The 54,011-nt window shown below is 68.2% G+C and carries 57 protein-coding genes and 2 riboswitches (2 of these 59 cut by a window edge); of the genes, 21 read left to right on the top strand and 36 right to left on the bottom strand.

The genetic code is table 11. From position 1 onward, the window contains the following. The 4 genes in view from AC3WLF_RS16805 to AC3WLF_RS16790 are tightly spaced (at most 41 nt apart) and all read left to right on the top strand, a layout consistent with a single transcriptional unit that may run on beyond the window. Positions 1-158, top strand: the 3' portion of a protein-coding gene (locus AC3WLF_RS16805; protein ID WP_492321186.1) for a branched-chain amino acid ABC transporter permease. It extends 859 nt beyond the left edge of the window; 158 of the gene's 1,017 nt are visible here — the last part of the coding sequence; its start codon lies off the left edge, out of view; it ends in the stop codon at positions 156-158. Next, the gene (locus AC3WLF_RS16800; protein WP_492358516.1) at positions 155-901 is read left to right on the top strand and encodes an ABC transporter ATP-binding protein; all 747 of its coding nucleotides are present in this window, start codon (positions 155-157) and stop codon (positions 899-901) included. The genes AC3WLF_RS16805 and AC3WLF_RS16800 overlap by 4 nt, the downstream gene beginning before the upstream one ends. Continuing rightward, positions 898-1,728, top strand: coding sequence for an ABC transporter ATP-binding protein (locus AC3WLF_RS16795; RefSeq protein ID WP_492321184.1), 831 nt, complete (start codon positions 898-900; stop codon positions 1,726-1,728). The genes AC3WLF_RS16800 and AC3WLF_RS16795 overlap by 4 nt, the downstream gene beginning before the upstream one ends. Before the next feature lie 41 nt (positions 1,729-1,769). Further along, entirely contained in the window at positions 1,770-2,207 is a 438-nt protein-coding gene (locus AC3WLF_RS16790; RefSeq protein ID WP_492321183.1) for a universal stress protein, read from the top strand. Positions 2,208-2,395: 188 nt separating this feature from the next. On the opposite strand, the gene AC3WLF_RS16785 is transcribed toward AC3WLF_RS16790, so the two are convergent. From AC3WLF_RS16785 to AC3WLF_RS16770, 4 genes are all read right to left on the bottom strand, one after another. Next, complete coding sequence (locus AC3WLF_RS16785) at positions 2,396-3,631, bottom strand: multifunctional CCA addition/repair protein (protein ID WP_492358515.1); 1,236 nt, start codon at positions 3,629-3,631, stop codon at positions 2,396-2,398. Positions 3,632-3,685: 54 nt separating this feature from the next. Then, the gene (locus AC3WLF_RS16780) at positions 3,686-4,384 is read right to left on the bottom strand and encodes a glutathione S-transferase family protein (protein ID WP_492358514.1); all 699 of its coding nucleotides are present in this window, start codon (positions 4,382-4,384) and stop codon (positions 3,686-3,688) included. 186 nt (positions 4,385-4,570) lie between these two features. After that, on the bottom strand, positions 4,571-5,593 hold the full coding sequence (locus tag AC3WLF_RS16775) for a complex I NDUFA9 subunit family protein (RefSeq protein ID WP_492321180.1): 1,023 nt from the start codon (positions 5,591-5,593) through the stop codon (positions 4,571-4,573). Positions 5,594-5,700: 107 nt separating this feature from the next. Further along, on the bottom strand, positions 5,701-7,653 hold the full coding sequence (locus AC3WLF_RS16770) for a lytic transglycosylase domain-containing protein (protein WP_492352516.1): 1,953 nt from the start codon (positions 7,651-7,653) through the stop codon (positions 5,701-5,703). 105 nt (positions 7,654-7,758) lie between these two features. On the opposite strand from AC3WLF_RS16770, the gene AC3WLF_RS16765 reads away from it, so the two are divergent. Then, positions 7,759-8,343, top strand: a complete 585-nt coding sequence (locus tag AC3WLF_RS16765) for a 5-formyltetrahydrofolate cyclo-ligase (protein WP_492321178.1) — start codon at positions 7,759-7,761, stop codon at positions 8,341-8,343. Here AC3WLF_RS16765 and AC3WLF_RS16760 read toward each other — a convergent pair. From AC3WLF_RS16760 to ahcY, 5 genes are all read right to left on the bottom strand, one after another. Next, the gene (locus tag AC3WLF_RS16760) at positions 8,340-9,098 is read right to left on the bottom strand and encodes a Mut7-C RNAse domain-containing protein (RefSeq protein WP_492321222.1); all 759 of its coding nucleotides are present in this window, start codon (positions 9,096-9,098) and stop codon (positions 8,340-8,342) included. The genes AC3WLF_RS16765 and AC3WLF_RS16760 overlap by 4 nt on opposite strands. A 97-nt stretch (positions 9,099-9,195) precedes the next feature. Continuing rightward, on the bottom strand, positions 9,196-9,555 hold the full coding sequence (locus tag AC3WLF_RS16755) for a TfoX/Sxy family protein (RefSeq protein WP_492321177.1): 360 nt from the start codon (positions 9,553-9,555) through the stop codon (positions 9,196-9,198). 8 nt (positions 9,556-9,563) lie between these two features. Next, positions 9,564-10,394 (bottom strand): methylenetetrahydrofolate reductase [NAD(P)H], encoded by an 831-nt coding sequence (gene metF / locus AC3WLF_RS16750; protein WP_115711511.1) that lies wholly within the window; start codon positions 10,392-10,394, stop codon positions 9,564-9,566. A gap of 61 nt (positions 10,395-10,455) precedes the next feature. Further along, entirely contained in the window at positions 10,456-10,806 is a 351-nt protein-coding gene (locus AC3WLF_RS16745) for a phage holin family protein (RefSeq protein WP_011614424.1), read from the bottom strand. A gap of 71 nt (positions 10,807-10,877) precedes the next feature. Then, complete coding sequence (gene ahcY / locus AC3WLF_RS16740) at positions 10,878-12,296, bottom strand: adenosylhomocysteinase (protein ID WP_492321176.1); 1,419 nt, start codon at positions 12,294-12,296, stop codon at positions 10,878-10,880. A gap of 122 nt (positions 12,297-12,418) precedes the next feature. Beyond that, positions 12,419-12,534: riboswitch (S-adenosyl-L-homocysteine riboswitch) on the bottom strand. A 58-nt stretch (positions 12,535-12,592) separates the two neighbouring features. Here ahcY and thiD point away from each other — a divergent pair. Continuing rightward, positions 12,593-13,420: a bifunctional hydroxymethylpyrimidine kinase/phosphomethylpyrimidine kinase gene (gene thiD / locus AC3WLF_RS16735; RefSeq protein ID WP_492321175.1), complete on the top strand. Its 828-nt coding sequence runs from the start codon at positions 12,593-12,595 to the stop codon at positions 13,418-13,420. 5 nt (positions 13,421-13,425) lie between these two features. Then, positions 13,426-13,860, top strand: a complete 435-nt coding sequence (locus AC3WLF_RS16730; RefSeq protein WP_011614421.1) for a PGDYG domain-containing protein — start codon at positions 13,426-13,428, stop codon at positions 13,858-13,860. A gap of 21 nt (positions 13,861-13,881) precedes the next feature. On the opposite strand, the gene AC3WLF_RS16725 is transcribed toward AC3WLF_RS16730, so the two are convergent. The 7 genes from AC3WLF_RS16725 to thiC all read right to left on the bottom strand — a co-directional run bounded on the left by AC3WLF_RS16725 (position 13,882) and on the right by thiC (position 20,367). Continuing rightward, a complete protein-coding gene (locus tag AC3WLF_RS16725; protein ID WP_456803365.1) occupies positions 13,882-14,334 on the bottom strand; it encodes a PaaI family thioesterase in 453 nt (150 codons plus the stop codon). A 116-nt stretch (positions 14,335-14,450) separates the two neighbouring features. Beyond that, positions 14,451-14,960 carry a GNAT family N-acetyltransferase gene (locus tag AC3WLF_RS16720; protein WP_492321174.1) on the bottom strand — a complete coding sequence of 170 codons (510 nt, stop codon included), beginning with the start codon at positions 14,958-14,960 and terminating at the stop codon, positions 14,451-14,453. A gap of 14 nt (positions 14,961-14,974) precedes the next feature. Continuing rightward, the gene (locus AC3WLF_RS16715) at positions 14,975-16,111 is read right to left on the bottom strand and encodes a thiamine phosphate synthase (protein ID WP_492321173.1); all 1,137 of its coding nucleotides are present in this window, start codon (positions 16,109-16,111) and stop codon (positions 14,975-14,977) included. Beyond that, positions 16,108-16,944: a thiazole synthase gene (locus AC3WLF_RS16710; RefSeq protein ID WP_010813326.1), complete on the bottom strand. Its 837-nt coding sequence runs from the start codon at positions 16,942-16,944 to the stop codon at positions 16,108-16,110. The genes AC3WLF_RS16715 and AC3WLF_RS16710 overlap by 4 nt, the downstream gene beginning before the upstream one ends. A gap of 3 nt (positions 16,945-16,947) precedes the next feature. After that, a complete protein-coding gene (thiS, locus tag AC3WLF_RS16705; RefSeq protein ID WP_011614418.1) occupies positions 16,948-17,145 on the bottom strand; it encodes a sulfur carrier protein ThiS in 198 nt (65 codons plus the stop codon). A 12-nt stretch (positions 17,146-17,157) separates the two neighbouring features. Then, positions 17,158-18,351 carry an FAD-dependent oxidoreductase gene (locus tag AC3WLF_RS16700; RefSeq protein WP_011614417.1) on the bottom strand — a complete coding sequence of 398 codons (1,194 nt, stop codon included), beginning with the start codon at positions 18,349-18,351 and terminating at the stop codon, positions 17,158-17,160. A gap of 135 nt (positions 18,352-18,486) precedes the next feature. Further along, complete coding sequence (gene thiC, locus AC3WLF_RS16695; RefSeq protein ID WP_492321172.1) at positions 18,487-20,367, bottom strand: phosphomethylpyrimidine synthase ThiC; 1,881 nt, start codon at positions 20,365-20,367, stop codon at positions 18,487-18,489. 100 nt (positions 20,368-20,467) lie between these two features. Beyond that, a riboswitch (TPP riboswitch) is annotated at positions 20,468-20,569 on the bottom strand. A 198-nt stretch (positions 20,570-20,767) separates the two neighbouring features. On the opposite strand from thiC, the gene AC3WLF_RS16690 reads away from it, so the two are divergent. Beyond that, positions 20,768-22,429 (top strand): acyl-CoA dehydrogenase family protein, encoded by a 1,662-nt coding sequence (locus AC3WLF_RS16690; RefSeq protein WP_492321171.1) that lies wholly within the window; start codon positions 20,768-20,770, stop codon positions 22,427-22,429. 4 nt (positions 22,430-22,433) lie between these two features. Here AC3WLF_RS16690 and AC3WLF_RS16685 read toward each other — a convergent pair whose 3' ends face one another. Next, positions 22,434-24,113 carry a GMC family oxidoreductase gene (locus AC3WLF_RS16685; protein ID WP_439668492.1) on the bottom strand — a complete coding sequence of 560 codons (1,680 nt, stop codon included), beginning with the start codon at positions 24,111-24,113 and terminating at the stop codon, positions 22,434-22,436. 315 nt (positions 24,114-24,428) lie between these two features. Here AC3WLF_RS16685 and AC3WLF_RS16680 point away from each other — a divergent pair, with 315 nt between their 5' ends. Further along, positions 24,429-25,832, top strand: coding sequence for a coniferyl aldehyde dehydrogenase (locus AC3WLF_RS16680; protein ID WP_492358513.1), 1,404 nt, complete (start codon positions 24,429-24,431; stop codon positions 25,830-25,832). On the opposite strand, the gene kdoO is transcribed toward AC3WLF_RS16680, so the two are convergent. Together kdoO and metK are read right to left on the bottom strand one after the other, a co-directional pair. Then, a complete protein-coding gene (gene kdoO, locus AC3WLF_RS16675) occupies positions 25,833-26,774 on the bottom strand; it encodes a Kdo hydroxylase KdoO (protein ID WP_492321169.1) in 942 nt (313 codons plus the stop codon). It abuts the gene before it with no gap. 202 nt (positions 26,775-26,976) lie between these two features. After that, the gene (gene metK / locus AC3WLF_RS16670; protein ID WP_029047350.1) at positions 26,977-28,140 is read right to left on the bottom strand and encodes a methionine adenosyltransferase; all 1,164 of its coding nucleotides are present in this window, start codon (positions 28,138-28,140) and stop codon (positions 26,977-26,979) included. Between the two features lie 334 nt (positions 28,141-28,474). On the opposite strand from metK, the gene AC3WLF_RS16665 reads away from it, so the two are divergent. The 4 genes from AC3WLF_RS16665 to AC3WLF_RS16650 all read left to right on the top strand — a co-directional run bounded on the left by AC3WLF_RS16665 (position 28,475) and on the right by AC3WLF_RS16650 (position 32,093). After that, positions 28,475-29,377, top strand: coding sequence for a lysophospholipid acyltransferase family protein (locus AC3WLF_RS16665; RefSeq protein WP_492321168.1), 903 nt, complete (start codon positions 28,475-28,477; stop codon positions 29,375-29,377). Next, positions 29,374-30,267 (top strand): lipid A biosynthesis lauroyl acyltransferase, encoded by an 894-nt coding sequence (locus AC3WLF_RS16660; protein ID WP_492321167.1) that lies wholly within the window; start codon positions 29,374-29,376, stop codon positions 30,265-30,267. Before AC3WLF_RS16665 ends, AC3WLF_RS16660 begins: the two co-directional genes overlap by 4 nt. Positions 30,268-30,309: 42 nt before the next feature. Beyond that, positions 30,310-31,176, top strand: coding sequence for a diaminopimelate epimerase (gene dapF / locus AC3WLF_RS16655; protein WP_492321166.1), 867 nt, complete (start codon positions 30,310-30,312; stop codon positions 31,174-31,176). 107 nt (positions 31,177-31,283) lie between these two features. Further along, the gene (locus AC3WLF_RS16650; RefSeq protein WP_492321165.1) at positions 31,284-32,093 is read left to right on the top strand and encodes a polyphosphate kinase 2 family protein; all 810 of its coding nucleotides are present in this window, start codon (positions 31,284-31,286) and stop codon (positions 32,091-32,093) included. Positions 32,094-32,107: 14 nt separating this feature from the next. On the opposite strand, the gene AC3WLF_RS16645 is transcribed toward AC3WLF_RS16650, so the two are convergent. Together AC3WLF_RS16645 and pyrE are read right to left on the bottom strand one after the other, a co-directional pair. Continuing rightward, a complete protein-coding gene (locus tag AC3WLF_RS16645) occupies positions 32,108-33,415 on the bottom strand; it encodes a patatin-like phospholipase family protein (protein ID WP_492321164.1) in 1,308 nt (435 codons plus the stop codon). A 90-nt stretch (positions 33,416-33,505) separates the two neighbouring features. Then, positions 33,506-34,192 (bottom strand): orotate phosphoribosyltransferase, encoded by a 687-nt coding sequence (pyrE, locus tag AC3WLF_RS16640; protein ID WP_492352866.1) that lies wholly within the window; start codon positions 34,190-34,192, stop codon positions 33,506-33,508. Positions 34,193-34,219: 27 nt separating this feature from the next. On the opposite strand from pyrE, the gene AC3WLF_RS16635 reads away from it, so the two are divergent. Next, positions 34,220-34,996: an exodeoxyribonuclease III gene (locus tag AC3WLF_RS16635; RefSeq protein WP_492321162.1), complete on the top strand. Its 777-nt coding sequence runs from the start codon at positions 34,220-34,222 to the stop codon at positions 34,994-34,996. A 9-nt stretch (positions 34,997-35,005) separates the two neighbouring features. Here the strand turns inward: AC3WLF_RS16635 and AC3WLF_RS16630 are convergent, their stop codons facing one another. Further along, complete coding sequence (locus AC3WLF_RS16630; protein ID WP_492358512.1) at positions 35,006-35,404, bottom strand: type II TA system antitoxin MqsA family protein; 399 nt, start codon at positions 35,402-35,404, stop codon at positions 35,006-35,008. 31 nt (positions 35,405-35,435) lie between these two features. Further along, positions 35,436-35,732, bottom strand: a complete 297-nt coding sequence (locus tag AC3WLF_RS16625) for a type II toxin-antitoxin system MqsR family toxin (RefSeq protein ID WP_492358511.1) — start codon at positions 35,730-35,732, stop codon at positions 35,436-35,438. Between the two features lie 173 nt (positions 35,733-35,905). Here AC3WLF_RS16625 and argC point away from each other — a divergent pair, with 173 nt between their 5' ends. Beyond that, positions 35,906-36,853 carry an N-acetyl-gamma-glutamyl-phosphate reductase gene (argC, locus tag AC3WLF_RS16620; RefSeq protein ID WP_492358510.1) on the top strand — a complete coding sequence of 316 codons (948 nt, stop codon included), beginning with the start codon at positions 35,906-35,908 and terminating at the stop codon, positions 36,851-36,853. Between the two features lie 70 nt (positions 36,854-36,923). On the opposite strand, the gene AC3WLF_RS16615 is transcribed toward argC, so the two are convergent. Further along, on the bottom strand, positions 36,924-37,886 hold the full coding sequence (locus AC3WLF_RS16615) for a M48 family metallopeptidase (protein ID WP_492321158.1): 963 nt from the start codon (positions 37,884-37,886) through the stop codon (positions 36,924-36,926). Between the two features lie 150 nt (positions 37,887-38,036). Here AC3WLF_RS16615 and AC3WLF_RS16610 point away from each other — a divergent pair, with 150 nt between their 5' ends. Further along, a complete protein-coding gene (locus tag AC3WLF_RS16610; RefSeq protein WP_492321157.1) occupies positions 38,037-39,296 on the top strand; it encodes a muropeptide transporter in 1,260 nt (419 codons plus the stop codon). Between the two features lie 13 nt (positions 39,297-39,309). Here AC3WLF_RS16610 and AC3WLF_RS16605 read toward each other — a convergent pair whose 3' ends face one another. Next, positions 39,310-40,158, bottom strand: a complete 849-nt coding sequence (locus tag AC3WLF_RS16605; RefSeq protein ID WP_492321156.1) for an acyl-CoA thioesterase — start codon at positions 40,156-40,158, stop codon at positions 39,310-39,312. A 124-nt stretch (positions 40,159-40,282) separates the two neighbouring features. After that, positions 40,283-41,170: a DMT family transporter gene (locus tag AC3WLF_RS16600; protein ID WP_492352869.1), complete on the bottom strand. Its 888-nt coding sequence runs from the start codon at positions 41,168-41,170 to the stop codon at positions 40,283-40,285. A gap of 110 nt (positions 41,171-41,280) precedes the next feature. Between AC3WLF_RS16600 and AC3WLF_RS16595 the strand changes: the two genes are divergently transcribed. Next, positions 41,281-42,195, top strand: a complete 915-nt coding sequence (locus tag AC3WLF_RS16595) for a LysR family transcriptional regulator (protein WP_492321155.1) — start codon at positions 41,281-41,283, stop codon at positions 42,193-42,195. A gap of 4 nt (positions 42,196-42,199) precedes the next feature. Here the strand turns inward: AC3WLF_RS16595 and metW are convergent, their stop codons facing one another. The 5 genes from metW to argB form a co-directional block, all read right to left on the bottom strand. Next, the gene (gene metW / locus AC3WLF_RS16590; protein WP_010813300.1) at positions 42,200-42,811 is read right to left on the bottom strand and encodes a methionine biosynthesis protein MetW; all 612 of its coding nucleotides are present in this window, start codon (positions 42,809-42,811) and stop codon (positions 42,200-42,202) included. Continuing rightward, the gene (gene metX / locus AC3WLF_RS16585) at positions 42,808-43,989 is read right to left on the bottom strand and encodes a homoserine O-succinyltransferase MetX (protein WP_011614402.1); all 1,182 of its coding nucleotides are present in this window, start codon (positions 43,987-43,989) and stop codon (positions 42,808-42,810) included. The genes metW and metX overlap by 4 nt, the downstream gene beginning before the upstream one ends. A gap of 274 nt (positions 43,990-44,263) precedes the next feature. Beyond that, the gene (gene slmA, locus AC3WLF_RS16580) at positions 44,264-44,935 is read right to left on the bottom strand and encodes a nucleoid occlusion factor SlmA (protein WP_492321154.1); all 672 of its coding nucleotides are present in this window, start codon (positions 44,933-44,935) and stop codon (positions 44,264-44,266) included. Then, entirely contained in the window at positions 44,932-45,870 is a 939-nt protein-coding gene (locus tag AC3WLF_RS16575; RefSeq protein ID WP_492321153.1) for a pyrimidine 5'-nucleotidase, read from the bottom strand. The genes slmA and AC3WLF_RS16575 overlap by 4 nt, the downstream gene beginning before the upstream one ends. 71 nt (positions 45,871-45,941) lie before the next feature. Next, positions 45,942-46,859, bottom strand: a complete 918-nt coding sequence (gene argB, locus AC3WLF_RS16570; protein WP_010813296.1) for an acetylglutamate kinase — start codon at positions 46,857-46,859, stop codon at positions 45,942-45,944. Positions 46,860-47,204: 345 nt separating this feature from the next. On the opposite strand from argB, the gene AC3WLF_RS16565 reads away from it, so the two are divergent. After that, the gene (locus tag AC3WLF_RS16565; protein WP_492321152.1) at positions 47,205-47,435 is read left to right on the top strand and encodes a cysteine-rich CWC family protein; all 231 of its coding nucleotides are present in this window, start codon (positions 47,205-47,207) and stop codon (positions 47,433-47,435) included. On the opposite strand, the gene AC3WLF_RS16560 is transcribed toward AC3WLF_RS16565, so the two are convergent. Beyond that, positions 47,408-47,938 (bottom strand): DMT family transporter, encoded by a 531-nt coding sequence (locus AC3WLF_RS16560; RefSeq protein WP_492321151.1) that lies wholly within the window; start codon positions 47,936-47,938, stop codon positions 47,408-47,410. The genes AC3WLF_RS16565 and AC3WLF_RS16560 overlap by 28 nt on opposite strands. 93 nt (positions 47,939-48,031) lie before the next feature. On the opposite strand from AC3WLF_RS16560, the gene AC3WLF_RS16555 reads away from it, so the two are divergent. Beyond that, positions 48,032-48,967 carry a LysR family transcriptional regulator gene (locus AC3WLF_RS16555; protein WP_492321150.1) on the top strand — a complete coding sequence of 312 codons (936 nt, stop codon included), beginning with the start codon at positions 48,032-48,034 and terminating at the stop codon, positions 48,965-48,967. 179 nt (positions 48,968-49,146) lie between these two features. On the opposite strand, the gene AC3WLF_RS16550 is transcribed toward AC3WLF_RS16555, so the two are convergent. Next, positions 49,147-49,635 (bottom strand): copper chaperone PCu(A)C, encoded by a 489-nt coding sequence (locus AC3WLF_RS16550; RefSeq protein ID WP_492320730.1) that lies wholly within the window; start codon positions 49,633-49,635, stop codon positions 49,147-49,149. A gap of 176 nt (positions 49,636-49,811) precedes the next feature. On the opposite strand from AC3WLF_RS16550, the gene AC3WLF_RS16545 reads away from it, so the two are divergent. Beyond that, positions 49,812-51,200, top strand: coding sequence for an ATP-binding protein (locus tag AC3WLF_RS16545; protein WP_492320731.1), 1,389 nt, complete (start codon positions 49,812-49,814; stop codon positions 51,198-51,200). Continuing rightward, positions 51,197-51,808, top strand: coding sequence for a response regulator transcription factor (locus AC3WLF_RS16540; protein ID WP_011614398.1), 612 nt, complete (start codon positions 51,197-51,199; stop codon positions 51,806-51,808). Before AC3WLF_RS16545 ends, AC3WLF_RS16540 begins: the two co-directional genes overlap by 4 nt. A 74-nt stretch (positions 51,809-51,882) precedes the next feature. Here AC3WLF_RS16540 and AC3WLF_RS16535 read toward each other — a convergent pair whose 3' ends face one another. The 3 genes from AC3WLF_RS16535 to hslV form a co-directional block, all read right to left on the bottom strand. Continuing rightward, positions 51,883-52,176, bottom strand: coding sequence for a hypothetical protein (locus tag AC3WLF_RS16535; protein ID WP_436220631.1), 294 nt, complete (start codon positions 52,174-52,176; stop codon positions 51,883-51,885). Between the two features lie 336 nt (positions 52,177-52,512). Next, on the bottom strand, positions 52,513-53,844 hold the full coding sequence (gene hslU, locus AC3WLF_RS16530) for an ATP-dependent protease ATPase subunit HslU (protein ID WP_492320732.1): 1,332 nt from the start codon (positions 53,842-53,844) through the stop codon (positions 52,513-52,515). 50 nt (positions 53,845-53,894) lie between these two features. Beyond that, positions 53,895-54,011 carry the final stretch of an ATP-dependent protease subunit HslV gene (hslV, locus tag AC3WLF_RS16525; protein ID WP_010813287.1) on the bottom strand. 420 nt of this gene lie beyond the right edge of the window, so the window shows 117 of its 537 coding nt (coding positions 421-537); its start codon lies off the right edge, out of view — the gene reads right to left on this strand; the stop codon is at positions 53,895-53,897.

The following is a 54,011-nucleotide window of genomic DNA, read 5'->3' as shown; positions in this document are numbered from 1 at the left end:
CCCAGGAGCTGTTCTGGACTTACCTGCTGAACTGGCAGCGCGTTGCGCTCGGCGTGCTGATCGTGCTGATCGTGGTGCTGTTCCCGACCGGCATCATGGGCTGGCTGCGCGATTACAGCGCAAACCGCCGCCCCATGACGGGGAGTGCCGCGCCATGACCGACCTGCTTGCGGTGCGCGGCGTCACCAAGCGCTTCGGCGGCGTTGTCGCCAACCATGACATCTCCGTGCAGGTGCCGCACGGCAGCATCGTGGGCCTGATCGGGCCGAACGGTTCGGGCAAGACGACCCTCTTCAATTCGATCGTCGGCTACCACCCGATCGACGGCGGATCGATCGCGTTCGACGGCCGCGAGATTTCGCGGCTGCGCGTTCCCGAGATCGCCCGCCTGGGCCTGGTGCGCACCTTCCAGCAGACGCGGGTGTTCGGCAAGCTGAGCTGCCTGCAGAACCTGCTGGTCAGCGTGCCCCATATGCATGAAGGACTCGCCGCGATGTGCACGCGGCAGGCACCAGCAGTGACGGAGCGGGCCCGGCAGACCCTGCGCATGGCCGGGCTGCAGGACCACGCGGACCAGCGCGGCGCCGACCTGTCGTTCGGGCAGCAGAAGCTGCTCGAGATCTGCATGGCCCTGATGAACGAACCCAGGCTGCTGCTGCTCGATGAGCCGACCGCCGGCGTGAACCCGGTGATGATCGACAGCCTGATCGCACTGCTCACGGACATCAACGCGCGGCTCGGCATCACCCTGCTGGTGATCGAACACAATATGCGGGTGATGATGCAGCTGGCCGGCCACATCTATTGCCTGGCGCATGGCGAGGTGCTGGCGCAGGGATCGCCGGCGCAGATCACCACCAACCGCGCGGTGATCGAGGCCTACCTGGGAGGACAGCCATGAGCAGCGCGCACACCGCCCGGCCGGTTGTCCACGCGCCTGCCGCCGCGCTCGCCGCAGCGCTCTCGCGCCCCCGGCCAACGATCGAGCAACTCGAGCAACTGGCCGGCGGCACGCCGATGGTCGCGGTGGACAACCTGGTCGCCGGCTATGGCGGCATGGAGATCGTGCACGGCTTCAGCCTGCGCGTGGCGCGCGGCGGTTCGCTGTGCCTGATCGGCCCGAACGGCGCGGGCAAGTCCACCGTGCTGCGCGCCATCTACGGCCTGGCCCGGGTCATGTCGGGGACCGTCACCGTGGCCGGCGCGCCGGTCACCCACCTGCGTGCCGAGCGGAAGCTGCGGCAGGCAGGCGTGGCCTATGTGCTGCAGGAGGGTTCGATCTTCCCTGACATGACGGTCGAAGAAAACCTGCTGATGGGCGGGTACCTGATGCCGCACCCGCGCGATGCCAGGGTTGCGGCCGAGCGCATCTTCCAGCGCCATGGCGCGCTCGCGCAACGGCGCGGCCAGCGCGCCAGCGTGCTCTCCGGCGGCGAGCGCAGGCTGCTCGAAATCTCGCGCGCGCTGATGATGGACCCCGCCGTGCTGCTGGTGGATGAGCCCTCGATCGGGCTGGAGCCGCGCTATGTCGATCTGGTGTTCGAACACCTGCGCCAGCTGCAGCAGGACGAGGGCAAGACCATCCTCCTGGTCGAGCAGAACGCCCGCAAGGGGCTCGCTTTCGCCGACCTCGGCTATGTCCTGGTGGCCGGCCAGCTGGCCATGGCCGGAACGGGTGGCGAACTGGGCCGGGATCCGGAGGTCGGCAGGTTGTTTCTTGGCGCCTGAGCCACCGCTGCGGCGCGGTGACGCCGTACAAGGAGATCCAAATGTTCAAGCATCTGCTCGTAGCGGTCGACGGCTCGGACCTGTCCGATACGGCCTACCGCAAGGCCATCGCGCTGGCCAGCTCGATACAGGCCCGCCTTACCGCGATCCAGGTCGTTGCGCACTATGACGTGATGCGCCTGCAGACCGCCATGCTCCAGGAAACCCGGCAACGCTTCATGCAGGAAGCCTACCGGCAGGCCGAGGCCTACCTGGCGACGATCGTGCAGGAGGCCGCCGCGGCCGGCGTGCCCTGCGAAACCGCCTGCCCCACCGGCGACCACATCTTCCAGGCCATCGTCGACGAGGCCGAGGCGAGGAAGTGCGACCTGATCGTGATGGCCTCGCACGGGCGGCGCGGGGTGCAGGCGCTGGTGATCGGCAGCGAGACGCAGAAGGTGCTCACGCACACGAAGATCCCGGTGCTGGTCTACCGCTAGTGTCCTGTTCCGCGAATACCTTGCCATGAAATCGCCCAGTTGGCCGCCATGCGTCGTTGCTCGTCGTTGCCATAGCTACGGCTATGGCGCCTCCTCGCGCCTAGCCTGACAGCCAACTGGACGATTTCACTTTGGCAAGTTATCTGCGCAACAGGACCTAGCGCGCCGGTGCGCCCGGTGCGCTGCGCTCAACCGCCGATGCGCGCCGCCACCGCCGCCACTCGCGCCGCTTGGACACGGTCGCGGATCTGGCCGACGTCATCGCCGCAGGCACGCGCGATCGCGCCGGCGTCGACCGCCGCCGCCGCTTCCAGCGCCGCCAGCAGGCGCGCCGCCTGCGGGTAGGCGCTCGACTCGAAGCCCTTGCGCCCGCGCAGGTCGGCCTCGCAGGCCTGCAGCGCCTCGGCGAAGCGTGCCGGCTTGCGCAGCGCATCGCAGCGCTCGAGCAGGCGCATCACCGCTGCGGCGCTGAACTCGAGCGAGCGGTGGATATTGCCGTGGTCGCGCGCCACCACCAGCGCCAGGTCGCGGCACTCATTGGGTACGCGCAGGCGCACGCAGACGTCTTCGAGCAGCTGCGCGCTGCGCGTTTCGTGACCGATATGGCGCGGCAGCACGTCCGCGGGCGTGGTGCCCTTGCCCAGGTCATGCACCAGCGCGGCAAAGCGCACCGTGAGCGGCGCGCCCATGGCGGCGGCCTGGTCGATCACCATCATCACGTGCACGCCGGTATCGACTTCCGGATGGTAATCGGCGCGCTGGGGCACGCCCCACAGGCGCTCCAGCTCGGGCAGCAGCCGCGCCAGCGCGCCGCATTCGCGCAGCACCTCGAACATGCGCGACGGCTTCGCTTCCATCAGCCCGCGCGCCAGCTCCTGCCAGACGCGCTCGGGCACCAGCGCGTCGACCTCGCCGGCGGCGACCATCTCGCGCATCAGCCGCATGGTCTCGGCGGCAACGCCGAATTCATGGAAGCGCGCGGCAAAGCGGGCCACGCGCAGGATGCGCACCGGGTCTTCGGCAAAAGCGTCGGAGACATGGCGGAACAGGCGCGCGGCCAGGTCACGCTGGCCGCCGTGCGGATCGATGACCGGGCCGGTCAGGTTACCGTCGGCATCGACCGCGCGCGCCATCGCGTTGATGGTGAGGTCGCGCCGCACCAGGTCGTCTTCCAGCGTGACATCGGGCTCGCAATAAAAGGCAAAGCCCTTGTAGCCCATCGCCGTCTTGCGTTCGGTGCGGGCCAGCGCGTATTCCTCTTTGGTGCGCGGATGCAGGAACACCGGGAAGTCCTTGCCGACCGGCTTGTAGCCGGCAGCTTCCATCTGCGCCGGGGTCGCGCCCACTACCACGTAGTCGCGATCCTGGCTGGGCTTGCCCAGCAATTCGTCGCGGATCGCGCCGCCGACGGCATACACCTGCATCGTTCTGGCCTCGTCATGTGCCGGCGCCCGGACCTGGCCCGCCGGCGGTATTGCTCAGTGGTTGATGATTATCGCATCGGGACGATCAGGGGCCAGCCGGTAGGGTTCGTCGTCGGCCAGGAAGTCGCGCTCCTCGCGTGCGCCGGCAATCCATTGCTGCATTGCCGGCAGCGCCAGCATGAAGTCGGCGTAGGCCTTGGCGTCCTCGGCGTCATCGGGCAGGTGGATGCCGTAGGTGGCAAAGCGGCTCACCACCGGCGCAAAGAACGCGTCGGCGACGGTGAACTCGCCGAACAGGAACGGCCCGTTCGCACCGTGCTGCTGGCGCAGCCCTTCCCAGATCGCGGCGATGCGCTCCACGTCGCGTTGCACCGCCACGTTCCAGCCGCGCCCGGGCAGCACCGCGGTCACGTTCATCGGCAACTGGCTGCGCAGGTTGCCGAAGCCCGAATGCATCTCGGCGCAGACGGCGCGCGCCACCGCGCGCTGGGCGCGGTCGGCCGGCCACAGGTGCTTTTCCGGGAAGCGCTCGGCCAGGTATTCGCAGATCGCCAGCGAATCCCACACCGTGACCTCGCCATCGACCAGCGCCGGCACCTTGCCCGCGGGCGAGTAGCGCGCGATCTCGGCGGCGAAGCTGCCGGTGAACAGGCGCACCTGCACTTCTTCGAAATCAATGCCGGCCTGGCGCAGCAACAGCCATGGGCGCAGCGACCAGGAGGAATAGTTCTTGTTGCCGATGACGAGCTTCATCGTGGGTCCTTGGGGGAGGAAACGGAGGGAGACGGCGCAGGCGCGGCGCCTGCGGGCCTGCAGGACGGCATGGCGGCCGCGCGCCGGACTGGTCATTCTGCCAGTGCTGCCGCCCGCGTCAAAGTGAATTGCGCTAGCAACCGATATGAAATCCGGTCACATAGGGCGCACCGGGACGCCGGCGCGTCAGCGGTGCACGCTGGCCCGCATATGCGTCATCGCGGTATCGCGGTTGCGCCCCGCCAGCGCGTCGGTCATGACCGACTCCAGGCTGGCCGGATGCAGGTTCAGTTCGGGTGCGACCGGGTGCTCCAGCACATTGTCGAGCTGCATCGAGTCGAGGTTGTCGCGCGACAGCATCGGTTCGCCCGGCATATGCTCCATGATGCTGGCCTGCACCCGTGCCAGCGCATCGGGCAGCGCGATCACCGGGCGCGGATGCCCGGAAGCGCGGCCGGCAAAGCGCACCAGCTCTTCCAGGGTATAGACCTGCGGGCCGCCCAGCTCATAGCCGTGGCCGATGGTGGCCGGGTTCACCATGGCATTCAGGTAGGCCTGCACCACATCCTGCACGAATACCGGCTGGAAGCGCGCATGCGCGCACGCCAGCGGCACCACCGGGGCCATCTGCTGCATGTGGGCGAACAGGTTCAGGAAATGGTCGTCGGGGCCAAACACCACCGAGGGCCGGAAGATGGTCCAGTCCAGCCCGCTGGCGCGCACCACGCGCTCGCCGTCGCCCTTGCTGCGCAGGTACATCGACGGCCCGTTGCTGTCCGCGCCCAGCGCGCTCATATGCAACAGCCGGCGCACGCCGGTGGACAGGCACGACGCCGCGATCTGCCGCACCATCTCCACATGCGCGCTGGCAAAGGCTTCGCCGTAGGGGTCGGCGCGCTCGCCGTGCAGCACGCCCACCAGGTTGACGACGATGCCATCCACGCCCAGCGAGCCGATGGCATCGTCCAGCGCGGCATTGTCGGCCAGGCCCAGCTCCACCACCTCCACGCGCGGCAGCAGCAGCAGGTGCTGCGCATGCTCGATATTGCGCGTGCCGACCACGATGCGGTCGGGGGCGATGGGCGAATCGGGGTTGGCGCCAGGCTCAAGCGGCGCGCCCGAGGCCGAGGCAGCCCCGGCCAGGCGCGAGACGAGGTGGCTGCCGATAAAGCCGGCGCCACCGATAACGAGGACGTTGCTGGTCTGCATGATGCCTCCGTGCCAAGAAAACTGCACGCCGCGGCACCCTGCGCCAGCCCGGGCCCGCCGGATTCGTCCCGGCAGGGGCCGTCCTGCCCGCCCCCGCAGGGATGACTTCAGGGCAGGCTGGTGGTAGTCACCGCCGACGGCGCGACCATGCCCAGGCGCGATTTCAGCGACTGCGGACGGCCACTCATCAATGCAGCATAGTACGTGGCGTTGGAAAGCACATTCTTCACATAGCCGCGCGTTTCATTGAACGGAATGGTCTCTGCAAAGATCGCGCCTTCCACCGGCCGCGCCAGTGTGCTGCGCCAGGCCTTGGGCCGGCCCGGGCCGGCGTTGTACGCAGCCGAAGCCAGCGTCCACGAACTGTCCAGGTCGGTCAGCACCATGTTCAGGTAATTGGTGCCAAGCAGGATGTTGATATTGGGATCGCCCATCATCGACGGCGAAAAGTCGTTCATGCCGATCTTGCGCGCGACGTACTTGGCCGTGGCCGGCATTACCTGCATCAGGCCATGTGCGCCCGCCGACGAGCGCGCATTCATGATGAAGCGCGATTCCTGGCGGATCAGGCCGTAAACCCACGCCATGTCCAGGCCGACATCGTCGGTGGCGCGCTGCATGATGTCGCGGTACGGCATCAGGAAGCGCAGCGTGAAATCATGTTCGTTGCGGGTCCGGTCGGCGGAGTTGACGGTGCGGTCCAGCAGCTCCAGGCGGCGCGCATACTCGGCCGCGGCCAGCAGTTCGCGGTCGCTCATATTGCGCAGTTCCCAGTTCCACTCGCGGTTGCCTTCGAAGCGCAGGTTCATGTTGTAGAACTTCTGCGCCCGCTGAAAACCGGGGCGCGAACGCATGGCCATGGCCTCGGCGTCGCTGACGGTGGTGCGCGCCGGCAGCGTGATGCGGTTGCCCAGCTCTTCGCTGGCCAGCTGGCCGTAGAAGTTGAACTGGCCGGCGATCTGCTGGAAGTTCTGCTGGGCCTCGGTGTCGCGGCCGTCGGCCTTGAGCGCGCGGCCATACCAGTAGATCCAGGCCGGGTCCTTGGCGCGCAGTTCGGGGCGCATCAGCTCCACCGCCTGGCGCACCTGTTTCCAGTCGCCCTGGCGCAGCGCGGCGCGCACGCGCCACTCCTGGGTGTCGTCGGAGAGCCACTGGTTGCCGCCCAGGTCCATCTGGCGGCGGTAGTAGCCGGCCGCGTCGGGCAGCAGCTTCTTGGCCGCGAACTGGCCGATCACGCCCCAGGCCGCGCCTTGCTCGTCGCGCGACAGCGCGCCCTGGGCCGTGCCGAGGTAGGCGGCAGCCTGCGACGGGTCGTTGCGCGCCATCTTGACGATGGTGGCGAGCGTATCTCCATCCGCGCGCGCGTCGGGCACCAGCGCGGCGATCTTGCCGGCCAGCGTGACATAGTTCTGCTCCAGCGCCAGCCGCGCCTGGTAGGCGACGTCGCTGCGCTGGATCTGCTGGCTTTGCGCCAGGTAGCCGATCAGGTCGACACAGCCTTCGCCGTAGTACCTGGGGTCGCTCAGCACATTGCGCGCATCGGCGGCCACGTTCTGGCCCTTGAGCGCGCGCGACAGCAGCGCATAGCACTCGACCTGGGTATCGTCCTTGAGCGCGAACTGCGGGTATTCGACATCGAAATTGGCCCAGTCGCGCTTCTTGCCCAGCACCAGCAGCCAGTCATTGCGCATGCGGTCGGCAATGGCGTCGCCCTTGTAGCGCTGCAGGAACACGCGCACCTGGTCGTCGGGCGCATCGATGCGCGCCAGGCCGCTGGCGTCGAACAATTGCGGCTTGATGCGGAAGTACTCGACATAGGAGGGGACCGGGTAGTCCACCAGCGTGGCCGAGATCGCGTAGGCACGCTCCACATCGTTCTTGCGCGCGGCTTCGCGCAGCGCGGTGAAGGCCTCGTCGGGATCGCTCGGGATCACCGCCGCCTGCGGGCGCGACACCGCCTGCGGGCGCTTCTGCGCATGGACGGGCGTGACAAGCAGTGCACATGCCAGCGCGATCCAGGCGGCCCGGCCGGCACGCTGCAGATATACTCCCTTCAGCATTCTTTGCTTCCTTGTCGATGACGGCGGCGCCGGCGCCTGCAACCTTGTGCCCAGCCGCGGTTCCGCCGTTCGTGTTGGTTCGGACGAGGGGCATTATCCCACGCCATGTCATCCACTCCTGCCACGACCGCACCCAACCCCGCCGCCGAAGACCGTCGCGCACTGCGCACGCAGTTGCTGGCGCAGCGCGCCGCCCTGCCCGCACGCGCCGAAGCCGACGCGCGCATCGCCGCCGCGCTGTCCGGATTGCTGGCCGGCCTGGCCGCGCGCTGCCTCGGTTTCTACTGGCCGATCCAGCAGGAGTTCGACGCGCGCGACGCGGTCGGCATCTGGCTAGCCGCCATGCCTGGCCGCAGCGCCGCGCTGCCGTCGGTCAGCCGCCCGGGCGCGCCGCTGGATTTCCACCTGTGGACACCGGACACGCCCATGGCCACCGGCCACTACGGCATCCCGGTGCCGGACGGCACTGAGGCCGTGACGCCCGATGCCCTGCTCATTCCCTGTGTCGGATTCAGCCCGGACAAGTTCCGCCTGGGCTACGGCGGCGGCTTCTACGACCGCACGCTGGCGGCCATGGCGCAGCGGCCGGTGGCGATCGGCATTGGCTACGAAAACTGCCGGGCACCGTTGCAGGCGCAGCCGCATGACATCGCCATGGACTGGATCGTCACGGAATCCGGCGCGTTCTAACCTTGCTCGGCCTCGTCGCGCCGCACCAGCTCGTCCACCAGCGCACGCATGCAGCGCCAGTGCGAGCCCTCCCAGAACACGCGCCGGCACTGGTCGCAGGTGACAAAGCTGCGATGGCGCTCCAGCACCCCTTGCGGCACGCGCCCGGCCGCGCCCGCCGCATCCAGCGCGCGCAGCGGCGCATTGCAGTCCAGGCATAGCGAAAACGGCCGTGCGCTGCGCGCCAGGTCCAGCCGCGCAAAGATTTCCCGCACCTGCAGTTGCGACTTGATCGCGCGCACATAGCAGCCGTGGGTGATGCCGCGGCGCTTGAGCAGCTCGCGGTCGCGCGTCAGCACGACGCGGCCCTGGTCGACGGCGATGCGCTCGATCTCGCTGTCTTCGAAATGGTTGTCGTAGAGGGTGTCGAAGCCGGTCATGCGCAGCAGGTGCGCCAGGCCGCCCAGGTGCGCGTCGGCGACAAAGCGCATCACCCGCAGCGGCTGCTCGCGTACCCGCAGCAGCGGGGACACGTCGAGCCGTTCGAACTTGGGATAGACCGAGACCCGGTCGCCATCGCACAGCGGCCGCTCGAACCCGGACGATTCGCCATTGACCAGGATCAGCTCGACTTCGGTATGCGGCACGCCCAGCGCCTCGATCATGTGCTTGACCGTGGCGGCGCGCGCGCAGGCGCAGGACAGGTCACGCCGGCGCTGGTCCGGCGCGAGGAAGTCGTTCAGTTCCTCGTAGAAGCGGAAGGTGGCGGTGACCATGGTGCCGAGTATGGCACCGATCGCAGGCATCGTGGGAGCACCACAAGCGCCCGCAGCAGGCTTCCCTCTCCCGCACGCGGGAGAGGGAAGCAAACACTCAGCCCGCGTTCCCCAGCCGCAGCGCCGCCTCCACCGCCAGCTTCGCCCAGGGCGTCATCGCGCCGGGCGATTCCAGCGCCGCCGGCGGCAGGCTCAGGTAGTGGCGCATGGTGACCTCGCGCTTTGCAGACTGGTAGCGAAAGGGCTCGCTGCCCTCGGCCTCGAACTTGCCGCGCGTGGCGTCATCCGCCTTCAGGTAGCAGGTGCCTCCCGACACCAGCGCAAACATCAGCCCGTCATAGAACAGGCCATGGCCGCCAAACATGCGCTTGGCCGCAATGGGACCGATGCGCGCCGCCAGCGGCCCCATCAGCTCGAGCAGATGTTCGATGAAGGGATCGGGGCGGCGCGTGGCCATGGCGGGCTTTACAGCTTCAGGCGCTGCCAGATCGCCTTGGTGGCGCCGGCGGCATTGAGCGTGTAGAAGTGCAGGCCCGGCACGCCCGCGGCGAGCAGGCGCTCGCACAGCGCGGTGACCACGTCCAGGCCGAAGGCGCGGATCGATTCGCGGTCGTCGCCGAAGCTCTCCAGCCGCTTGGCCACCCAGCGCGGCACTTCGGCGCCGCACATCTCGGAGAAGCGCATCAGCTGCGAGTAGTTGGTGATCGGCATGATGCCCGGCACGATCGGCACCTCCACGCCCTGCGCCCGCACATCGTCGACAAAGCGGAAGTAGGCGTCGGCGTTGTAGAAGTACTGCGTGATGGCGGAGTCGGCGCCGGCCTTGACCTTGCGCACGAAGTTGTCCAGGTCGTGGCGCGGGGACTTGGCCTGAGGGTGGTACTCGGGGTAGGCCGCGACCTCGATGTTGAACCAGTCGCCGGTCTCGGCGCGGATGAACTCGACCAGTTCGTTGGCGTAGCGGAACTCGCCGATCTCGCCCATGCCCGAGGGCATGTCGCCGCGCAGGGCGACGATATGGCGGATGCCGCCCTCGCGGTACTGCTGCAGGATCGCGCGGATGCTCTCGCGCGACGAGCCCACGCACGACAGGTGCGGCGCGGCCTCGATGCCTTCGCGCTGGATTTCCAGCACCGCGTCCAGCGTGCCCTGCTGCGTGGTGCCGCCGGCGCCGAACGTCACCGAGATGTACTTGGGCTTGAGCGGGGCCAGCTGCGCACGCGTGTTGCGCAGTTTCTCCGTGCCCTCCGCCGTCTTGGGCGGGAAGAATTCAAAGCTGAAGTAGCGGTCTTGCATAATGGTGGCGCGCCGCGTTGGCGCGGCGCGCGGTATGGGATTCGTGTCAGTGCAGGCCGCGTCAGGCGGTGCGTTCGCCCAGCAGCAGGCTGGCCAGCAGCCACGAGATCACGCTGTACAGGATGGAGCCCAGCAGGGCCGCCCAGAAACCGCCGACGGTAAAGCCCGACAGCAGGTTGCCGACAAACAGGAACAGCAGCGCGTTGATAACGAAGATAAACAGCCCCAGCGTCAGCAGCGTGACCGGCAGCGTCAGGATCACCAGGATCGGACGGATCAGCGTATTGACCAGGCCCAGCACCAGCGCCGCCAGCATCGCCGAGCCAAAGCTCTGGATGTGGATCGACGAGATGATGTACGGCAGCACGAACAGCGCAACAGCGTTGATGATCCAGACGACCAATAATCTCATGACGGCTCCTTGAATGTGGTTTCTCCCCCTCTCCCGCAAGCGGGAGGGGGAGCCCTGCCTTCCTGTGCGGATCAGTAGCGGTAGTGGTCGGCCTTGTACGGGCCTTCCTTCTTCACGCCGATGTACGCGGCCTGCTGTTCGGTCAGCTCGGTCAGCTGCGCGTTCAGCTTGCGCAGCTGCAGGCGCGCCACCTTCTCGTCCAGGTGCTTGGGCAGCGTGTAGACGCCGACCGGGTACTTGCCGCTGTCGCGTTCCTGCCAGAGTTCGATCTGGGCGATGGTCTGGTTGGCGAACGAGCTGCTCATCACGTACGACGGGTGGCCGGTGGCGCAGCCCAGGTTCACCAGGCGGCCCTTGGCCAGGATGATCAGCTTCTTGCCGTCCGGGAACTTGACGTGATCGACCTGCGGTTTGATCTCATCCCATTCGTACTTCTCGATCGAGGCGATGTCGATCTCGTTGTCGAAGTGGCCGATATTGCAGACGATGGCCTGGTCCTTCATCTTCGCCATGTGGTCATGGGTGATGACATGGTAGTTGCCGGTGCAGGTGACGAAGATATCGCCATGCTCGGCGGCGTAGTCCATGGTCACCACGCGGTAGCCTTCCATCGCGGCCTGCAGCGCGCAGATCGGATCGATCTCGGTCACCCACACCTGGGCCGACAGCGCGCGCAGCGCCTGTGCGCTGCCCTTGCCCACGTCGCCGTAGCCGGCCACGATGGCAACCTTGCCGGCGATCATCACGTCGGTGGCGCGCTTGATGCCGTCCACCAGCGACTCGCGGCAGCCGTACAGGTTGTCGAACTTGCTCTTGGTCACCGAGTCGTTGACGTTGATGGCCGGGAAGCGCAGTTCGCCCTTCTGGGCCATCTGGTACAGGCGGTGCACGCCGGTGGTGGTTTCCTCGGTCACGCCGCGGATGGCTGCCAGGTTGCGGCTGTACCAGCTCGGGTCCTTGGCCAGCTTTTCCTTGATCGCGGCGAACAGGTAGGTTTCTTCTTCGCTGGTGGCCTTGGCGATCACCGACTCGTCCTTCTCGGCACGCGCGCCCAGGTGCAGCAGCAACGTGGCGTCGCCGCCGTCATCCAGGATCATGTTGGGGGTGCCGCCATCCGCCCAGTCGAAGATGCGGTGGGTGAAGTCCCAGTATTCCTTCAGCGATTCGCCCTTGAACGCGAACACGGGCGTGCCGCCGGCGGCGATCGCGGCAGCGGCGTGGTCCTGGGTCGAGAAGATATTGCACGAGGCCCAGCGCACGTCGGCGCCCAGTGCCTTGAGCGTCTCGATCAGCACGGCGGTCTGGATCGTCATGTGCAGCGAGCCGGCAATGCGCGCGCCCTTGAGCGGCTGCGCCGCGGCGAATTCGTCGCGGATCGCCATCAGGCCGGGCATCTCGGTCTCGGCAATGGCGATTTCCTTGCGGCCCCAGCCGGCCAGGTTGATGTCGGCGACGAGGTAGTCTTGCTTCAGGTCGGTCACAGCGTTCATGTTTCACTCCCGGTGAAGAGTGGCACGCAGGTGACGAGTACGGGGAATCTGGCAGCCGTGGCATGGCGCAAGGGCACATGCAAAGCACGCGGATAGGTCGACTCGCCTCCGTGCGGACCACGGATCAGCGAGCGCCGTTGAAGACAGTCCGAGCCTGGCGGATGGCATGGGGCGGCTGTGCCGCCGGCCGCGCGATGTGCTTCGCAGGCCGCCATCCGTTGCAACGCTCCTCGGAGTGGCGGTATTGTAGCGTGCCCGGGCGCCTTGCGCACCGGCTCCCTCCGATTCCTGCACAGATGATCCCAACGCCACCCCGTACCCTGACCATCGCCGGTTCCGACTCCGGCGGCGGCGCCGGCATCCAGGCCGACCTGAAGACCTTTTCCGCGCTGGGCTGCTTTGGCATGAGCGCCATCACCGCGATCACCGCGCAGAACACGCTGGGCGTGACCGGCGTGCACGCCATTCCCGCCGACATGGTGGCCGCGCAGATCGATGCCGTGGCCAGCGATATCGGCGTGGACGCGGCCAAGACCGGCATGCTGGGCACCGCCGCCATCGTCGAGGCGGTGGCCGCTGCGGCGGACCGGCACGCCATCCGCAAGCTGGTGGTGGACCCGGTGATGATCTCGACCTCGGGCGCGACGCTGTCCGATGACGCCACCACGCAGGCGATGGTGCGGCTGCTGTTCCCGCGCGCGCTGCTGGTCACGCCCAACCTGCCCGAGGCTTCCTACCTGCTGGGCCGCAGGATCACGCGCCGTGCGGAGATGGAACAGGCCGCCGCCGACCTGATCGCGATGGGCTGCCCCGCGGTGCTGCTCAAGGGTGGCCACCTGGAAGACGGTGCCGCCGCCGGCGGCCTGGATGACCTGCTGATGCTGGCCGACGGCAGCGTGCGCGTGTTCACGCATCCGCGTGTCGATACCCGCAACCTGCACGGCACCGGCTGCACGCTGGCCGCCGCGATTGCCGCTCAGCTTGCGCGCGGCGATGCGCTGGAGGCGGCGGTGGGCACGGCGCTGGACTACGTGGCGCAGGCCATCGCGGCGGGCGCGGGGCTGCGGCTGGGTGCCGGCAACGGCCCGCTGAACCATTTGTTCGCGCCGCGCGCGCTGGGTTGACGGACATGCCGATGCTGGCCGATATCGACCTGCGCAGCGACCCGGCTGCCGCGTTCTACCTCAAGCATGAAGTTGTCGACGTGGTGTTCGCCACCGAACCCGGCGAGCTGATCAGCCGCGAGGGACCCAACCGCTACCAGCCTGGCGATGCGCTGATCACCAGCCGCGGCGGCGACCGCTGGTGCGTCTCGCGCGACCGCTTCGACCCCAAATACGAGGCCGTGCCGCCGCTGGCGCACGGCCAGGACGGCGCCTACCGCAACAAGCCGATCCCGGTACTGGCGCGCGAAATGCACGAGGCCTTCAGCATCGCGCGCAGCGCCGGCGGCGACGTGCTGCACGGCAAGCCGGGCGACTGGCTGATGCAATACGCGCCCGGCGACTATGGCATCACCGAGCGCGCACGCTTCGAACAGGTGTACCGGCCGCTGCAGGACTGAGCGGCCAGGCCGACGCCAGGGTCAGTTGCCGCCGGCGGACAGCGGCACCAGCTTGAATGCGGCCCGCGCCACGCACACCACTGTGCCGGCAGCATCCTTGACCTCGCCCTCGCAGAATGCAATGCGCGCGCCGCGGCGCAGGCAGCGCGCCTCCAGCGTCAGCTCGCCGCGCGCTGCCGCCAGGAAATGCGTGGACATGTCGATCGTGATCACGCCGGTTTCCAGCGGCGCATGCGAGCGCGCGGCTCCGCTCAGGGTGAAGTCCAGCGTCGCCATCAGCGTGCCGCCATGCACATCGCCACGGCTGTTGACCAGCGACGGGTGCGCCGGCAGCCGCGTGCGGCACAGGCCCTCCTCGATCTGAACCGGTTGCAGGCCGAAATAGCGCATCAGCGGCACGTCGATGCCGAAGTAGGGCTTTTCGGGCGTGCCGGGGGCGACGGGGATGATTTCGGGGGCGGTCTGGCTGGACATGATGGGGGATGCTGGATGGTTGGCGGGGAATGCTGCCCAACATCATAACGGCGGGGCCCCGTTCGGTTCCCGCGGCTGGGCGAATGTCGCACAAATCCTGGCGCCGCGCGCGCCCTTCAGAGCACCTTCCGCATCGCCACCCGCTGCCGCAGCCCCGCAGCACGCTGCGCCGCCAGCGCGTCGGCCAGCAGCGGACACAGCTCGTCGTCACGCAACTGGCGAAACCCGAGCGATGCATAGAACGGCGCATTCCAGGGCAGGTGGGCAAACGTGGTCAGGTTGAGCGAGTGCGATCCCCCCGCCCGCGCCCAGCCCTGCACCGCCCCTACCAGCGCCCGCCCGATGCCGCGGCGCCCGTGGTCGGGGTGCACATCCATTTCATCGAGATAGGCGCACTCACCGTTGCGGCTGGCCAGCGCAAAGCCGGCCAGTTCCCCATCGCGCTCGGCTACCCACAGGCGCGCTTCGCGCTGCGCGGCGGCCAGCACCGGCTCGGGCGTGCTGACCAGGCGCAGCAGCGCCGGCAGATCCGTATCAGGGAAGAGCGCCGCGGCGGCCAGTTCGATATCGGCCAGGCGCGGCACCTCGTCCGCCGCTGCCAGGCGGATGTGCGCAGCAGCAGCCATGGCTGGCTCCGCGCTCAGACAGCGGGGAACAGGCTGATCAGTTGGGCCACCGCGGCCGGCACGTCATCAGCCTCGGTCACCGCGCGCACCACGGCGGCACTGCCGACGCCGACGGCCAGCACCTCGCGCATATTGGCCGCGTTGACGCCGCCGATGCCCACCAGCGACGGGATCACCGGCTGCATCAGCTTCACGTAGGCGCGGAAGCGGCCCATGCCCTGCGGCTGGGTCGGCATCACCTTGGTGGTGGTCGGGAAGATCGCGCCCAGCGCCAGGTAGCTGGGGCGGATCGCGGCCACGCGCAGCATCTCGGCATAGCCATGGGTGGAGACACCCAGGCGCAGGCCCGAAGCGCGGATCGCATCGAGGTCGGCATCGTCCAGGTCTTCCTGGCCAAGGTGGATGCCGTAGATGCCGCTCTGATCGCCGCCGTTGGCGGCGCGGTAGTCGATCGCGGCCTGCCAGTGGTCGTTGACGAACAGGCGCGACGACGAGCCCTGCATGGCCTTCGCCGCGCGTGCGATCTCGGCACGCACCGCGGCGGGGTCGTCGGACTTGAAGCGCAGCTGCACCGTCGGCACGTTCAGCGGCGCCAGGCGCTCGATCCATTCGGCGCTTGGCACCACCACGTACAGGCCCAGCGCGGGGCACGGCGCGAACGGCGCCGCGGCCTGCTCGGGTGCCACCAGGGCGGCGTGCCGCACATGCGGGAAGCGGGCAAAGTCAGACGGCCAGTCGGCCGAGCCCGGCTCCCAGGCGCGCGCCAGGCACAGCGCGTCGTGCGCGGGGAAATGCAGCGACAGGCTGGCCAGCAGCACCGCGACGAAGGCGGGCGAATGCGGCTGGTCGGTGTCGGCGGCGACGGAGAAGACCCAAGTGCCCATCGGCGAGCGCACCGTGTCGATCCACTGGCCGCCCTCGCGGTCGGTCTCGATCAGCGTGGCGCCCGCGGCGGCGACGCGCGCGATCGTGCCTGCGTCGGCTTCGCCGTCGAACAGCAGCACGTCGTGGGCGCCGGGTTGCGCGGGCGCGTCGGCCAGGCGCCAGGCCTGCCACGGCTTGTCATCGACGCCGAAGGTCTCGCCATAGTGTTCCAGCACCGCCTGGCGCAGCGGGCCGTCGCTGGCGGCATGCACGGCGCGGCGGGTCATGCGCGCTGCTCCGTGCTGTCGGCGTGCCAGAACGGCATGCCAACGACAGGGGTGCTGGCCTGCGCCACCTCGCGCTCGGGCATCGGCCCGGCCAGGTAGGCGGTGCGGCCGGCCTCAACGGCCTGCGCAAAGGCGCGCGCCATATTGACCGGGTAGGCGGCCTGCGCCACCGCGGTATTGAGCAGCACGCCGTCGTAGCCCCACTCCAGCACCTGCGCCGCATGCGACGGCAGGCCCAGGCCGGCATCGACGATCAGCGGGGTGTCGGGCAGGCGCTCGCGCAGCACGCGCATCGCGTGCGGGTTGACCGCGCCGCGGCCGGTGCCGATCGGGGCGGCCCAAGGCATCAGCGCCTGGCAGCCCACGTCGAGCAGGCGGCGGCACAGCACCAGGTCCTCGGTGCAGTACGGCAGCACCTTGAAGCCTTCCTTGATCAGGGTCTCGGCCACGGCCGGCAGGTTCAGCGTATCGGGCTGCAGCGTGTAGTCGTCGCCGATCAGCTCCAGCTTGATCCACGGTGTTTCGAAGACCTCGCGCGCCATCATCGCGGTGGTGATCACTTCCTGCGCGGTGAAGCAGCCAGCGGTATTGGGCAGCACCGGCACGTCCAGCGCCTTGAGCATCTGCCAGAAGGCCTGGCCGCCCTCGCCGGCGCCTACCGCGCCCTGGCGGCGCAGCGCGACTGTGATCATGGCGGGCCTGGAGGCCTGCACGGCCGCCTCCAGCGTGGCCGGCGACGGGTAGCGCGCGGTGCCCAGCAGCAGGCGCGAGCCGAACGACTCGCCATACAGCACGAACGGGTCGCGCAAGGTTTCGGAAGGTTCGAATGTCATGGGTCAGCCTCCCGTCACGGGTTGCACGAGGTCGATGCGGTCGCCGGCCGCAAGAATGGTGTTGGCGTGGGCGCCGCGCGGCACGAACTGGCCGTTGACCGCCGCGGCAAAGGGGGGCGCGATCTGCGCCGCGCTCACCGCGTCCGCCAGCGTGGCGGAATCGGCAAGGGCGAGCGGTCGGCCGTTGAGCAGGATTTCCATGTCAGTCATGCGTTAGTGCAGCAGCCCGCCAGGTGCGGCCATGGTTGCGGCGGCGGGCGCTTCGGTCACGGCTTCGATCATGCCAGGCCAGCGCAGCGCGGCCGGCACCGCATGGGCCGCGGGATCGCCCTTGAGCAGCGCGCCAACCACCGCGCATGCAGCCTCGGTCACCGCCGGCGCAATCAAAAAGCCATGCCGGTACAAGCCGTTGACGCGCACCACGCGCGCGCGCTGGTCCACGCGGATCGCCGGCAGGTGGTCGGGCCGCGTCGGGCGCCGCTGCACGTTCAGTTCCAGCACGCGCGCCTCGCCGAAGGCGGGATGCAGCGAATGCGCCGCCGACAGCAGCTCCAGCGCGGAACGCACGCTCATGGGCGAATCATCCTCGCTTTCCAGCTCGGTGGCGCCGATCACGTACAGGTCGTTGGGCTTGGGCGCGATATAGATCGGGTAGCGCGGATGCAGAAGCCGCACCGGCCGGTGCAGCCTGACGTCGGGCGCATGCACGCGCACCACTTCGCCACGCAGGCCGCGCAGGCCCGGCTTGTCGCCGCCCGGCTGCGCGGGCCACGCCGAGCGCGCGCCCAGGCCGCGGCAATCCAGCACCACGTCGGCACGGATGCCGAGCTTGGGCAGCGATTCGGCATCGACCTCGCCAGCCTCCCAGACGCAATGCACCCCTTCGCTGACCGCGCACGACAACAGCGCGCGCAGCGCGCCACGGTTGTCGAGCTGGCCTTCGCCGGCCAGCAGCAGGCCCTGCGGGAAGCGGCCCGCCAGCGCGGGCTCGACTTCGCCCACGCCCTTGCCGTCCAGCGCGCGCAGCCGCTGCGACACCAGTTCGGGCGGCGCCACCGCGCGCACGCGGCTGGTGAACAGCGACATCTCGGCGCGGTCACGCGCATGCCAGACCACCAGCGTGCCGTCCTCCTGGAAGAAGACCGGCTCAGGCAATTCGGCCAGCCACGCGCGCCACAGGTCGACGCTGGCGATGCCCAGGTCGACGATGCGGCGCTCGGCAATGGCCGATTCCGCCAGTGGCGCCAGCATGGCCGCGGCCACATAGGCGGCCGAGCCCGCACCGTCCGGACCGGCCCGCTCCACCAGCGCCACGCGGGCGCCGCTGCGTACCAGTTGCCAGGCGGCCAGGCGGCCGGCAAGACCGGCCCCGAGGATGGCGACGTCAAACGACTGCACTGCTGTCATGAGGGGTGTTGTGCCGGACGGGCGTGCGGCCGCGCCGGCCTCCTTGTTGTCGGTGCCGCCGCGCGAGGCGCTGCGCGGCGGCGAAACACGAGCGGGCATGGGTGCGAAGCCATGCCCGTACTGCCAGTCACTGCATCACGAGTAGATCTTGCTGCCCTTCTTCAGGAACTCGATCGACTTCTCTTCCATGCCCTGCTTCGCTTCCTTGGGCAGCGACGCCGCGTAGTCGCGCACTTCCTGCGTGATCTTCATCGAGCAGAACTTCGGCCCGCACATCGAGCAGAAGTGGGCGATCTTGGCGCCCTCGGCCGGCAGCGTGGCGTCGTGGTACGAACGCGCGCGTTCCGGATCGAGGCCCAGGTTGAACTGGTCTTCCCAGCGGAACTCGAAGCGTGCCTTGGACAGCGCGTTGTCGCGCAGCTGCGCGCCGGGCCAGCCCTTGGCAAGGTCGGCAGCATGGGCCGCGATCTTGTAGGTGATGATGCCTTCGCGCACGTCTTCCTTGTCCGGCAGGCCCAGGTGCTCCTTGGGCGTGACGTAGCACAGCATTGCCGTACCCATCCAGCCGATATTGGCCGCGCCGATGCCGCTGGTGATGTGGTCGTAGCCGGGGGCGATGTCCGTCACCAGCGGTCCCAGGGTATAGAACGGCGCCTCGTAGCAATGCTTGAGCTCTTCGTCCATATTGGCCTGGATGCGCTGCAGCGGCACGTGGCCCGGGCCTTCGATCATCACCTGCACGTCGTGCTTCCACGCCTTGGCGGTCAGTTCGCCCAGCGTGCGCAGTTCGCCGAACTGGGCGTCGTCGTTCGAGTCCGCGATGCAACCCGGACGCAGGCCGTCGCCGAGGCTGAACGACACGTCATAGGCCTTCATGATCTCGCAGATCTCGTCGAAGTGCGTGTACAGGAAGTTTTCCTTGTGGTGTGCCAGGCACCACTTGGCCATGATCGAACCACCGCGCGAGACAATGCCCGTGACGCGGTCGGCGGTCAGCGGCACGTAGCGCAGCAGCACGCCCGCGTGGATGGTGAAGTAGTCCACGCCCTGCTCGGCCTGCTCGATCAGCGTGTCGCGGAACATCTCCCAGGTCAGGTCCTCGGCGATGCCGCCGGTCTTGTCCAGCGCCTGGTAGATCGGCACCGTGCCGATCGGCACCGGCGAGTTGCGCAGGATCCATTCGCGGGTTTCATGGATATGCTTGCCGGTGGACAGGTCCATGATGGTGTCGGCGCCCCAGCGGATCGACCACACCATCTTTTCCACTTCCTCGGCCAGCGACGAGGTCACCGCCGAGTTGCCCAGGTTGCCGTTGATCTTGACGCGGAAATTGCGCCCGATCGCCATCGGCTCCAGCTCGGTGTGGTTGATGTTGGCGGGAATGATGGCGCGGCCCGAGGCAATTTCCTGACGCACGAATTCCGGCGTGATGTCTTCCGGACGCAGCGGCAGGCCGGCGCCCAGCGCGTTGCCGGGGTGCTGGCGCAGTAGCGCCTTGTAGTCGGGCTTGTCGTACAGCGCCTGCAGGTTCAGCGATTCGCGCAGCGCCACGTACTCCATTTCAGGCGTGATGATGCCGCGGCGCGCATAGTGCATCTGCGACACGTTGGCACCGGCCTTGGCGCGGCGCGGGTTGGTCAGCTGGGCAAAGCGCAGGTGCGCGGTGGCGGGGTCGTTGGCGCGGTCGCGGCCGTATTCCGACGACAGGCCCGGCAGCACTTCAGTGTCGCCACGCTCGTCGATCCACTTGGCGCGCACGGCGGGCAGGCCGGCCTTCAGGTCGATATGCACGTCCGGATCGCTGTACGGGCCCGAGGTGTCGTACACCGGGATCGGCGGATTCTGCATCTCGCCCTTGTCGGTGCGCGTCGACGTTTGCAGGATGGTGCGCAGCGGTACGCGGATATCGGGGCGGCTGCCGGTCAGGTAGGTCTTGCTGGAAGCCGGGTAGGCGAATTTCTGGTCGAGGTCGCTTTCGAGCGATTCGAAGGATGCAGCGGGGGCAGTACGGGCCATGGGTGTCGTCCTCTCTCTTGCGGGGTGGACGAAACCAGGAGCCTTGTGAGCGCTGCCCGGGGCCTGAGGCCTGAGGCGGCGAGTCCCGGAGGGACTGGAGACTTGGTCTTGTGAAACTTCCCACGCCGGTACTAGCCGGATCGGGTTCGAAGGGACTCTCTCAGCCGCACGGCCCATCCGTACGGCACCCCTGTTTCATCCAACGGGGTGAATTTAAGCACAAGGTGCCGGTGGGCGCCAGTGCCAGTTCCCTGCCGTTTGTGGTGCCACACCTGTTCGAAAAGGTATCGAATCGCGCATGCTGCGGCGCAATAATCAGCCGCAAGGGGACAACCGCGCACTCAAACGCCGGCGACGTGCTCTACCATGCAGTAAGACGCGTCCATCTTCCGATCCCGCCATGACTGAAGCTGCCACCCACCGCGTGTTCAACCAGGTGCCCGATCTCGCGCACTACAACCTGTTCGCCACCGATCCGGCGCTGCGCGGCGCGCTGGAACGGCTGGGAGGCGGCTGGCACGCCGGCGCGCTGGGCCAGTTCGGCGCGCGCCTGGGCGAGCCGGAAGTCCAGCAATGGGCAGCCGATGCCAACCGCCACACGCCCGAGCTGCACACGCACAGCCGCACCGGCGAGCGCATCGACGCCGTGGATTTCCACCCGAGCTGGCACGCGCTGCTGGCCCTGTTGCGCAGCCAGCAACTGCAGGCCCTGCCCTTCGCGCAGCCGCGCGCGGGCGCATGGGCGGCGCGCACCGCCGGCTACTTCCTGCAGGCGCAGGTGGAATCCGGCTCGCTGTGCCCGCCCACCATGACCTTCGCCAGCATCCCGGTGCTGCGCAAGGAAACCGCATTGTTTGCCGAGCTTGAGCCGCGGCTGTATGCGACCGAGCACGATGCGCGCGACCTGCCGTGGCGCAGCAAGAGCGCGATCATGATCGGGATGGGCATGACCGAGAAGCAGGGCGGCTCGGACGTGCGCGCCAACACCACCGTGGCGCGCGCGGTGCGCGGCGAAGGCCGCGGCGCGGAATACGCGCTGACCGGGCACAAGTGGTTCTTTTCCGCGCCGATGTGCGATGCGCACCTGGTGGTCGCGCGCATGGGCGCCGAAGACGGCCCGCTGTCGTGCTTCTTCGTGCCGCGCTTTCGCGACGACGGCAGCAAGAACGCGGTGCTGATCCAGCGGCTCAAGGACAAGCTCGGCAACCGCTCCAATTCCAGCAGCGAGGTGGAATTCCGAGACGCCACCGGCATCCTGATCGGCGAGGAAGGCCGCGGCATCCCGACCATCATCGAGATGGCCACCGGCACGCGGCTGGACTGCGTGATCGGCAGCGCCGCGATCCTGCGCGCGGCCCTGGTGCAGGCGCTGCACCATGCGCGCCACCGCAGCGCCTTCGGGCGCCTGCTGGCCGACCAGCCGCTGATGCGCAATGTGCTGGCCGACCTGGCGCTGGAATCCGAAGCGGCCACGCTGCTGATGATGGAACTGGGCCACGCCTTCGAGCACGCTGACGATGATCCGCTCGCGGCGGCGTGGAAGCGCGTGGTCACCCCCGCGGCCAAGTTCTGGGTCTGCAAGCGCACGCTGGAAGCCACCGGCGAAGCCATGGAAGTCTGGGGCGGCAACGGCTACGTGGAAGAAGGCCCGATGGCGCGCCTGTACCGCGAGGCGCCGGTCAACTCGATCTGGGAAGGCTCGGGCAACATCATGTGCCTGGACGTGCTGCGCGCGATCCAGCGCAATCCCGACGATGCCGCACGCTTGCTGCAAGACCTGTCGCGCCGCGCCGGCGGCCATCCGGCGGTGCGCGCGGAACTGGCATCGCTGCAGGCGCTGCTGCGCCAGCCGCCGGAATTGCTGGAAGCCAGCGCCCGACGCTTTGCGCAGGGGCTGGTGCTGACCGCACAGGCCGCGCTGATGCTGGCGCATGCCGATACCGAGAATGCCGAGCTGTTCGTCGCCAGCCGGCTGGGACGGCAGCACGGGCGCGTGTTCGGCACCCTGGATGCGGATGCCGACGTGCTCAAGCGGGTGTTTTCGCGCGGCTTCGAAGGCTAGCGATTCAAGCCTCCATCGATTCCAGCACCCGCAGCATCACGCGCGGCGCGTAGCGGATCAGGTCATGCGCGCGCTCGCCGATCATGATGGCGGGTGCATTGATGTTGCCGCCGACCAGGGTCGGCATTACCGACGCATCGACCACGCGCAAGCCCTCGACGCCGCGCACGCGCAATTGCGGGTCGACCACCGCCATCGCATCCATGCCCATGCGGCAGGTGCCCACCGGGTGGTAGATGGTGTCGGCATGCTCGCGGATCATCTCGCGCACGGCAGCGTCGTCACTGCCATCGGCACGCAGGCCGGCGGAATAGAGTTCGCGCCCGCCGAAGCCGGCCAGCTGCGGCTGCGCAAAGATGCTGCGCACGATGCGAACGCCGGCGACCATGTCGTCCAGGTCGCGCGCATCGCTCAGGTATTGCGGGTCGATCAGCGGCGCGCGCCGGATATCGTGCGAGGCCAGCCGCACCTCGCCGCGGCTGCGCGGGCGCAGCACGCAGACATGGCAGGAATAGCCGTGGCCGAAGTTCAGCCGGCGCATGTGGTCATCGGCCATGCCGACCACGAAATGCAGCTGCAGGTCGGGTTCGGGCAGATCCGGGCGGCTGCGCAGGAAGCCGCCTGCCTCGGCGAAGTTGCTTGACATCATGCCGGTGCGCTCGCGGCGGTAGCGCAGCATTTCAGGCACCAGCCGCGCCAGGCCGCCGAACGACACGCCGAACAATTCAGGCACGGCCACGCGCTTGTGCAGCACGATGTCCAGGTGGTCCTGCAGGTTGGCGCCCACGCCGGGCAAGTCATGCACGACGGCGATGCCATGTTCGCGCAAGTGCGCGGCGGGGCCGACGCCCGACACCATCAGCAGCTGCGGCGAGCCGAACGTGCCCGCGCACACGATCACGTCGCGGCGCGCGCGCAGCAGTTGCCGGCGGCCCTCGCGCACCACCTGCACCCCGGCCGCATGGCGGCCTTCGAAGACAATGCGCAGCGCCTGCGTATCGGTCAGCACCCGCAGGTGCGCGCGGCCGCCATTGCAGGCCCGGTCGCGCTTGTTGCCACCGTGCAGGTAGGCACGCGCCGCGTTCCAGCGCTCGCCCGCGTGCTGCGTGACCTGGTACCAGCCCACGCCCTCCTGTTCTTCGCCGTTGAAATCGTCATTGCGCGGAAACCCCGCCTGCTGCGCGGCCTCGATGAAGCGTTCGGCAAAGGGGTTGGGGGTGCGCAGGTCGCTCACGTGCAACGGCCCGTTGCCGCCGTGCAGCGGGTCGTCGTCGCTGCCGGCCAGGCGTTCATTGCACTCGGCGCGGCGGAAGTACGGCAGCACGTCGTCCCACGACCAGCCGTCGCAGCCGGCGGCGGCCCACGCGTCATAATCGGCGGCGCGGCCGCGCGTGTAGATCATGGCGTTGATCGAGGAACTGCCGCCCAGCCCGCGCCCGCGCGGCTGGTAGCCGCGGCGGCCGTTCAGGCCTGGCTGCGGCACGGTTTCATAGCCGTAGTTGCGTGCCCCCGCGCGCGGCAGCAGCGCGGCAAGCGCCGCGGGTGTGCGTACCAGCACATGGTGATCGTGGTGCCCGGCCTCGACCAGGGCAATGGTGTCGTCGCCGCTGTCGGCAAGCCGCCCCGCCAGCGCACAGCCCGCCGAGCCCGCGCCGACGATGACGTAGTCAAAGGTGGTTTCCATCTGTCTCCCCGCGAGTCCGCAGGCGGCGCGCGTGCGTGAGCCGGGCCGCGCCGGTGCATGCGCGCCCTGTCCGTCCAGCGGATGGCAAGCTGTGAGATTCAGTGTAGGCGCTAGCCCGGACGGTGGAGAAGCCCGGTGGCGCGGGCCGCCGGCGCTGCGCAGACGGGCGTTTGAATTGCCCTTCTGGTAGGAAACTTCCATTGCCATGGCTGGCACGCTACCTTATCGTGCGCGGGAACACGCGGACCGCTGCAGCGCCACCCGCCGCGATCCACATCCACTTTCCCCGCACGTCCCTTGCCCAGGAGCGCAGCAATGCGAGAAGTCCCCGACCTGTCGTCCGTCTTTGGCGCCATGCACGCCGCGTCGCGGCGCGACCAGCTGCCCGCCTGGGCCGTGCGCGCCGACCGCCTGCAGCGCCTGCGCCGGCTGGTGACAGAGAACGAGGCTGCGATTGCCGCCGCCATCCACGCGGACTTCACCAACCGGCCGCGGCAGGAAACCGCGCTGCTGGAGGTATTCCCGAGCCTGGGCGGCATCGACGACGCGCTGCGCCACGGCAAGCGCTGGATGCGCGTGCGCCGCGCCGCCACCGGCTTCTGGTTCCGCCCGGGCCGCTCGCGGCTGGTGCCGCAGCCGCTGGGGGTGGTGGGCATCGTGGTGCCCTGGAACTATCCGCTGTACCTGACGGTGGGGCCGCTGGCCGGCGCGCTGGCGGCGGGCAACCGCGCCATGGTGAAGCTGTCGGAATACACGCCGCGCTTTGCGGCCTTGTTCGCGCAACTGGTGCCGCAGCACTTTGCGCCGGACGAGATCGTGGTGGTCAACGGCGATGCCGAGGTGGCGAGCGCCTTTACCGCGCTGCCCTTCGACCACCTGCTGTTCACCGGCTCGACCGCGGTCGGCCACCATGTGATGCGCGCGGCGGCCGCCAACCTGACCCCGGTGACGCTGGAACTCGGCGGCAAATCGCCGGCGATTATCGGCGCCGGTGCCGACCTGCCACGTGCGGTGGAGCGCATCCTGGTGGGCAAGCTGATGAACGCGGGCCAGACCTGCATCGCGCCAGACTACGTGCTGGTGCCGGAAGACCTGCGCGAGCAACTGGTGGAAGCGGCACGCCGGTGCGTGGACCGGCTCTATCCGGACCTGGCGCGCAACCGGGACTACACCAGCATCATCAGCCCGCGCCACTTCGCGCGCCTGGCGGCGCTGGTGGATGAAGCCGCGGCGCAAGGCGCGACCGTGGTGCCGCTGTCCGATGCCCAGCCGGACGCGCAGGCGCGGCGCCTGCCACCGGTGCTGCTGCTGGATGTTCCCGAAGGCGTCACGGCGATGCGCGAAGAGATCTTCGGGCCGGTGCTGCCCGTGGTGACGTACCGCACCCTGGACGAGGCGGTGGACTACATCAATGCGCGCCCGCGACCGCTGGCGTTGTACCTGTTCGAGCGCGACCGCGGCGCCATCGGCCATGTGATGAACCAGACCGTTGCCGGCGGCGTCACGGTCAACGACACGCTGTTCCATATCGCCCAGGACGGCCTGCCCTTCGGCGGGGTCGGCGCCAGCGGCATGGGCGCCTATCACGGCCAGGCGGGCTTCGACACCTTCTCCAAGGTGAAACCGGTGTTCCACCAGGCTGGTCTGAACGGCGCAGGACTGCTCAAGCCGCCCTACGGCAAGACCTTCGAAACCATGTTGCGCCTGCTTCTGCGTTGATCAGGACACCAGCATCGGCCGCCCGAGCATGCGCGACAGCACCGCCTCGGGCGAGTGGGTGTGGTCGGAAATCGCCTGCGGCGCCAGGTAGATGGTCTGCTCCATCATCGCCCGTCCGCGCATGGCCGCGTGCAGCAGCTGGTCGCTGAAGACGATCCAGGTGGAACCCGGCGGGAAGTGGAATTCCTGCTGCGGCACCTTGGCCTGGTAATCCAGGTCGGCCTTGGCCAGGTCATGCAGCTGCAGCATGCGGTGGTCGTATTCCGAGCGCTTGCGCTTGGTGATATGCAGCAGCTTCATCAGCGCCGCCTGCCCCGGCCACAGGCCATGGGTCTTGGGCACGAACTTCTGCGCAAAATCGCCGAACGGCTCACCCACGCGCCACACGCGCGCCGCGGCCGGGTCGATGTTGTGGAACACGCGCAACAGGCGCTTGCCCAGCATCGGGTTGGACGGGAACGAGTCCACGTGCAGGCGGGTGTCATCCTTGCGCCAGCTGACCGGGCGCCCGGCGATCTCGCTGGGCCGCAGCGAGGTGCCGGCGCGCGTCATGTGCGGGATGTATTCCGGGAACAGCGTGCGCACCAGCAATTCGCTGTTGTCGGCGTAGCGGCGGATCAGCGTGTACAGGTCCGCCAGGTCCTGCGGGCTGCCCTGGGCGCCGCGCACCGCGGTGTCGTCGGCGCGCAGGTTGATGTTCTTGGACTTGCCGTCGGAATAGCGGCTGTCCAGGAAGCGCTCTTCGCCCGGCTGGAAACGGAAATTCAGGTTCGGGAAGTACAGCACGGCGCCCTGCTCCAGCTCGCGGCGCAGCGTGGCGCGTTCCTCGGCCGTGACCTGCGGCGCCCAGTCGGCATACGGCTGCGGGCGGATCAGGTTGAGCTGGCCGGCGGCGGGCGGCCGGGTTGAAGTCGAGGGGGCAAGGACAGGCGCTTCGGACATGGCATCCTCTGGAAACGGTCACCAGTGTTTGGGGTGGGCCGCCGGCGTGGCGGCTGGGGATGGCGGGATTTTACTCCCTGCCGCCCGCCGTGGCGCCGGCGTCACGCGGCGACTGGACCAGGATCAAGCCCGCGTAAAAAAACCCCGCTGGCCCTTGCGGGCCGGCGGGGCTTGCCGTCAGTGCTGCTGGCGCGGGTGGCGCTTACAGGCCGGCCGCGGCGCGCAGGGCAGCCGCCTTGTCGGTGGCTTCCCACGAGAATTCCGGCTCTTCGCGGCCGAAGTGGCCGTAGGCGGCGGTCTTCTCGTAGATCGGGCGCAGCAGGTCCAGCATCTGCACGATGCCCTTCGGGCGCAGGTCGAAGTGCTCCTGCACCAGCTCGGCGATCTTGGCGTCGGGGATCTTGCCGGTGCCTTCGGTGTAGACCGTCACGTTGATCGGGCGGGCCACGCCGATGGCGTAGCTGACCTGCACCTGGCACTGGCGCGCCAGGCCCGAGGCCACCACGTTCTTGGCCACGTAGCGCGCGGCGTAGGCGGCCGAGCGGTCGACCTTGGACGGGTCCTTGCCCGAGAACGCGCCGCCACCGTGGGGCGAGGCGCCGCCGTAGGTATCGACGATGATCTTGCGCCCGGTCAGGCCGCAGTCGCCCTGCGGGCCGCCGATGACGAAGCGCCCGGTCGGGTTCACCAGGTACTTGGTTTCCTTCAGCATCTCGGCCGGCAGCACCGGCTTGATGATTTCCTCGATCACGGCTTCGCGGATCTGGGCCTGGGTGATGTCGGGCGAATGCTGGGTCGACAGCACCACGGTATCCACGCTGTGCGGCTTGCCGTCGACATAGCGCACCGTCACCTGGGACTTGGCGTCCGGGCGCAGCCAGGGCAGGCGGCCATCGCGGCGCAGCAGCGACTGGCGCTCGACCAGGCGGTGGGCGTAGTAGATCGGGAACGGCATCAGTTCCGGGGTCTCGTCGCAGGCGTAGCCGAACATCAGGCCCTGGTCGCCGGCACCCTGGTTGAGGTAGTCGTCGGAAGCACGATCCACGCCCTGGGCGATGTCGGGCGATTGCTTGTCATAGGCGACCAGCACCGCGCAGCCCTTGTAGTCGATCCCGTACTCGGTATTGTCGTAGCCGATGCGCTTGATGGTGTCGCGCGCGATCTGGATGTAGTCGACGTTGGCGGTCGTGGTGATTTCCCCGGCCAGCACCACCAGACCGGTGTTGCAAAGCGTCTCAGCTGCCACACGCGCGTACTTGTCCTGGGCCAGGATGGCGTCCAGGACGGCGTCGGAAATCTGGTCGGCGACCTTGTCGGGATGGCCTTCGGAGACGGATTCCGAAGTAAAAAGGAAGTCGTTTGCCACGAACTTATTCTCCAGGTTGGCTATTGCGTGCCAGCCCGATCGGTTCATGGCGGCGACGCTTTAGCGGTATTTCAAGCAGCCCGGTTAGAGCCGCATCGCCCCGCAAGTTGTCAGTTAACTCGGCGATACACGCTATTATACGCGCCTGCCGGACTCGTTGCAGCGCGCCAGGGGCGCCGGCGCAACACCAGCGCCGCCTTGGCGCGCGCTGGCCGTGCGCCTTGCCGGATGTCGGCACGCTGCGCGCGGATCTGAATACCGCCATCGAAAAAAACGCCTGTTGGCCCGCCCGTTTTCCGGCACGGACGCGCGACAGGCTCGCTTTTCGCGCCTGATGACCTTTCTTTTCTGGCTGATCTCCCGTTTTCCGCTCCGCCTGCTTCAAGCCTTGGGAGGCGTGCTTGGGCTAGTCGCGGCGAGACTACCCGGCCGCTATAGCCAGCGCCTGAGGGAAAACTTCCGCCTCGCGTTTCCGGATGCGACCGACGCGATGATCGACGAAGCCGGCCGCTCGGCCGGGCGCATGATCATCGAGATGCCTTACTTCTGGAGCCGCAGCCAGATCGGCGCGAAGCTGCATGGCTTCGACGACGACATGTGGCCGGCCTTGGGGGCGCTGCAAGCGCGCGGCAAGGGGCTCATCATCCTGACGCCGCACCTGGGCTGCTTTGAAGTGCTGCCTCAGTCCCACGCCTTGCTGCGCCCGGTCACCGCCCTGTTCAAGCCGCCGCACCAGCCGTGGCTGCGCGACTGGATCGAGAAAATGCGTACGCGCCCCAATATGCACATGGCGCCGGCCACGCCACGCGGCGTGCGCATGCTGGTCAAGGCACTCAAGCGCGGCCAGGCGGTGGGCATCCTGCCGGACCAGGTCCCGACCGGCGGTGAAGGCAACTGGGCGCCGTTCTTTGGCAAGCCGGCCTACACCATGGCGCTGGTGCACCGGCTGCAGCAACTGACGCAGGCGCCGGTGGTGGTGGTGTTTGCCGAGCGGCTGCCGCGCGGCGCGGGCTATCGCGGCCACTACCGCGTGATCGACGGCGGCGGCATGCTGCCCGAGGATGCCGCCGAGGCCGCCGGCGTGATCAACCGCCATATCGAACAACTGGTGGCCATGGCGCCCACGCAGTACCTGTGGGGCTACCACCGCTACAAGCATCCGGCCGGCGCCGAGCTGCCGCCTGACTATGCCGCCAGCACCGCGACCAAGACGACCACTGATCCTTCCCTTTCATGAGCCGCGTGTTCACCTGGCTCGGCATCGGACTGCTGACGGTGCTGGGCAAGCTGCCATATCCGTTTGTTGCCCGCTTCGGCGAAGGACTGGGCCGCCTGCTCTACCTGGTCCCCAGCGAACGCCGCCGCGTGGTGCGGGCAAACCTGCGCCTGTGCTTCCCTGACAAGACCGAGGCCGAGATCGACGAACTGTCTCGCGAGAGCTTCCGCATCCTGTTCCGCAGCTTTGCCGAACGCGGCATCTTCTGGACCGGCAGTGAAGCGCAGATGCGCCGCTGGGTGCAGATCGACGACCAGGCCGACCTGGTGGCGCTGGATGGCACCCCGCATATCCTGGTGACGCTGCACCTGTCGGGCGTGGAAGCCGGTGCGATCCGGCTCACCATCCACCTGCGCGAGCATCTCGACCGCTCCGGCGCGTCGCTCTATACCAGGCAGAAGAACGACCTGTTCGACCACTTCCTGAAGCGCGCGCGTGGCCGCTTCGGCGCCAACATGATCTCGCGCAACGACAGCGCGCGCGACATCCTGCGCTGCCTGAAGAAAGGCGAGGCCCTGCAGCTGATCGCCGACATGGATTTCGGCGAGCGCGACTCGGAGTTCGTGCCGTTCTTCGGCGTGCAGGCGCTGACACTGACCTCGGTGTCGCGGCTGGCGCGCCTGACCGGGGCCAAGGTGGTGCCGATCTATACCGAGATGCTGCCCGACTACCAGGGCTATGTGCTGCGCATCCTGCCGCCCTGGGAAGACTACCCCGGCGCAAGCGTCACCGACGACACGCGCCGCATGAATGCCTTCTTCGAGGACTGCATCCGCCCGCGCGTGCCCGAGTACTACTGGGTGCACAAGCGCTTCAAGCACCGCCTGCCGGGCGAGCCCGAGATCTACTGAGCGCGCCGGCACGTCCGGCGCCGTGCAGCTACAATCCCCACCATGAAACTCCAGTTCACCAAGATGCACGGCGCGGGCAACGACTTTGTCGTGCTCGACGGCATCCACCAGCAGATCGACCTGACCCCGGCGCAATGGCGTGCGCTGGCCAGCCGGCATTTCGGCGTTGGCGCTGACCAGATCCTGATCGTTGAAAAGCCGTCCCGCCCCGATGTCGACTTCCGCTACCGCATCGTCAATGCCGATGGCAGCGAGGTGGAGCACTGCGGCAACGGCGCGCGCTGCTTTGTGCGCTTTGTCACCGACAAGGGCATGACCGACAAGCGCTCGGTGCGCGTCGAGGTGATGAACGGCGTCATTACCCTGACGCTGCAGGACGACGGCCAGGTCACGGTGGACATGGGTGCGCCCGAACTGGAACCGGCGCGCGTGCCGTTCCGTGCCGAAGGCCTGCCCACCCGCGCGGAAGGCGCGGACACGCTCTACGGCCTGGAGGTCAACGGCCGCACCGAATGGATCTCGGCGGTATCGATGGGCAATCCGCACGCGGTGCAGGTGGTGGACGACGTGGAGAACTTCCCGGTGCTGCAGGACGGCCCGGTGGTGGAGCACCATGCCGCCTTCCCCAACCGCGTCAATGCCGGCTTCATGCAGGTGCAGGACCGCCATGCCATCCGGCTGCGCGTCTACGAGCGCGGTGCCGGCGAAACCCTGGCCTGCGGCACCGGCGCCTGCGCGGCCGTGGTGGCCGGCATCCGGCGCGGCCTGCTGGACTCGCCGGTGCGGGTGCATACCCACGGCGGCGAACTGACCATTGCCTGGGACGGCGGCGCGGAACCGGTGCGCATGACCGGCCCGGCCACCACCGTGTTTGAAGGCAGCATTGACCTGGCAGCCCTGCCGGCCTGACCATAGGGGCTGTGCGCCCCTGTCCACACGCCCCGCATTCCTTGCCGCGGAGCCCCGGCCGGGGCGCCCATTCCCTTGATCTTGCTGGTCAGACCGATGGAGCGCCCATGCCGCTGGACGATTTCCGCATTACCTCGGGCAAGCGTTTTCGCCTTGCCGGCTTCGACCCGGGCAGCAAGCCGCTGTCGTGCGGCAAGAAAGAAGAAGACCTGGCCCGCATCATCGAGCTGAGCAACGCCCTCGACGCGCAGCAGGACATCTTCTACGCCGAGCACCGGCGCAAGCTGCTGGTGGTGCTGCAGGGCATGGATACCAGCGGCAAGGACGGCACCGTGCGCGGCGTGTTCCGCAGCTTCGATCCGCTGGGCATCCGCGTGGTGGGCTTCAAGTCCCCGTCGCCGGAGGAACTCGCGCGCGACTACCTGTGGCGCATCCACCTGCAGGTACCGAAGACGGGCGAGATCGTGGTCTTCAACCGCAGCCACTATGAAGACGTGCTGATCACGCGCGTGCACAACTGGATCGACGCCGCCGAGTGCGAGCGGCGCTTCCGCCAGATCCGGGACTTCGAGTCGATGCTGACCGAGACCGGCACCACCATCGTCAAGTGCTTCCTGCACATATCCCGCGACGAGCAGAAGGCACGGCTCGAAGCGCGCCTGGCAGACCCGGATAAACACTGGAAGTTCGACACCAACGACCTCGCCGAGCGCAAGCACTGGAAGGCCTACATGGACGCCTACGAGGCTGCCATCATGGCGACCAGCACGCCCGAATGCCCGTGGTACGTGGTGCCGGCCGACTCCAAGACACACCGCAACCTGATGGTGGCGGAGATCCTGACCAAGGTCTTCGAGGACCTGAAGCCGGCCTACCCGCCCGCCCGGCCGGAACTGGCCAGTATCAAGGTCGACTGAGCCGCCCGGCCGCCTCAGCCACCGTTGCCGCGGTGCACGTCGTGCGTGACGAAGGGGTGCTCGCGGCTGGGCATCGCCAGCCATTGCGGGTGGCGCAGGGTCTGGCGGATATCGTCCAGCCCGCTGGTCCAGTGCTCATGCATGGTGAGCGCGCCGAACTGGTAGTCCTTGGCCAGGTTCTCGAACGACTTGTCGCGGTAGATCAGCTGGATCACGTTGCGGCGCGCGTCGCAGGCCTGCTCCGCCGCGCGGCGGTACCAGGCGTTGTCGCGCTTTGACGGCGGCACCAGCGCCATCACCTCGTTGAGCATGCGCCGCATGTTCTGCTGCTCGCGCATGTAGTCGGTAATGGCCCGCGTGCGGCTGGAATACTGGATGTCCTTCTGGCGCTCGGCCACGTCGACCAGGTCGTGCGGCAGCTTGCCGCGCGCGCTCCACAGGTCGACCTGGAAGATCAGCGCATCGCGCCGCGGCTGCGCGGTCAGCACCTCGGCCAGCGGTGTGTTCGACACCAGCCCGCCATCCCAGTAGTACTCGCCATCGATCTCCACCGCCGGAAAGCCCGGCGGCAGCGCGCCCGAGGCCATGAAATGCTCGGGGCAGAGCTTGTCGCGGGTATTGTCGAAGTAGGCGAAATTGCCGGTGCGCACATTGACCGCCCCCACCGAGACGCGCATCAGGTCGGGGCGGTGGTTGATCAGGTCGAAGTCGGCAAAGCGCTCGAGCGTCGCCTTCAGCGGCGTGGTGTCGTAGAAGCTGACATGGCTCGGGTCCGAGTAGCGCGACATCAGCTCCGGCCAGCCGCGCGGCTGGAAGAAGCCACGCTGGCCTTCCAGCATGGCACGCGCCGCATGCAGGCCATCGAACCAGATCCGCATCGGCTCGGGCCAGCCTTCGGCATGGTCGGCGAACCAGGTGTGCGACAGGCTGGGCAACCACGGCTGCGCGCAGATGTACTCCCAGAAGGCGCGCAGTTGTTCCACGCGGCGCTGGGGCGGATTGCCGGCGATGATGGCGGCGTTGAGCGCACCGATCGAGATGCCGGCAACCCAGTTCGGGTAGATGCCGCCCTCGGCAAGGCCCTGGTACACGCCGGCCTGGTAGGCCCCGAGCGCGCCGCCGCCCTGCAGCACCAGCGCGCGCACGGCATAGGCCTCGTGCGCCGGCCGGTCCGGGGCCTTGGCGGCCCGGCGCACCGGCTTGCGCGGCTGCACCTGCGCGCCGCGCTCGGCCAGCGAATCGCCATTGCCGGCCGATTCCGCCCTTGTGGATGGCGTTGCCGCCTGCTGCCCTGCCCGTTCCTGCCGCTCTTTTGCCGCCACGCCGCGCCCCCTCCCAGTCTGAAAGTCAGCCGTCCGCCCGCTGTCCGCGGATTGGGCACCGGTGTCCGGCGCCCATGTTCATCAACGGATTCAGACGCCGTAGCGCTGACGATAGGCCGCCACGGCCTGGCGCGAAGCCCCCAGCGCCGGGTCCTGCGACGCATCCAGGTACGCCAGCAGGTCCTTCAGGCTGGCGATCGCGATCACCGGGATGCCGAATTCGCGCTGCACGTCCTGCACGGCGGAATGGGTGCCGACCTGCTCGGCGGTACCGCTCTTTTCCATGCGGTCCAGTGCGATCAGCACCGCGGCCGGCTCGGCGCCGGCGGCGCGGATCATGTTTACCGATTCGCGCACCGAGGTACCGGCGGAGATCACGTCGTCGACGATGACCACCTTGCCCTGCAGCTTGGCCCCGACCAGGGTGCCGCCTTCGCCGTGGTCCTTGGCTTCCTTGCGGTTGTAGGCGAAGCCGACATCACGTCCCATGCCCGCCAGCGCCACCGCGGTGGCCGACGCCAGCGTGATGCCCTTGTAGGCCGGCCCGAACAGCACGTCGAACTGCACGCCCGAGGCCAGCAGCGTTTTGGCATAGAATTGCGCCACCTCGCCCAGCATCGCGCCCTGGTTGAACAGGCCCGCGTTGAAGAAGTAAGGCGACTTGCGGCCGGCCTTGGTGACGAACTCGCCAAACGACAGCACGCCCGCATCGAGCGCAAAGCGGATAAAGGTCTGGCTGAGGTCGGCCCCCGCGGGCGGTTTCTGCTGCGTCATCATTTCTCTCTGAATTCAAAATTTCCCCGAATGTTACGGATTATCAGCGCCAACCTCAACGGCATCCGCTCCGCGTCGAAGAAGGGCTTTTTCGACTGGATGGGCAAGCAGGACGCAGACATGGTCTGCGTGCAGGAACTGAAGGCACAGGCCGCCGACATGACGGAAGCGTTCCTTGCGCCACATGGCTACCACGGCTATTTCCATTACGCCGAGAAGAAGGGCTACAGCGGCGTAGGCCTCTACACGCGGCATCAGCCCGAGCGCGTGGTTACCGGCTTCGGCATTCCCGAGTTCGACAACGAAGGCCGCTATGTGGAAGTGCAGTACCCGCACCTGGCGGTGATCTCGGTGTACGTGCCGTCCGGCTCCAGTGGCGAGGAGCGCCAGCAGGCCAAGTTCCGCTTCATGGAGTCCTTCCTGCCGCACCTGCTGCAACTGAAGGCAAGCGGGCGCGAGATCGTGCTGTGCGGTGACGTGAACATTGCGCACAAGGAAATTGACATCAAGAACTGGAAGGGCAACCTGAAGAACTCAGGCTTCCTGCCGGAAGAACGCGCCTGGATCGGCGAACTGTTCGACACCCACGGCTATGTCGACGTGTTCCGCAAGCTGGACCCGCGCCCTGACCAGTACACGTGGTGGAGCAACCGCGGCCAGGCCTACGCCAAGAACGTCGGCTGGCGCATCGACTACCACCTTGCCACGCCCAGGATCGCCGACACCGCGCATCTTTGCTCGATCTACAAGGACGAGAAGTTCAGCGACCACGCGCCGCTGTCGATCGACTACGACTATCCGCTCTGAGCACTGCGCTTACGCCGCCCGAATCTCTTCGAGTAGTTCCGGGTGGCGGTCAAGCAGCTTGAGCAGCTTGACCAGCGCCAGCGGCGGCTTGGTCCGGCCGGTCTCGTAGCGCGAGAACGCGTTGACCCCGCCGCCGAAGATCTCGGCAGCTTCGCGCTGGTCGAGGCGGAGTTTCTTGCGCACGCCGGTGATATAGGCCGGATCGACAAGCGAGGCGTTGACCTGCTTGTTGAAGGCGAGCATCGCATCGCTCACCCAGTCGCTGTCGCGAGGCAGCACGCCCTCGCCGCACTTGGGACACCATTGCCCCGGCACATCGCGAATTACGGTTGTTTCACCACGATACGTATAAGGCATGTCGCGAATCCCCGCCTCGAGATCCGCGCCACCGCACTCAGGACACTTCATCTGGCCTCTCCTTTGACTGTCTGCGCCGCTGCTACCTCAACTTGAAGGAAACGACCCGCACCTCATCGGTGACCGTGAGCTTCACATTCAAGGCGCCTTGCGGCGTGACAGGCCTGTAGACGTCCTGCCAAACCCTGTGGTCTTCATACGTTGTCATGCTCTTGTAGAAGTCCGCCGGACCCAGCTGCATCAGGATTTCGCGGACACCGCTCCATCGCAGACCCATCATCGCCGCATGGGAATAGGCCGCAAACGTCATTTCCATCTTGCCGGCTGCCAGCAATGCCTTCACGTCCCATAGCCTGTAATGCGCCGCCCCCTTTTCCATGCAAATTAACCCACTTGGTTAAATCCTGCAAGCCCGGAACTGTGCCAGATCGCAACAAATCCCATCGGTACAAACCCCTGCGATCAGCCCCCATCCCCGCTACAATGCAGGTTCCCTACCGCATGCGGCAGGGGACATTTCGCATTTCCCGCACTTCATTGAGTGAGTCAGCCATGGTTTTCAAAGTGTTCGTCGATGGTCAGGAAGGCACCACCGGTCTCCGGCTGCTTGACTATCTTTCCGGCCGTTCCGACGTGGAACTGCTGCGCATTGCCGATGACAAGCGCAAGGACCCGGCCGAACGAGCACGATTCCTGAACGCCGCCGACGTCGCTTTCCTGTGCCTGCCCGACGTGGCCTCGCGCGAGGCGGTGTCGCTGGTGACCAACCCGAGCACCTGCGTGATCGACGCCAGCACGGCGTTCCGCACCACCGACAGCTGGGCCTACGGCCTGCCCGAGCTGGCGCGCGGCCAGCGCGAGAAGATCCGCGCCAGCAAGCGCATTGCGGTGCCGGGCTGCCACGCCAGCGCCTTCGTGCTGGCGGTGCGTCCGCTGGTGGACGCCGGCGTGCTGCCGGCCGACTATCCGGTTTCGGCGTTCTCGCTGACCGGCTACAGCGGCGGCGGCAAGTCGATGATTGCCGAGTTCGAAGCCGGCGGTAACCCGAAGCTGGACAGCCCGCGCCCGTACGCGCTGGGCCTGGAACACAAGCACCTGCCCGAGATGCGCGTGCAGGCCGGCCTGGCGCAGGCGCCGGTCTTCAACCCGATCGTCGGCAACTTCCTGAAGGGCCTGGCGGTGACGGTGCCGGTGTTCACGGACCGGCTGGCGCGCAAGGTCAGCCCCGAGCAGATCGTCGAGATCTACCGCAAGCACTATGAAGGCGAGCAGTTCGTGCGCGTGATGCCGTACAACAGCGCCGACAACCTCGATGGCGGCTTCTTCGACGTGCAGGCCAACAACGACACCAACCGGGTCGACCTGTTCGTGTTCGGCAATGCCGAGCGCCTGAACCTGGTGGCCCGCCTGGACAACCTGGGCAAAGGCGCGGCCGGCGCGGCGGTGCAATGCATGAACGTGCATGTGGGCGCCGACGAGGCCACGGGGCTGCGCGCCTGACTCAGCGGCAAGCCCTGAATGAGGAAAAAGCCGGCATTGCCGGCTTTTTTCATTTGCGCCAGCGGACCGCTCAGCGTTGCAGCGGCTTCTGCCGGTCGTCGTCGCCGCTGTCCACCGGCGCGCCGCCCAGGCCCGCCATGTTGGCGCGGTATGGCGGCAGCCTCTCCACCGTGGTATTGCTCGCGCGCGCATAGAGCGGCAGCACCTCCGGCAGGTGCTTCTCCAGGTCGGCGATGCGGCTGCGCCCGGACGGATGCGTGGACAGGAACTCGGTGCCGGACTGGCTCACCTTGCCCATCTTCTGCCACAGCGACACCGCGGCGCGCGGATCATAGCCGGCGCGCGCGGCGATATCCATGCCGATCAGGTCCGCCTCGGATTCATCCGCACGCGAGAAGCGCAGCGTCAGCAGGTGGGCGCCGGTGCCGAGCGCCATATTGCCAAGGTTGCCGAAGCCGAACAGCTGCGAGATCACGTTGGCGCCGAGGTTGGTGATCTCGGACTTGGCGGCGCGCTCGCGCGCATGCTCCTGCAGCGCGTGGGCGATCTCGTGGCCCATCGCCATGGCGATCTCGTCGTCGGTCAGCTTGAGCTGGTCGAGCAACCCGGTATAGAAGGCGATCTTGCCGCCCGGCATGCAGAACGCATTGACCTGCCTGGAGCCGATCAGGTTGATCTCCCACTGCCACTGCCGCGCGCGCTCGTTCCAGCGTGCGGTCTGCGGCAGCAGCCGCTTGCCGATCGTGCGCAGGCGCACCAGCTGCGGGTTGTCGGCGGCGGCCAGTGCATGCTTGGCGATGGCTTCCTGCTTGAGCTGCTCATATTCTTGCGCGGCCTGCTGCTCGATGGCCTCGACCGGCACGATCTTGCGCACGGCCGAGCCGCTGCGGTCCAGCCGGATGCCGCCAGCCTCGCTGTCCTGCGCCTGGGCGGGCAGGCACCAGGCCATGGGCGCCGCCACCGCGGCCAGCGCCAGCGCGCGCACCAGCCGGTCACGGGTAGGACGCTGAACACCTTGCAGGCGGCGGAGCATTTGCGGTTCCTCGGACGCAGTGGAAGACCAGGCAGGCGGATCGGTGATCCGCGGCAACGATGCCGTGCCGCATGTGGCGGGCAGGCAAACAGGTGATGCAATAATACACGGCGCCCGCGCAGCCGCGCGGCGCTTCACGCCGGCCCGTTCATGACCTTCCAGACCTACCTCGATATCTTCCGCAACCGCCGCATCGGCGCCATGCTGGCGCTGGGCTTCGCCTCCGGGCTGCCGCTGGCGCTGACCTCCGGCACCTTGCAGGCATGGATGACGGTCGAGGGGCTGGATATCAAGACCATCGGCTTCTTCTCGCTGGTGGGCCAGGCCTATATCTTCAAGTTCCTGTGGGCGCCGCTGATGGACCGCTACACGCCGCCGCTGCTGGGGCGGCGGCGCGGCTGGCTGCTGGTGACGCAGGTGGGGCTGGTGCTGGGCATCGCCGGCATGGCCTTCTGCCCGCCGCGCGAGGCGCTGTGGACGCTGGCCGCGCTGGCCACGCTGGTGGCCTTCCTGTCGGCCTCGCAGGACATCGTCTTCGACGCCTACAGCACCGACGTGCTGCGCCCGCCCGAGCGCGGCGCCGGCGCGGCGGTCAAGGTGTTGGGCTACCGGCTGGCGATGCTGGTTTCGGGCGGCCTGGCGCTGTGGCTGGCCGACCGCGTGCTGGGCTGGCAGCAGACCTACCTGCTGATGGCGGCACTGATGGGCGTGGGCATCGTCACGCTGCTGTGGGCGCCGGAACCGGACGTCCCCGCGCGCGCGCCGCGCTCGCTGGAAGAGGCGGTGGTAGGGCCGCTGCGCGACTTCTTTGGCCGCCAGGGCGCATGGTGGCTGCTGCTGCTGATCGTGCTGTACAAGCTCGGCGACGCCTTTGCCGGCAGCCTGTCGACCACCTTCCTGATCCGCGGCGTGGGCTTCTCGGCGGGCGAGGTGGGCATCGTCAACAAGACCCTGGGGCTGGCCGCCACCATCATCGGCGCGCTGTTCGGCGGCACGCTGATGGTGCGCCTGGGCCTGTACCGCTCGCTGATGCTGTTCGGCGTGCTGCAGGCGGTGTCTAACCTGGGCTACTGGATCCTGGCGGTGACGCCGCCGCACCTGTGGACCATGGGCGCGACCATTGCGGTCGAAAACCTGTGCGGGGGCATGGGCACGGCGGCCTTCGTCGCGCTGCTGATGACGCTGTGCAACCGCTCGTTCTCGGCCACTCAGTACGCGCTGCTGTCGGCGCTGGCGTCGGTGGGCCGGGTCTACGTGGGGCCCTCGTCGGGCTATATGGTCGAGGCCTGGGGCTGGGCGCCGTTCTACCTGGGCACCGTGGTGGTGGCGCTGCCCGGCGTGATGCTGCTCTGGGCCATGCGCCACACCGTGCATCGCTACGAGGCCCAGGCGCGCGAAGCGATCGCCTGAGCCCGCGCCTGCCTCATTCCTTGTAGTAGACGACCTGATGCGAGCTGGCGATCAGCTCGCCGCCGGCACTCCATAGCTGCGCGCGCTGGTCGAAGAAGCCCTGCCTGAACACCTGCGCCTGCGCGCTGGCCAGCACGTGGCTGTCGCCCAGCGCAGCCAGCGTGGCCGCATCGGCATGGAAATAGGTGGTCATCGAGACCGTGCCGGCCGGTACGAAGCCCGCGCGCTTGAGGAAGATGCGCGGGTAGAAGCTGTCGGCCCAGGCCGCCACCGCGGCAAAGTCCGGCGTGCGCGCCGGCGCGTCGCGCAGCCAGAACTGCGTCAGGCTGTCCGGGTGCTCGGTGCCGGCCTCGGCAGTCGGCTTGGCGCCGCGCACCGGGCGCATGTCGTAGGACTTGAGCCAGCGCACCGGCGCAAACCCGCTCATGGGCGGGAGGGCGTCGGCCGCCGGCACCTCCGGCATCAGCGCCTCGCCGCAGGCCCAGGTCTCGCGGCGCACCGCAAACATGGCGGTGGCGGTGGTGGCCACGGCATCGCCCTGACGCAGTTCCAGCGTCCAGTGCTGGGTCGAGCGGTTGGTGCGCACCGGGCGCGCCTCGATCTCGAACGGCCCCTCGGCGATCGGCCCGGCAAAGTTGACCGTCAGCGAGACCGGGTCGCCCAGGCGCTGCGGATGGTCCAGCGCCGCCTGCAGCAGCGTGGCGGCGGTGATGCCGCCGAACGGGCCGATCATGTTCCAGTACTCGGGCGTGGTGCGGCCCAGGAAGCGGTGCTCGCCGGCCGGCTCCAGCGCCAGCGCGTCGTCAAAGGGATGGAGCGGGCTGGCGGCGGTGGCCGCCTGGGTCTGGGGCGCAGTGGACATGGCTGGTATGGGTTGGTGACTCGCAGGGAATAGCACGATCGTTCGATGCGCTGCCTACACTAACCGTAGTCAGCGTTCGGGTCAAGACGTCAATCCTCCAGCCGCTGGCACCGTGGCGCCCGCATCAGCCTTGCACCCGCCGCCGCAGCGGCAGGCTCCAGCCCAGTTGGTTAGCGACCACGCCCAGCAGCACCAGCGCCATCCCGGCGATCTGCAGCGGACCCAGCACGACGCCGAACACCATCACGTCGATCACGATCGCCACCAGCGGATAGATGAAGGACAGCGTCGCGATCGACACCACGTTGAGCCGCTGGAACGCGCCATACAGCAGCGTGTACATCACGCCCGTATGCACCAGCCCCAGCGCCAGCAGCGCGGCCCAGGTGCTGGTGCCATAGCTGCCGGCCGCGGGATGTGCCAGCGGCGCCAGCATCAGCACGCCCAGCACCATCTGCAGCCCGGCAATCTGGCCTGGCGGAATCGCCTGCAGCCGCCGCGTGGCCAGGGTCGTCACCGCATACAGCAGTGCCGCCAGCAGGCCCAGGCCGATACCGGCCAGCATCGCAGTGCCAGTGGCGCCATGCTCAAGCCCGGTGATCAGCATCACCCCGGCAAAGGCCAGCACCAGCCACGGCAGTCGTGCGAACGGGAACGGCTCGCGCTGGATCACCGAGGTCAGCAGCAGCAGGAAGAACGGCTGGGTGTGGTAGACCACCGTGGCAATGGCGATGCCGCTGTACGCATACGCCGAGAACAGCGCCAGCCAGTTGAGCACCAGTGTGACGCCGCCCAGCGCCAGCCAGCCAAGCTGCGCGCGGCTCATCCGAACCCAGCCGCGCTGCAGCGTCAGCACGCCCAGCAGCGCCGCGCCGCCGAACAGGCAGCGGAAGAAGACCACATCGAGCGGCGGCTGGCCGCTGGTGACCACGAACCAGCCGATGGTGCCAGACAGCAGCATGGCCGCGACCATGCGCCAGGCGCCGCCTGGCAAGGGTTGTTGCGAGGGCATGACGGACTCCGGTCAGACAATGGCCGCATTGTTCCATCATGCGATCTGCTCAACAATCTCGTCAGAGATCAATTAGTATTTGATTTAAAGTCAAAAAAAGAGGACGTGCCATGCCGGATATGCCACTTAATGCGATGGCCGTGTTTGCGCGCGTGGTCGAGTGCGGCAGCTTCTCGGCTGCCGCACTCGACCTGGGCATGACGCCGTCGGCGGTCAGCCGGCACGTCTCCCGGCTGGAAGCCACGCTCGGCGCCAGCCTGCTGCAGCGGACCACGCGCGCCTTTGCACTGACTGAACTGGGCCAATCGGTCTACGCCGCCTGCGCCCGCATGACCGCGGCAGCGCGCGACGTCACCGCGCTGGCCGGTGAGCACGGCGGCACGCCGCATGGCGTGCTGCGCGTGAGCGCGCCGGTCTCGTTCGGGCAGGCCTGGCTGGCGCCGCGGCTGCCGGCGCTGCTGGCCAGATACCCGGGGCTGGACCTGCAGCTGACGCTGGCCGACCGCATGGTCGACCTGGTCGAAGAAGGGATGGACGTGGCCGTACGCATCGCGCGCGAACTGGCACCCGGGCTGGCCGCGCGCCCGCTGCGCGAGGTGCGCTACCGGCTGGTGGCCTCGCCCGGCTACCTGGCCCGCCACGGCACGCCGGCCACGCCCGCCGACCTGCCCGCCGCACGCTGCCTGTACCTCGGCTACGGCAACTTCGGCGAGCGCTGGGCCATGCGCCACCAGGCCAGCGGCGAGAAAGTGGAGGTGCGCATCCCGCCGCGCCTGACGCTGAACAACAGCCTGGCGATCATGAGCATGGTGGAGCGCGATGCCGGCATCGGGCTGGTGCCGGACTTCTCATTGGGCGATGCGCTGGACCAGGGCCGGGTCGTCACCGTGCTGGCCGACTGGGACATCCTCGAGCCCTACATCGGCACGGCCTACGCGGTCTACACGCCCACCCGGCATGTACCGCCCAAGGTGCGCGCCTTTGTCGATCATCTGGCCGGCACCGCCGGCGACGCGCCGCGCTGACGCCTCAGGCCGCGCAGACCCGGTACACCGCCAGGCTGCCGCGCCAGTTGCCGCCCCAGTTGACGGTCACGCCCTCGTGCATCACCACGCGGTCGATCACGCGCAGGCCGACCTTGGGCGCCAGCGCCTCGAAGTCGCTGATGGTCAGCACGCGCACGTTGGGCGTGTTGTACCACTGGTAGGGCAGCGATTCCGACACCGGCATGCGGCCGCGGAACACCGACAGCCGGTGCGGCCAGTAGCCGAAGTTCGGGAACGACACGATGCACTCGCGCCCCACCCGCAGCGTGTCGCGCAGCACCTGCGCGGTGTTGTGGATGGTCTGCAGCGTCTGCGACAGGATCACGGTGTCGAAGCTCTTGTCCTCGAACAGCGCCAGCCCGCCCTCCAGGTTCTGCTGGATGACATGGACGCCCTTCTGCGCGCACGCCAGCACGCCTTCGTCGCGGATCTCGATGCCGTAGGCCTGCACGTCGAGCTCGTCCTGCAGCACGCGCAACAGGCTGCCGTCGCCGCAGCCCAGGTCGAGCACGGTGGAATGGGGTTCGATCCAGCGCGCGATCGCGCGGAAGTCGGGGCGCAGCGCCAGGATATTGGGATTGGCCAGGGCGTTCATGCGCCGATCTCCTCTGCGATGCGGTCGTAGTAGGCGCGCATCAGGTTGTGATAGCGCGGGTCGTCGAGCAGGAAGGCGTCGTGGCCGTGCGGCGCATCGATCTCGGCGTACGAGACCGGGCGCTTGTTGTCCAGCAGCGCCTTGACCAGCTCGCGGCTGCGGCTGGGCGCGAAGCGCCAGTCGGTGCCGAAGCTCGCCACCAGGAAGCTGGCCTGGGTCTGCGCCATCGCGCGCGTCAGGTCGCCGCCGAAGGCCAGCGCCGGGTCGAAGTAGTCGAGCGCGCGCGTGATCAGCAGGTAGGTGTTGGCGTCGAAGTACTCGGCGAACTTGTCGCCCTGGTAGCGCAGGTAGCTCTCCACCTGGAACTCGACATCGAAGGAGAAGCGGATGTCGTCGGTCTTCAGCTCGCGGCCGAATTTCTCGGCCATGTCCTCGTCCGACAGGTAGGTGATATGGCCGATCATGCGCGCCACGCGCAGGCCGCGCTTGGGCTTGACGCCATGCGCGTAGTAGTTGCCGCCGTGGAAATCAGGGTCCGACAGGATGGCACTGCGCGCGACCTCGTTGAAGGCGATGTTCTGCGCCGACAGCTTGGGCGTGGACGCGACCACAATGCAGTGGCGCAGGCGTTCCGGGTACAGCAGGCTCCAGGCCACCGCCTGCATGCCGCCCAGGCTGCCGCCCATCACCGCGGCGAACTGCGTGATGCCGAACGCGTCGGCCACGAGCGCCTGCGCATTGACCCAGTCCTCCACCGTCACCACCGGGAACGCCGCGCCGTAGGGCGCGCCGGTGGCCGGGTTGAGGCTCATCGGTCCGGTCGAGCCGAAGCATGAGCCCAGGTTGTTGACGCCGATGACGAAAAAGCGATTGGTATCGAGCGGCTTGCCGGGCCCGACCATGTTGTCCCACCAGCCCACGTCGCGCGGGTCTTCCGCATAGACGCCGGCCACATGGTGCGAGGCATTGAGCGCGTGGCACACCAGCACCGCGTTGGAGCGGGCCGCATTGAGCGTGCCATAGGTCTCGACCATCAGGTCGTAGCCGGCAATGGACGAGCCGTTGCGCAGCTTCAGCGGCTCGGCAAAGTGCATGCGCTGCGGCGCAACCACGCCGACCGAATCGGGCGGCAGGTCGAACGCGGCAGGCGCGGCGGTCGGCAGGGCGACATCAGTCATGGAATCCGGCCCGTGGCGAACGGGCATAAAAAAACCCGACCGGCATTTGCGTATGAAGCGTCGCAGCCAAGTCGGGATTCACTGGATTCCTTGCGGGATTCCGCGTGCCGGCGCCATCCACTACCGTGGTGGCATGGGGCGCCGACCCAACCTCTTTAGCCGCATTTATAGTGGCAACCCGGAACTTGGTCCCTTGGCTGCCGCGCGCCCGCAAGCCAGTCATCAAATCGGCGCGACCGGGCAATTATAGAGCAATCGGCCCGGCATGTTGTTTTCAGCCCAGCAAGACCCGCAGATGCGCCTCGGCATAGTGCGACGGCGACTTGCGGAAGCCGCTCTTGGCGTAGCGGTGCCACTGCCCCTGCACCGCCGCCATGATCAGCGCCGCGCGCGCCGGGATGTCGGCGTCCGCCGGGAACGCGGCCTGTGTCACCGCCATCTTCAGGCACTGGCGCAGCGAGGCCTCGATGCGGTCCACCACCTGGTTAATGCGCTCCTGCAGGCGTTCGTGCTCGCCCACCAGCGCCTCGCCGGTCAGCACGCGCGTCATGCCCGGGTTCTTCTCGGCAAACGACAGCAGCATGCGCACGATGGCATGGGCCTGGCGCAGGCCGTGCTCTTCCTTGTCGGTGATCTGGTTGATCAGGCCGAACACGGTCTGCTCGATAAAGCCGATCAGGCCCTCGTACATCTGCGCCTTGCTGGCGAAATGGCGGTACAGCGCCGCCTCGGACACGCTCAGGCGCGCAGCCAGCGCCGCCGTTGTGATCTTCTCCCCGCGCGGGTGCTCCAGCATGGTGGCCAGCGTCTGCAGGATCTGCACGCGGCGCTCGCCCGGGCGCGGACGCTTGCGCACCTGCGTGGCCGGCGGCTGGCCTCCGTCCTGCGCATCCTGCGCACTGCCTGAAATGACCGCCTCTGGCTCGCGCCCGTTGCTTTGCGTCATGACCCGATTCTCCGCATTCGTCGTTGGAGTTGATGCATCGATTGTACTTTTATGTCCACATAGGCCGGCCGGTTCGGCACGCGGGCGCGCACGCGCCGCACGTTGTCGGGCTGCGCCTGCGGTGCCTGGGTCTCCGCGGCCACCAGCGTCACCGACTGCTCCTGCGCGGCGTGGCCGACATGGCGCCGGTCCTCCGCCTCCAGCGTCGAGCGTACCGCGGCATCGCGCCGGCTGCCGTCATCGCGCACCGCAGGCACCTCATGCGGGCGCGGTGGCGCGATCGTGCGCAGGTAGCCCGTCACCCACGCGGTGCGGATGCCGGTGCCGGCATAGCGCTTGAGGTGCGACACGGTGTCTTCCACCAGCACCGCGCGATGTGGCGCGATGCGGGTCTGCACCAGCAGCCGGCGCAGCATGCGGCGGTCCGGCTTGGGCCGCAGGTGGCCATGCACCCACATCTGCTCGATTGCCACCACGCGCTCGAAGCAATGCCGTATGCCCGCTATCTCCAGCACCGCCCGCGCGTAGTCCTGCGGCGCATTGGTGACCAGGATCTTGCGCCCCGGCAGGCGCCGCAGGTGCGCGGCCAGCCCGCGCCGCACCCGCACCATGTCGGCCAGCGCCGGGAATTCATGCGCGGCGCGCAGGAAATCAGCCGGATCCACGCCGTGGTGCCGGATCATGCCGAGCAGCGTGGCGCCGTAGCGCTGCCAGTAGTCCACGCGCACGCGGCTGGCGGTGGCCTCGTCGCAGCCGAGCACGCGCGCCACGTAGTCGGTCATCAGCCGGTTGATGGCCGGGAAGATCGCGTGCGAGGCGTCGTGCAGGGTGTTGTCGAGATCGAACAGCCAGACCGTATTGCCCGAGGTATTGCCCGCGGGGTGGCGGCAGAGGCGAGCGCGGACACGGCGCGGAGAACGAAGACTGGAAGGCACGCCGGGCAACTCGGAGGGTGATGGGATGTCCGGGGCGGCCGGCCGCTGCCGGCACCGCCCCGAGGCTCCGCTCAGTGCGAGCGGATCATGGTGCCGAAGGCCTGCTCGGTCAGGATTTCCAGCAGCAGCGAATGCTCGATGCGGCCGTCGATGATGTGCACCGAATGCACGCCGCTCTTGGCCGCATCCAGCGCCGACGAAATCTTCGGCAGCATGCCGCCCGAGATGGTGCCGTCGGCGAACAGCTCTTCGATCTCGCGCGCGGACAGGTCGGTCAGCAGGTTGCCCTTCTTGTCCATCACGCCCGGGATGTTGGTCATCATCACCAGCTTCTCGGCCTTCAGGATCTCGGCCATCTTGCCGGCAACCACGTCGGCGTTGATGTTGTAGGCCTGGCCGTCGTCGGAGAAGCCGATCGGCGAGATCACCGGGATAAAGGCGTCGTCCTGCAGCGCCTTGACCACCGCGGGGTTGATCGCCTCGATGTCGCCGACGTAGCCGATATCGATGAACGCCCCCGGGTTCTCGCGGTCGGGCATCTGCAGGCGCTTGGCGCGGATCAGGCCGCCGTCCTTGCCGGTCAGGCCCACGGCCTGGCCGCCGTACTGGTTGATCAGCATCACGATGTCCTGCTGGACTTCACCGCCCAGCACCCACTCGACCACTTCCATGGTCTCTTCGTCGGTGACGCGCATGCCCTGCACGAAGGTGCCGACCTTGCCGACCTTCTTCAGTGCCTCATCGATCTGCGGGCCGCCGCCGTGCACCACCACCGGGTTCATGCCGACCAGCTTGAGCAGGATCACGTCGCGCGCGAAGCCATGCTTGAGCTTCTCTTCGGTCATGGCATTGCCGCCGTACTTGACCACGATGGTCTTGCCGTGGAACTTGCGGATATACGGCAGGGCCTCGGCGAGGATCTCGGCTTTCAGCGCGGGAGCAATGGCGGCCACCGTGGTTGCGGCAGGCCCGGGGTTGTCGGCGTTCATGGGGGACATCCGTGAGAATCAACAGGTATGATGGCTAATCGGCCACGTAGCCAGGGATAACCAACGGGGATCGCCCGAAAGTGCGCCATCCGGCCATGGCAGGCGCCGATTTTACAAGAAACCGCGCGGGGCGCGAGTCAACCGGCCGAACGTGGTCCCGCGAACCGCCTGCAAGCGCCCCACGGGGCACCAACGCGTTCCGTCCACGCAACAACGTGCCGCCACCACTCAGCCGTTTGGCCTGCGCCGCGGCACAGCGTTCCCCATCTTGACCATCATGCCCGCCGCCAGCCGCCTCTTGCCAGCCCGGATCCCCGATTTCCCGCCAGCGCCGGGAGACCTGCCATGAGCGACGCCTCGACCGTGCTGACCGGCCAGCTGCGCCCGGTCGAACATTGCAGCCGCTGCGGCGCGGGCTTTGTCTGCGGCTACGTGGCGGGGCTGCCCGAGTGCTGGTGCGCCAGCCAGCCGCTGCTGCCGGCGCGGCGCATCGTGCCGGGCCAGCACTGCCTGTGTCCGGCCTGCCTGGCAGCGCGCCGGCAAGCGGCTCAGGAACCAGATTCCGCCGCTGGCTGAGGCGCCGGCCCGGGCCCTGCGGCGCTGCCCCACTGCATCACCAGCATCCCCGCCACGATCAGCGCCGCGCCCGCCAGCCGCGCCGGCGTGAGCGCGCGCACCGCAAAGCCGGCCAGCCCGAACTGGTCCACCAGCAGCGCCGCCAGCACCTGGCCCGCCACCACCGCGGCGATAAAACCCGCGGCGCCCAGCTTCGGCGCCATCATCAGCGCGGCCGAAATATAGAACACCCCCAGCACCCCGCCGATCCAGAGCCAGCCAGGCGCACGCGCCAGTGCCGCTGGCGCCGGCAGCGGCACGCGCATCAGCCACAGCACGGGCAACAGCGCCGCCAGGCTGACCAGCAGCGACACCAGCGTGGCCGACAGCGGATGCCCGAGCGTGCGCCCGAGGGTGGCGTTGGCGCCGGCCTGGAAGGGGATCGCCGCGCCGGCCAGCACGGCCGTGCCAAGCGGCAGCCAGAGTGAAACCGGGAGGGAAAACGGCAACTGGGTGCCTGACATGAAGCGCTCCATAGGGCAAGATGCGATGCCAGCAGTTTGAAATATCGCAATGCGAATTTCCAATTCTGCTTTCGTACGTTTATTATTCGCCGAATGAATAGCCTACGCGGAATCGACCTCAACCTGCTGGTGGTGCTCGAAGCACTGCTGGCCGAGCGCCATATCTCCCGCGCCGCGCTGCGGCTGCACCTGAGCCAGCCGGCGGTCAGCCACGCGCTCGGGCGCCTGCGGCAGCTGCTCGACGATCCCATCCTGGTGCGCGGCAAGGGCGGACTGGTGCTGAGCGCGCGCGCCCATGAGCTGTCCGGCCCGCTGGCCGAGGCGCTGGCGCAGGTGCGCATCCTGCTGGGGCCGAGCGGCTTCCAGCCAGCCACCGCGCGGCGCAGCTTCCGCCTGGCCATGTCCGATTACGGCGCGCTGGTGGTGCTGCCGCGGCTGCTGCGCGCGGTGCGCAAGGCCGCGCCCAATATCGACCTGGTGGTGTCGCAGGCCAGCCGCGAAGGCATGACCGCCCAGGTCGCCGATGGCGAGATCGACATGGCGCTGGGCGTGTTCACCCACCAGCCCGAAGGCGTGAAATCCGCGGAGCTGTTCTGCGAGAGCTATGCCTGCGCGGTGGATGCCGCCACCGTGCGCGACACCGGCCGGCTCGACCAGGTGGCCTACCTGGCGCGCTCGCACGTGCTGGTGGCCACGCACAGCGAACGCATGGACGCGATCGACACCGCGGTGGCCAAGCTGGGCGGACGGCGCAAGATCGCCTGCGTGGTGCCGCACTGGAGCGTGGCGCCGGCGCTGATCGCCGGGACCAACCTGGTGCTGACCACGGCGCGGCGCAGCCTGGCCGCGCTGGAAGAGGACCCGCGCTACGCCGTGTTCGCGCCGCCGTTTGCGCTCGACGACTTCACCTTCAGCATGATCTGGCACGAGCGCACCGAAGCCGATCCCGCCCACGCCTGGCTGCGCGAGCGCGTGCTGGCCGCGGCGGCCAGTCAGGAATCGGAAGAGCCGATCAGCTTGCGCGGCTGACGGCGCCCCCCCGGCTTGGCTGGCGCCGGGGGCTGGGCATCACGGCGCTGCGCGGGAACAGCAGGTGGCCTGGCGGGGCGCGTGTCCCCGCGAAAGACCAGCTTCTGCCGGGTGCCGTGCTGCTTGTTGGCCATGATGGCGGGATGGGTGGATGGACGAGGCCGGGCCCCGTCAGGCGCTCAGTGCTTGTGTTCGCCGTGGCCGCCGCTCGCGCCGGCGGCAGCGGGCACCATGTCGCGCACTTCGGCCGTGACCTTCTGCTCGATCACCTTGCCGCCCTGCTCGATCTTCAGCGTGATGGGCACGGTGTCGCCCTTCTTGAGCTGCGACTTCAGGTCCATCAGCATCACGTGGTAGCCGCCCGGCTTCAGCTCGACGTCCTTCATCATTGGCAGGTCCAGCGACTTGACCTGGCGCATGCGCATCACGTTGCCTTCCATCTTCATCTCGTGCAGCTCGGCCGCGGCCACCGGCGACGACACGCCGACCAGCTTCGCGTTGTCGTGCGCGTGCAGCACCATGAAGGCGCCGGAGGCAGTCTGGGTCGGCACCGTGCCGCGCACCCAGGCGTTGCTGACATCGACCTGGGCCAGCGCGGCGCCGGACGCCAGCGCGGCGGCGAGGGCGACCGATGCGGCCAGGGTGGCCGAGCGGAATTTGGCTTGCATGAAAGGCTCTCCTGAAAGCAAACATTAGACCATGGCGATGCCCGCCCGTGCATGCCCCAGGCAACCCCGCCATGCGGCGCACAGCCGGCTAGTCTGGCAGCCCGACCGGCGCGGCGCCAATGCGGCAAGGTGTCGCACGCACCGGTGCCCCGCGGCCGCATTGATACACTCGCGCCATGACCACCGCCGCAGCCGTGACCCGCTTGCCCGACCTCCCCTTCCTGTCGCCACTGCCGGCGGGCACCTCCGCCCGCCATGGCCAGGTGACGCTGCGCCGGCTGTTCTGGCTGCGCTGGGCATTGCTGGCGGGACAGGCGCTGACCGTGCTGAGCTGCGAGCCCATCGCCGGCATCCGCCTGCCCTACGGGCCGCTGCTGGTGGTGTTCGGCCTGCAGGCGCTGTTCAACCTGCTGACCGGCCTGCGCCTGCGCCAGCACACGCGGCGCAACAGCGCCCCCGGCGAGGCCGAGCTGATGGGCCAGCTGCTGGTGGACCTGACCGCGCTGTCGGCCATCCTGTTCTACACCGGCGGCGCGACCAACCCCTTTGTCTCGTTCTACCTGCCGGGGCTGGCCATTGCCGCCGCCATCCTGCCGTGGCGCCAGGTGATCGCGCTGGCGCTGTACGCGCTCGCCTGCTACACGCTGCTGCTGTTCGAATATGTGCCGCTGGACCTGCACAACCCGGACAACGCGGTGAACTACCACCTGGCCGGCATGTGGCTGAACTTCGTCGCCAGCGCGGTGATGATCGCGCTGTTCGTGGCGCGCCTGTCCGGCGTGCTGCGCCAGCGCGAGGCGCAGCTGAACCTGGCACGCGAGCAGCTGCTGCGCGAGGCGCGCGTGGAAGACCTGAACGGCCAGGCCGCCGCGGTCGCGCATGAGATCGGCACGCCGCTGGCCACGCTGGCGGTCATCGCCGGCGAGCTGCGTGCCGATGCCTCCGACGCGGGCCGCGGCACCTCCGCAATCAACAGCTACCTGCCCGACCTGCAGACCATGGAGCAGCAGCTGGCGCTGTGCCGCACCACGCTCGCGCGCCTGCGCGAAGACCCGGCCACGCTGGCGCCGCAGCGCATCGACGGCTGGCTGCCGGCCTTTGCCGAGCGCTGGCAGCTGCGCCACCCCAACGCCAGCCTGCAGGCCAGCGCCACGCCGGGCGCCGGCGCGCAGGCGGTGGAAACCGCGCGCGTGGGCCAGATCCTGACCATCCTGCTGGATAACGCCGCGCGCAGCCAGCAAGCCGCCGGCCGCGGCCAGGAGCCGCTGCAGCTGCAGATCGCCATGGCGCCCGGCAATACCGCGCCGTGGCTGTCGTTCCGCATCGCCGACCACGGCGACGGCATTCCCGAGATGCTGCGCGGCCAACTGGGCGAAACCCCGGTGGCCAGCCAGCACGGCGGCCAGGGCATCGGCCTGTACCTGGCGCAAAGCGCCGCCCGGCAGATGGGCGGCGAGCTGGCCTGGCATGACCGCGCCGGCGGCGGCACCGTTGCCGAGTTGCGCCTGCCCGCGCTGTCCACCCTTTCCGCATCCGCCGCCGCCACGGCACCACGAACCCCATGACCGACACCCTCACCCCGGTACCCGAAGCCACCGCACCGGCTGGCACGCCCTTCCTGGTCATCGACGACGACGAAGTCTTTGCCGGCACCCTGGCCCGCGCGCTCACGCGACGCGGCTATGCCGTGCAGGTGGCGCACGACGGCCGCACCGCACTGGCGCTGGCATCACGCATCGAGTTTGCCTATGTCACGCTGGACCTGCACCTGGAGCCGCCGCCGGACGCCGGCAGCACCGTGCCCGCCGAATCGGGGCTGCAGCTGGTGTCGCCGCTGCGCCAGGCGTTGCCGGACGCACGCATCCTGATCCTGACCGGCTACGCCAGCATCGCCACCGCGGTGGCGGCGGTCAAGCAAGGCGCGGACGAATACCTGGCCAAGCCGGCCAATGTCGATTCGATCCTGACCGCGCTGATGGCGGGCGTGTCCGAAGATGCGGCGCAGGCCGCGCTGGAAGAGCCGGTGCCGCTGTCGGTGGCGCGGCTGGAATGGGAGCATATCCAGCGCGTGCTGGCCGAGCATGACGGCAATATCTCCGCCACGGCACGGGCGCTGAACATGCACCGGCGCACCTTGCAGCGCAAGCTGGGCAAGCGGCCGGTGTCGCGGTAATTGCCGCGGCGATAAGCGAAAAGGCCGCGCCTGTGCGCGGCCTTTCACATGCCCAATGGCAAGCGCCATCCAGGTTACAGGCGCAGCTGGACATAGTCCCAGTCCAGGCCCTCGGCGCTGTCCTGTGGCGTGCTGCCTTGTGCGATGCGCATGGCGTCGCCGGCATGGCGGTCTGCCAGCGTGAACAGCGCGCCCGAGTCCAGCGCCAGCGCCGCCGCCGCGGCAGCGGCCGCACCGACCGTGCCCGATTGCGCGGCTTCGGCAGCCGGAATGGCCGGACGCACACACAGGAACGCGGTTGCCGCCGCCAGTGCGGCCAGCAGTCCGCCCGTGGCGAGCACTACGCGCCGGGTCTTGTAGTTGACCATCTGATTTCTCCTGCCAGTGAGTTGATGGGGATGCGGTGGCTCCCGCACCGGTCAATCGACCGTCAAGGTGCGCAAGGGTCGCATCGGCCGGCAGGGGCGCGCCAGCGGGCTTACCAATGCTTACGATGGTTACCGGGGTGTGGCAGGTGGAAACGCATGGACATGAAATACGTCCCGTGCGGGTGATGGGCATGTGAGGCCTTCGCGCACGGTGGTTTTTGGCTTGGTGCCATTACGGTTGGGTGTCGCGCTTGGCACCCATCCAAAAATCACGAGCTCCCGAATACCCACAAAAAAGGCGCACCACGGTGCGCCTTGCATCGTATCCCGGCCCCTTTACAGGACGTAACGCGACAGATCCTCGTTCCCGGCCAGATCCCCAAGCCGCTCGTCAACATATGCCGCATCGATCGTCACAGTCTCGCCCGACGACCTGGTGGCGTGGAAAGACAGGTCCTCCAGCAGCCGCTCCATCACCGTGTACAGGCGCCGCGCGCCGATGTTCTCGACCTTCTCGTTGACCGAGAAGGCGATCTCGGCCAGCCGGCGGATACCGTCCGGCGCGAACACCAGGTTGACCTCTTCGGTGTTCAGCAGCGCCTGGTACTGCTTGGTCAGGCTGGCATCGGTCTGCGTCAGGATCGCCTCGAAGTCCTGCACGGACAGCGACTCCAGCTCGACCCGGATCGGGAAGCGGCCCTGCAGCTCGGGAATCAGGTCGCTCGGCTTGGACAGATGGAACGCGCCCGAAGCAATGAACAGGATGTGGTCCGTCTTGATCATGCCGTACTTGGTGTTCACCGTGGTGCCTTCCACCAGCGGCAGCAGGTCGCGCTGCACGCCCTGGCGCGACACCTCGCCGCCGCCGACATCGCTGCGGCTGGCGATCTTGTCGATCTCGTCCAGGAACACGATGCCGTTTTGCTCGACATTGGCAATGGCCTTGTGCTTGAGCTCCTCGTCATTGACGAGCTTGGCGGCCTCTTCGTCGATCAGCAGCTTGAAGGCTTCCTTGACCTTCATCTTGCGGCGCGCCTTCTTGCCCTGGCCCAGCCCGGCAAACATGGTGCGGATCTGCTCGGTCATGTCTTCCATGCCCGGCGGGCCCATGATGTCCATGCTCGGCATGCCGGCGGAGAGTTCCAGCTCGATTTCCTTGTCGTCGAGCGAGCCTTCGCGCAGCTTCTTGCGGAACACCTGGCGCGTGTTGGAATCCTTCTCTTCCGGCTGCGCGAAGCCGATATCGCGCGCCGGCGGCAGCAGCACGTCGAGCAGGCGGTCCTCGGCCGCGTCCTCGGCCTTGGTGCGCACCTTCTTCATCTCGGACTCGCGCGTCTGCTTGATCGCCATCTCGGCCAGGTCGCGCACGATGGTGTCGACATCGCGGCCGACATAGCCCACCTCGGTGAACTTGGTGGCCTCGATCTTGATGAAGGGCGCGTCTGCCAGCTTGGCCAGGCGGCGCGCGATCTCGGTCTTGCCGACCCCGGTCGGGCCGATCATCAGGATGTTCTTGGGAGTGATTTCCTGGCGTAGGGGCTCGGCCACCTGCTGGCGGCGCCAGCGGTTGCGCAGCGCCACCGCCACGGCCTTCTTGGCCTTGTTCTGGCCGATGATGTGCTTGTCGAGTTCGGAAACGATTTCCGACGGGGTCATGGTGTGCGACATGGTATCCGTTCAGTGGGGGCGCGCCGGCCTGCGCGGTGGCCGGCCTGCGCTTATTCCAGCGTCTCGATGACGAAGTTGGTGTTGGTGTAGATGCAGAGCTCGCCGGCAATGGTCAGCGCCTTCTCGACCACGTCCTTGGGGGCCATTTCGGTGTTCTCGACCAGCGC

Source organism: Cupriavidus sp. FW306-01-F10A (genome assembly GCF_058782785.1).
The sequence above is the reverse complement of the archived record's forward strand: the minus strand, read 5'-3'. Positions and strand labels throughout refer to the sequence as shown.

Excerpts from the sequence above, each read along its gene's own strand:
- AC3WLF_RS16765 (WP_492321178.1), top strand. The coding sequence starts at position 7,759 with ATGTCATCCACTCCTGCCACGACCGCACCCAACCCCGCCGCCGAAGAC.
- AC3WLF_RS16700 (WP_011614417.1), bottom strand. The coding sequence starts at position 18,351 with ATGACAGCAGTGCAGTCGTTTGACGTCGCCATCCTCGGGGCCGGTCTT.
- AC3WLF_RS16610 (WP_492321157.1), top strand. The coding sequence starts at position 38,037 with ATGACCTTCCAGACCTACCTCGATATCTTCCGCAACCGCCGCATCGGC.
- argC (WP_492358510.1), top strand. The coding sequence starts at position 35,906 with ATGGTTTTCAAAGTGTTCGTCGATGGTCAGGAAGGCACCACCGGTCTC.
- metX (WP_011614402.1), bottom strand. The coding sequence starts at position 43,989 with ATGACTGATGTCGCCCTGCCGACCGCCGCGCCTGCCGCGTTCGACCTG.
- metW (WP_010813300.1), bottom strand. The coding sequence starts at position 42,811 with ATGAACGCCCTGGCCAATCCCAATATCCTGGCGCTGCGCCCCGACTTC.
- AC3WLF_RS16660 (WP_492321167.1), top strand. The coding sequence starts at position 29,374 with ATGAGCCGCGTGTTCACCTGGCTCGGCATCGGACTGCTGACGGTGCTG.
- kdoO (WP_492321169.1), bottom strand. The coding sequence starts at position 26,774 with ATGTCCGAAGCGCCTGTCCTTGCCCCCTCGACTTCAACCCGGCCGCCC.
- AC3WLF_RS16630 (WP_492358512.1), bottom strand. The coding sequence starts at position 35,404 with ATGAAGTGTCCTGAGTGCGGTGGCGCGGATCTCGAGGCGGGGATTCGC.
- AC3WLF_RS16790 (WP_492321183.1), top strand. The coding sequence starts at position 1,770 with ATGTTCAAGCATCTGCTCGTAGCGGTCGACGGCTCGGACCTGTCCGAT.
- AC3WLF_RS16625 (WP_492358511.1), bottom strand. The coding sequence starts at position 35,732 with ATGGAAAAGGGGGCGGCGCATTACAGGCTATGGGACGTGAAGGCATTG.
- AC3WLF_RS16725 (WP_456803365.1), bottom strand. The coding sequence starts at position 14,334 with ATGTCCAGCCAGACCGCCCCCGAAATCATCCCCGTCGCCCCCGGCACG.
- AC3WLF_RS16565 (WP_492321152.1), top strand. The coding sequence starts at position 47,205 with ATGAGCGACGCCTCGACCGTGCTGACCGGCCAGCTGCGCCCGGTCGAA.
- AC3WLF_RS16545 (WP_492320731.1), top strand. The coding sequence starts at position 49,812 with ATGACCACCGCCGCAGCCGTGACCCGCTTGCCCGACCTCCCCTTCCTG.
- thiS (WP_011614418.1), bottom strand. The coding sequence starts at position 17,145 with ATGGAAATCCTGCTCAACGGCCGACCGCTCGCCCTTGCCGATTCCGCC.
- slmA (WP_492321154.1), bottom strand. The coding sequence starts at position 44,935 with ATGACGCAAAGCAACGGGCGCGAGCCAGAGGCGGTCATTTCAGGCAGT.
- AC3WLF_RS16560 (WP_492321151.1), bottom strand. The coding sequence starts at position 47,938 with ATGTCAGGCACCCAGTTGCCGTTTTCCCTCCCGGTTTCACTCTGGCTG.
- pyrE (WP_492352866.1), bottom strand. The coding sequence starts at position 34,192 with ATGATGACGCAGCAGAAACCGCCCGCGGGGGCCGACCTCAGCCAGACC.
- AC3WLF_RS16665 (WP_492321168.1), top strand. The coding sequence starts at position 28,475 with ATGACCTTTCTTTTCTGGCTGATCTCCCGTTTTCCGCTCCGCCTGCTT.
- AC3WLF_RS16795 (WP_492321184.1), top strand. The coding sequence starts at position 898 with ATGAGCAGCGCGCACACCGCCCGGCCGGTTGTCCACGCGCCTGCCGCC.
- AC3WLF_RS16775 (WP_492321180.1), bottom strand. The coding sequence starts at position 5,593 with ATGCAGACCAGCAACGTCCTCGTTATCGGTGGCGCCGGCTTTATCGGC.
- AC3WLF_RS16615 (WP_492321158.1), bottom strand. The coding sequence starts at position 37,886 with ATGCTCCGCCGCCTGCAAGGTGTTCAGCGTCCTACCCGTGACCGGCTG.
- AC3WLF_RS16755 (WP_492321177.1), bottom strand. The coding sequence starts at position 9,555 with ATGGCCACGCGCCGCCCCGATCCCTTCATCGAACATCTGCTCGAGCTG.
- AC3WLF_RS16685 (WP_439668492.1), bottom strand. The coding sequence starts at position 24,113 with ATGGAAACCACCTTTGACTACGTCATCGTCGGCGCGGGCTCGGCGGGC.
- AC3WLF_RS16785 (WP_492358515.1), bottom strand. The coding sequence starts at position 3,631 with ATGCAGGTGTATGCCGTCGGCGGCGCGATCCGCGACGAATTGCTGGGC.
- AC3WLF_RS16720 (WP_492321174.1), bottom strand. The coding sequence starts at position 14,960 with ATGGCTGCTGCTGCGCACATCCGCCTGGCAGCGGCGGACGAGGTGCCG.
- metF (WP_115711511.1), bottom strand. The coding sequence starts at position 10,394 with ATGCAAGACCGCTACTTCAGCTTTGAATTCTTCCCGCCCAAGACGGCG.
- AC3WLF_RS16690 (WP_492321171.1), top strand. The coding sequence starts at position 20,768 with ATGACTGAAGCTGCCACCCACCGCGTGTTCAACCAGGTGCCCGATCTC.
- AC3WLF_RS16595 (WP_492321155.1), top strand. The coding sequence starts at position 41,281 with ATGCCGGATATGCCACTTAATGCGATGGCCGTGTTTGCGCGCGTGGTC.
- AC3WLF_RS16555 (WP_492321150.1), top strand. The coding sequence starts at position 48,032 with ATGAATAGCCTACGCGGAATCGACCTCAACCTGCTGGTGGTGCTCGAA.
- thiC (WP_492321172.1), bottom strand. The coding sequence starts at position 20,367 with ATGGCCCGTACTGCCCCCGCTGCATCCTTCGAATCGCTCGAAAGCGAC.
- argB (WP_010813296.1), bottom strand. The coding sequence starts at position 46,859 with ATGAACGCCGACAACCCCGGGCCTGCCGCAACCACGGTGGCCGCCATT.
- AC3WLF_RS16540 (WP_011614398.1), top strand. The coding sequence starts at position 51,197 with ATGACCGACACCCTCACCCCGGTACCCGAAGCCACCGCACCGGCTGGC.
- ahcY (WP_492321176.1), bottom strand. The coding sequence starts at position 12,296 with ATGAACGCTGTGACCGACCTGAAGCAAGACTACCTCGTCGCCGACATC.
- AC3WLF_RS16760 (WP_492321222.1), bottom strand. The coding sequence starts at position 9,098 with ATGGTCACCGCCACCTTCCGCTTCTACGAGGAACTGAACGACTTCCTC.
- AC3WLF_RS16730 (WP_011614421.1), top strand. The coding sequence starts at position 13,426 with ATGCCGATGCTGGCCGATATCGACCTGCGCAGCGACCCGGCTGCCGCG.
- AC3WLF_RS16650 (WP_492321165.1), top strand. The coding sequence starts at position 31,284 with ATGCCGCTGGACGATTTCCGCATTACCTCGGGCAAGCGTTTTCGCCTT.
- AC3WLF_RS16600 (WP_492352869.1), bottom strand. The coding sequence starts at position 41,170 with ATGCCCTCGCAACAACCCTTGCCAGGCGGCGCCTGGCGCATGGTCGCG.
- AC3WLF_RS16710 (WP_010813326.1), bottom strand. The coding sequence starts at position 16,944 with ATGACATTCGAACCTTCCGAAACCTTGCGCGACCCGTTCGTGCTGTAT.
- AC3WLF_RS16715 (WP_492321173.1), bottom strand. The coding sequence starts at position 16,111 with ATGACCCGCCGCGCCGTGCATGCCGCCAGCGACGGCCCGCTGCGCCAG.
- AC3WLF_RS16770 (WP_492352516.1), bottom strand. The coding sequence starts at position 7,653 with ATGCTGAAGGGAGTATATCTGCAGCGTGCCGGCCGGGCCGCCTGGATC.
- dapF (WP_492321166.1), top strand. The coding sequence starts at position 30,310 with ATGAAACTCCAGTTCACCAAGATGCACGGCGCGGGCAACGACTTTGTC.
- AC3WLF_RS16605 (WP_492321156.1), bottom strand. The coding sequence starts at position 40,158 with ATGTCCACTGCGCCCCAGACCCAGGCGGCCACCGCCGCCAGCCCGCTC.
- thiD (WP_492321175.1), top strand. The coding sequence starts at position 12,593 with ATGATCCCAACGCCACCCCGTACCCTGACCATCGCCGGTTCCGACTCC.
- AC3WLF_RS16635 (WP_492321162.1), top strand. The coding sequence starts at position 34,220 with ATGTTACGGATTATCAGCGCCAACCTCAACGGCATCCGCTCCGCGTCG.
- AC3WLF_RS16680 (WP_492358513.1), top strand. The coding sequence starts at position 24,429 with ATGCGAGAAGTCCCCGACCTGTCGTCCGTCTTTGGCGCCATGCACGCC.
- AC3WLF_RS16800 (WP_492358516.1), top strand. The coding sequence starts at position 155 with ATGACCGACCTGCTTGCGGTGCGCGGCGTCACCAAGCGCTTCGGCGGC.
- AC3WLF_RS16550 (WP_492320730.1), bottom strand. The coding sequence starts at position 49,635 with ATGCAAGCCAAATTCCGCTCGGCCACCCTGGCCGCATCGGTCGCCCTC.
- AC3WLF_RS16535 (WP_436220631.1), bottom strand. The coding sequence starts at position 52,176 with ATGGTCAACTACAAGACCCGGCGCGTAGTGCTCGCCACGGGCGGACTG.
- AC3WLF_RS16745 (WP_011614424.1), bottom strand. The coding sequence starts at position 10,806 with ATGAGATTATTGGTCGTCTGGATCATCAACGCTGTTGCGCTGTTCGTG.
- hslU (WP_492320732.1), bottom strand. The coding sequence starts at position 53,844 with ATGTCGCACACCATGACCCCGTCGGAAATCGTTTCCGAACTCGACAAG.
- AC3WLF_RS16780 (WP_492358514.1), bottom strand. The coding sequence starts at position 4,384 with ATGAAGCTCGTCATCGGCAACAAGAACTATTCCTCCTGGTCGCTGCGC.